At 72.4% G+C, this 50,699-nt stretch carries 45 protein-coding genes; 24 read left to right on the top strand and 21 right to left on the bottom strand.

All coding sequences use genetic code 11. The features are described 5' to 3' along the window. Positions 1-482 precede the first annotated feature (482 nt). Positions 483-1,352, bottom strand: a complete 870-nt coding sequence (dapF, locus tag ACFPZN_RS43570; protein WP_378288604.1) for a diaminopimelate epimerase — start codon at positions 1,350-1,352, stop codon at positions 483-485. Between the two features lie 98 nt (positions 1,353-1,450). Continuing rightward, positions 1,451-2,386 (bottom strand): tRNA (adenosine(37)-N6)-dimethylallyltransferase MiaA, encoded by a 936-nt coding sequence (miaA, locus tag ACFPZN_RS43565; RefSeq protein ID WP_378288602.1) that lies wholly within the window; start codon positions 2,384-2,386, stop codon positions 1,451-1,453. Between the two features lie 100 nt (positions 2,387-2,486). Here miaA and ACFPZN_RS43560 point away from each other — a divergent pair, with 100 nt between their 5' ends. Beyond that, positions 2,487-2,723, top strand: a complete 237-nt coding sequence (locus ACFPZN_RS43560; protein ID WP_378288600.1) for an antitoxin — start codon at positions 2,487-2,489, stop codon at positions 2,721-2,723. A gap of 135 nt (positions 2,724-2,858) precedes the next feature. On the opposite strand, the gene ACFPZN_RS43555 is transcribed toward ACFPZN_RS43560, so the two are convergent. Next, positions 2,859-3,767, bottom strand: coding sequence for a class III extradiol dioxygenase subunit B-like domain-containing protein (locus ACFPZN_RS43555; protein WP_378288598.1), 909 nt, complete (start codon positions 3,765-3,767; stop codon positions 2,859-2,861). A gap of 10 nt (positions 3,768-3,777) precedes the next feature. Continuing rightward, positions 3,778-5,358 (bottom strand): tRNA (N6-isopentenyl adenosine(37)-C2)-methylthiotransferase MiaB, encoded by a 1,581-nt coding sequence (gene miaB / locus ACFPZN_RS43550; protein WP_378288596.1) that lies wholly within the window; start codon positions 5,356-5,358, stop codon positions 3,778-3,780. A gap of 654 nt (positions 5,359-6,012) precedes the next feature. On the opposite strand from miaB, the gene ACFPZN_RS43545 reads away from it, so the two are divergent. The 8 genes from ACFPZN_RS43545 (at position 6,013) to ACFPZN_RS43510 (ending at position 13,758) form a co-directional block, all read left to right on the top strand. Continuing rightward, the gene (locus ACFPZN_RS43545) at positions 6,013-6,735 is read left to right on the top strand and encodes an amino acid ABC transporter ATP-binding protein (RefSeq protein WP_378288610.1); all 723 of its coding nucleotides are present in this window, start codon (positions 6,013-6,015) and stop codon (positions 6,733-6,735) included. Positions 6,736-6,919: 184 nt separating this feature from the next. Then, positions 6,920-7,789, top strand: coding sequence for a glutamate ABC transporter substrate-binding protein (locus ACFPZN_RS43540; protein ID WP_378288593.1), 870 nt, complete (start codon positions 6,920-6,922; stop codon positions 7,787-7,789). A gap of 89 nt (positions 7,790-7,878) precedes the next feature. Beyond that, on the top strand, positions 7,879-8,580 hold the full coding sequence (locus ACFPZN_RS43535; RefSeq protein WP_378288591.1) for an amino acid ABC transporter permease: 702 nt from the start codon (positions 7,879-7,881) through the stop codon (positions 8,578-8,580). Next, complete coding sequence (locus tag ACFPZN_RS43530) at positions 8,577-9,569, top strand: amino acid ABC transporter permease (protein WP_378288589.1); 993 nt, start codon at positions 8,577-8,579, stop codon at positions 9,567-9,569. The genes ACFPZN_RS43535 and ACFPZN_RS43530 overlap by 4 nt, the downstream gene beginning before the upstream one ends. Before the next feature lie 164 nt (positions 9,570-9,733). Further along, entirely contained in the window at positions 9,734-10,783 is a 1,050-nt protein-coding gene (locus ACFPZN_RS43525) for an NAD(P)-binding domain-containing protein (protein WP_378288608.1), read from the top strand. Positions 10,784-11,009: 226 nt separating this feature from the next. Beyond that, entirely contained in the window at positions 11,010-12,974 is a 1,965-nt protein-coding gene (locus ACFPZN_RS43520; protein WP_378288587.1) for a S9 family peptidase, read from the top strand. 50 nt (positions 12,975-13,024) lie between these two features. Further along, positions 13,025-13,240, top strand: coding sequence for a helix-turn-helix domain-containing protein (locus ACFPZN_RS43515; RefSeq protein ID WP_378288585.1), 216 nt, complete (start codon positions 13,025-13,027; stop codon positions 13,238-13,240). Then, a complete protein-coding gene (locus ACFPZN_RS43510) occupies positions 13,237-13,758 on the top strand; it encodes a hypothetical protein (protein ID WP_378288583.1) in 522 nt (173 codons plus the stop codon). Before ACFPZN_RS43515 ends, ACFPZN_RS43510 begins: the two co-directional genes overlap by 4 nt. An 18-nt stretch (positions 13,759-13,776) precedes the next feature. On the opposite strand, the gene rny is transcribed toward ACFPZN_RS43510, so the two are convergent. The 3 genes from rny to recA form a co-directional block, all read right to left on the bottom strand. Continuing rightward, positions 13,777-15,342, bottom strand: a complete 1,566-nt coding sequence (gene rny / locus ACFPZN_RS43505; RefSeq protein WP_378288581.1) for a ribonuclease Y — start codon at positions 15,340-15,342, stop codon at positions 13,777-13,779. A gap of 620 nt (positions 15,343-15,962) precedes the next feature. Next, positions 15,963-16,574 carry a regulatory protein RecX gene (locus ACFPZN_RS43500; protein ID WP_378288579.1) on the bottom strand — a complete coding sequence of 204 codons (612 nt, stop codon included), beginning with the start codon at positions 16,572-16,574 and terminating at the stop codon, positions 15,963-15,965. 832 nt (positions 16,575-17,406) lie between these two features. After that, the gene (gene recA / locus ACFPZN_RS43495) at positions 17,407-18,537 is read right to left on the bottom strand and encodes a recombinase RecA (RefSeq protein WP_378288577.1); all 1,131 of its coding nucleotides are present in this window, start codon (positions 18,535-18,537) and stop codon (positions 17,407-17,409) included. 194 nt (positions 18,538-18,731) lie between these two features. On the opposite strand from recA, the gene ACFPZN_RS43490 reads away from it, so the two are divergent. From ACFPZN_RS43490 to ACFPZN_RS43475, 4 genes are all read left to right on the top strand, one after another. Continuing rightward, entirely contained in the window at positions 18,732-19,592 is an 861-nt protein-coding gene (locus ACFPZN_RS43490) for an ATP-grasp domain-containing protein (RefSeq protein WP_378288575.1), read from the top strand. A 220-nt stretch (positions 19,593-19,812) separates the two neighbouring features. Then, positions 19,813-20,190, top strand: coding sequence for a hypothetical protein (locus tag ACFPZN_RS43485; RefSeq protein WP_378288574.1), 378 nt, complete (start codon positions 19,813-19,815; stop codon positions 20,188-20,190). A 4-nt stretch (positions 20,191-20,194) separates the two neighbouring features. Beyond that, a complete protein-coding gene (locus ACFPZN_RS43480; RefSeq protein WP_378288573.1) occupies positions 20,195-21,355 on the top strand; it encodes a glutathionylspermidine synthase family protein in 1,161 nt (386 codons plus the stop codon). Positions 21,356-21,431: 76 nt separating this feature from the next. Continuing rightward, the gene (locus ACFPZN_RS43475; RefSeq protein WP_378288572.1) at positions 21,432-21,881 is read left to right on the top strand and encodes a DUF350 domain-containing protein; all 450 of its coding nucleotides are present in this window, start codon (positions 21,432-21,434) and stop codon (positions 21,879-21,881) included. Positions 21,882-22,007: 126 nt separating this feature from the next. On the opposite strand, the gene ACFPZN_RS43470 is transcribed toward ACFPZN_RS43475, so the two are convergent. Together ACFPZN_RS43470 and ACFPZN_RS43465 are read right to left on the bottom strand one after the other, a co-directional pair. Continuing rightward, on the bottom strand, positions 22,008-22,202 hold the full coding sequence (locus tag ACFPZN_RS43470; protein ID WP_378288571.1) for a DUF3046 domain-containing protein: 195 nt from the start codon (positions 22,200-22,202) through the stop codon (positions 22,008-22,010). A 34-nt stretch (positions 22,203-22,236) separates the two neighbouring features. After that, positions 22,237-23,523 (bottom strand): alpha/beta hydrolase fold domain-containing protein, encoded by a 1,287-nt coding sequence (locus ACFPZN_RS43465; protein ID WP_378288570.1) that lies wholly within the window; start codon positions 23,521-23,523, stop codon positions 22,237-22,239. Between the two features lie 139 nt (positions 23,524-23,662). Between ACFPZN_RS43465 and ACFPZN_RS43460 the strand changes: the two genes are divergently transcribed. Beyond that, the gene (locus tag ACFPZN_RS43460) at positions 23,663-28,327 is read left to right on the top strand and encodes an ATP-dependent helicase (protein ID WP_378288568.1); all 4,665 of its coding nucleotides are present in this window, start codon (positions 23,663-23,665) and stop codon (positions 28,325-28,327) included. Between the two features lie 161 nt (positions 28,328-28,488). Here ACFPZN_RS43460 and ACFPZN_RS43455 read toward each other — a convergent pair whose 3' ends face one another. Beyond that, positions 28,489-29,415, bottom strand: a complete 927-nt coding sequence (locus ACFPZN_RS43455; protein ID WP_378288566.1) for a DMT family transporter — start codon at positions 29,413-29,415, stop codon at positions 28,489-28,491. Between the two features lie 95 nt (positions 29,416-29,510). Here ACFPZN_RS43455 and ACFPZN_RS43450 point away from each other — a divergent pair, with 95 nt between their 5' ends. Next, positions 29,511-30,086, top strand: a complete 576-nt coding sequence (locus ACFPZN_RS43450) for a TetR/AcrR family transcriptional regulator (protein WP_378288563.1) — start codon at positions 29,511-29,513, stop codon at positions 30,084-30,086. On the opposite strand, the gene secA2 is transcribed toward ACFPZN_RS43450, so the two are convergent. After that, positions 30,083-32,383, bottom strand: coding sequence for an accessory Sec system translocase SecA2 (gene secA2 / locus ACFPZN_RS43445; RefSeq protein ID WP_378288561.1), 2,301 nt, complete (start codon positions 32,381-32,383; stop codon positions 30,083-30,085). The two genes, ACFPZN_RS43450 and secA2, sit on opposite strands and share 4 nt — an antisense overlap. Before the next feature lie 247 nt (positions 32,384-32,630). Between secA2 and ACFPZN_RS43440 the strand changes: the two genes are divergently transcribed. Together ACFPZN_RS43440 and ACFPZN_RS43435 are read left to right on the top strand one after the other, a co-directional pair. Continuing rightward, on the top strand, positions 32,631-33,614 hold the full coding sequence (locus tag ACFPZN_RS43440) for a hypothetical protein (RefSeq protein WP_378288559.1): 984 nt from the start codon (positions 32,631-32,633) through the stop codon (positions 33,612-33,614). Positions 33,615-33,721: 107 nt separating this feature from the next. After that, on the top strand, positions 33,722-33,904 hold the full coding sequence (locus ACFPZN_RS43435; protein ID WP_378288557.1) for a hypothetical protein: 183 nt from the start codon (positions 33,722-33,724) through the stop codon (positions 33,902-33,904). 78 nt (positions 33,905-33,982) lie between these two features. Here the strand turns inward: ACFPZN_RS43435 and ACFPZN_RS43430 are convergent, their stop codons facing one another. Beyond that, positions 33,983-35,197, bottom strand: coding sequence for an ROK family transcriptional regulator (locus tag ACFPZN_RS43430; RefSeq protein ID WP_378288555.1), 1,215 nt, complete (start codon positions 35,195-35,197; stop codon positions 33,983-33,985). A 277-nt stretch (positions 35,198-35,474) separates the two neighbouring features. Here ACFPZN_RS43430 and ACFPZN_RS43425 point away from each other — a divergent pair, with 277 nt between their 5' ends. The 7 genes from ACFPZN_RS43425 to ACFPZN_RS43395 all read left to right on the top strand — a co-directional run bounded on the left by ACFPZN_RS43425 (position 35,475) and on the right by ACFPZN_RS43395 (position 42,703). After that, the gene (locus ACFPZN_RS43425; RefSeq protein WP_378288606.1) at positions 35,475-36,755 is read left to right on the top strand and encodes an extracellular solute-binding protein; all 1,281 of its coding nucleotides are present in this window, start codon (positions 35,475-35,477) and stop codon (positions 36,753-36,755) included. Positions 36,756-36,897: 142 nt separating this feature from the next. Next, entirely contained in the window at positions 36,898-37,902 is a 1,005-nt protein-coding gene (locus tag ACFPZN_RS43420; RefSeq protein WP_378288553.1) for a carbohydrate ABC transporter permease, read from the top strand. Then, positions 37,899-38,735: a carbohydrate ABC transporter permease gene (locus ACFPZN_RS43415; protein WP_378288551.1), complete on the top strand. Its 837-nt coding sequence runs from the start codon at positions 37,899-37,901 to the stop codon at positions 38,733-38,735. Before ACFPZN_RS43420 ends, ACFPZN_RS43415 begins: the two co-directional genes overlap by 4 nt. Beyond that, positions 38,732-40,207, top strand: a complete 1,476-nt coding sequence (locus ACFPZN_RS43410) for a glycoside hydrolase family 3 protein (RefSeq protein ID WP_378288549.1) — start codon at positions 38,732-38,734, stop codon at positions 40,205-40,207. The genes ACFPZN_RS43415 and ACFPZN_RS43410 overlap by 4 nt, the downstream gene beginning before the upstream one ends. 60 nt (positions 40,208-40,267) lie before the next feature. Further along, positions 40,268-40,732, top strand: a complete 465-nt coding sequence (locus ACFPZN_RS43405) for an RrF2 family transcriptional regulator (RefSeq protein WP_378288547.1) — start codon at positions 40,268-40,270, stop codon at positions 40,730-40,732. Positions 40,733-40,798: 66 nt separating this feature from the next. Further along, positions 40,799-41,644 (top strand): DNA-formamidopyrimidine glycosylase family protein, encoded by an 846-nt coding sequence (locus ACFPZN_RS43400; RefSeq protein WP_378288545.1) that lies wholly within the window; start codon positions 40,799-40,801, stop codon positions 41,642-41,644. Between the two features lie 168 nt (positions 41,645-41,812). Then, entirely contained in the window at positions 41,813-42,703 is an 891-nt protein-coding gene (locus tag ACFPZN_RS43395; protein WP_378288543.1) for a LysR family transcriptional regulator, read from the top strand. An 11-nt stretch (positions 42,704-42,714) separates the two neighbouring features. Here ACFPZN_RS43395 and ACFPZN_RS43390 read toward each other — a convergent pair whose 3' ends face one another. The 9 genes from ACFPZN_RS43390 to ACFPZN_RS43350 all read right to left on the bottom strand — a co-directional run. Next, entirely contained in the window at positions 42,715-43,227 is a 513-nt protein-coding gene (locus ACFPZN_RS43390; RefSeq protein WP_378288541.1) for a hypothetical protein, read from the bottom strand. A gap of 151 nt (positions 43,228-43,378) precedes the next feature. Next, the gene (locus tag ACFPZN_RS43385) at positions 43,379-43,846 is read right to left on the bottom strand and encodes a Dps family protein (protein WP_378288539.1); all 468 of its coding nucleotides are present in this window, start codon (positions 43,844-43,846) and stop codon (positions 43,379-43,381) included. 183 nt (positions 43,847-44,029) lie between these two features. After that, positions 44,030-44,383 (bottom strand): helix-turn-helix domain-containing protein, encoded by a 354-nt coding sequence (locus ACFPZN_RS43380; RefSeq protein ID WP_378288537.1) that lies wholly within the window; start codon positions 44,381-44,383, stop codon positions 44,030-44,032. Between the two features lie 132 nt (positions 44,384-44,515). Beyond that, positions 44,516-45,781, bottom strand: coding sequence for a CinA family nicotinamide mononucleotide deamidase-related protein (locus tag ACFPZN_RS43375; RefSeq protein ID WP_378288535.1), 1,266 nt, complete (start codon positions 45,779-45,781; stop codon positions 44,516-44,518). A 561-nt stretch (positions 45,782-46,342) separates the two neighbouring features. Continuing rightward, entirely contained in the window at positions 46,343-46,849 is a 507-nt protein-coding gene (locus ACFPZN_RS43370; protein ID WP_378288533.1) for a DUF1990 family protein, read from the bottom strand. A gap of 11 nt (positions 46,850-46,860) precedes the next feature. After that, the gene (gene pgsA / locus ACFPZN_RS43365; protein ID WP_378288531.1) at positions 46,861-47,478 is read right to left on the bottom strand and encodes a CDP-diacylglycerol--glycerol-3-phosphate 3-phosphatidyltransferase; all 618 of its coding nucleotides are present in this window, start codon (positions 47,476-47,478) and stop codon (positions 46,861-46,863) included. Beyond that, positions 47,475-48,887, bottom strand: coding sequence for a 30S ribosomal protein S12 methylthiotransferase RimO (gene rimO, locus ACFPZN_RS43360; RefSeq protein WP_378288529.1), 1,413 nt, complete (start codon positions 48,885-48,887; stop codon positions 47,475-47,477). The genes pgsA and rimO overlap by 4 nt, the downstream gene beginning before the upstream one ends. Before the next feature lie 99 nt (positions 48,888-48,986). Beyond that, positions 48,987-49,745, bottom strand: coding sequence for a helix-turn-helix domain-containing protein (locus ACFPZN_RS43355; protein ID WP_378288527.1), 759 nt, complete (start codon positions 49,743-49,745; stop codon positions 48,987-48,989). A gap of 253 nt (positions 49,746-49,998) precedes the next feature. After that, positions 49,999-50,699: DNA translocase FtsK (locus ACFPZN_RS43350; RefSeq protein WP_378288525.1), on the bottom strand; the 701-nt coding region annotated here is incomplete at its 5' end.

The raw sequence follows: 50,699 nt of genomic DNA, 5'->3' as shown, positions 1-50,699 counted from the left end.
AGGTCAGACGGACGATGGTAGAAGATCACCCGTTCTACTGGATCTCCGTTCCCACGTCTCCAAGATCCACCAAACCCCTGGACAACCAGCCCACAGGCCTAACTACCCGGCATTGGGGCTAGGAGAGGAGAACACCGCAACGCCCGGGAAGATCCAGAAGTTCCGGCCGCCGGGGCCACTGGGTTTTCGGCGATCCTCCACCCACTCTGGAGTGGAGGGCCGGTGGCCGCCCCCCGCCAAGAAGGAGCCACCGGCCCTCGGCACCACCCGGACCGGGGCTCCCATCCCGATCCGAGCGGGCCTTCACCAGAGGGTGTGCACTACTGAAGGTAGCGCCTTTCGGTCCTAGTGGTCAGGGACACCCGTCCCGAATATGCCGGGACGATCCGGGGCCCATCGGCTCACACCACCGGGAAACTCGTACAACACCACGAAAAGCCCAGGTCAGGGCGGGGGCGGCACCCGGGGTGTTCAGGTCACGTTCAGGCGCCGTAGAGCCAATCGTTACGGAACTCGCCGTCCGCGACGAGCACGGCGGGACCGCGCAGATGGCTGGTACGGCCGTCGAGGGTGACGACGACCCGGCCGCCCGGGACATCCACGGTCCACTCGGACGTCGCGTCCCCCGCACCGGCTCCGGCCTCGACCGCCTGGTCGCCGCCGTTCCCGGCGAGCGCGGCGGCGGCCGCGACGGCGACCGTCCCGGTGCCGCAGGACCGGGTCTCGCCCGACCCGCGCTCGTACACCCGCATCTCCAGGTGCCGCTCGCCGACCCTGCGGTAGAACTCCACGTTCACGCCGTCGGGGAACGCGGCGGGGTCGAAGCCGGGGGCGCGGGTCAGGTCGAGGCCGGCGACCGGCTCATCGATCGCGCAGGCCAGGTGCGGGTTGCCCATCGACACCCGCCGGCCCCGGTACGTCCGCCCTCCCAGGGACGCCTCGCCCCCGCCGAGATGCCGGGGCGGGCCCATGTCGACGCTCACGTCACCGGACGCCCCGAGCGTCACGCGGCGCAGCCCGGCGCGGGTGGCCAGGTCCCATCCGCCGGGGGCGGCCAGGCCGGCGTCGACCAGGTAGCGGGCGAACACCCGCACCCCGTTGCCGCACATCTCCGCGACGCTGCCGTCGGCGTTGCGGTAGTCCATGAACCACTCGGCCTCGCCCGCGAGCGCCTCCACCGCCGGGTCTCCCGCGGCCTTGGTCCGCACCGCGCGCAGCACGCCGTCGCCGCCGATCCCGGCGCGCCGGTCGCACAGCCGCGCCACCGTCTCCGGCGACAGCTCCAGAGCCCCGTCCGGATCCGGGAGGATGACGAAGTCGTTCTCCGTGCCATGCCCCTTGACGAACCGCATGCGGCCCATCCTAGGGTCCGGCCGGGCCGGGGACTCACCGCTCCGACCGGGCACGACGCACGTCACACGGCGGCCGCGGCCCGCACCGCGCGCGTGGGTCAGCCGGCCGTCGTCTCGTGGCCCTGGACGGGTTCCGTGGCCAGGGCCACGGCGCGGTCCAGCAGATCCGGGGCGTCGTAGGGGAGCCAGTGCACGCGCGGGTCGCGCCGGAACCAGGACTCCTGCCTGCGCGCGAAACGCCGGGTCAGCCGGATCGTCTCCTCCTTGGCGTGGTCCTCGGTCCACTCCCCTGCCAGGAACCGCAGGACCTGGGCGTATCCCAGCGCGCGGCCCGCCGTCAGGCCGTCGCGCAGCCCGGCCTTCTCCAGGGCGCGGACCTCGTCGACCAGGCCCGCCTCCCACATCCGCTCCACGCGCAGCGCGATCCGCGCTTCCAGTTCGGGGCGCGGCACGGTCAGCCCGATCTGCACCGCGTCGTACCGGTAGCGGTGCTCGGGCAGCGTCGCGCTGAACGGCCGCCCGGTGATCTCGATGACCTCCAGCGCGCGGACGATCCGCCGCCCGTTGCTCGGCAGGATCACCGCGGCGGCCTCGGGGTCGCGGTCGCGCAGCCGCCCGTGCAGCGCGGCCGGACCGGCCTCCGCCAGCTCCGCCTCCAGCCGCGCCCTGACCCCGGGGTCGGTGCCGGGGAACTCGAAATGATCGAGCGCCGCCCGCACGTACAAGCCCGATCCCCCGACGAGCACGGGAACCCGGCCGCGCGCCCCGATCTCCGCGACGGCCGCCGCCGCGAGGCGCTGGTACTCGGCCGCGCTCGCGGTCACGGTGACGTCCCAGATGTCCAGCAGGTGGTGCGGGACGCCGCGCATCTCGGCGCGGGCGAGCTTGGCCGTGCCGACGTCCATGCCCCGGTACAGCTGCATCGAGTCGGCGTTGACCGCCTCGCCGTCCAGGCGCAGCGCCAGGTCGACGGCGAGATCGGACTTGCCCGCCGCGGTCGGTCCCACGACGGCGATGACGTCTCTGGAGGTCACGGGCTTAGGTCCGGCGGCGGAATGGGTAGGAATGCGGGGGTAGGGGCGCCGGGCGGGTTCCGCACGGTGCCATGGGACGAAAGATTCGGGGGGAATCCAGATGTCCATCGTCGACAAGATGAAGGAAATGCTCGGCCAGCACGGGGACAAGGCCAAGAAGGGCATGGAGAAGGGCGGTGACGTGCTCGACCAGAAGACCGGCGGCAAGCACACCGACAAGATCGACCAGGCCCAGCAGAAGGCGGGCGACTACATCGACCGCAGCGGCCAGGGGGACGCCCCGCAGGGCGGGCAGCAGCCGGGTGAACGGCCTGGAGAGGGGACCCCGGGCACCTGAACCCGAACCTGAACCTGAGGGCGCTGAGGACGCGCACCTGACACCGGCTCCTGCTCAGGGCCGAGCCCTGGGTGGGCGGCCCGGTTCGCTCCCAGGACGGCGCGGACGCGCGTGGACGCTCGTTGCGTGGCGGGGTCACGGCCGCGGGCGCCCGTCCCAGGTGGCCACGAAGTAACCCACGCCGTAGGGCGCCTCGTAAGCCAGCAACTCCGCATCGAACGGCGCTCCGCCGCGGTCGGCCATACCGCCTGCCGCGGGTGGGCGCGCCGGACCCGCCGTGGAGGCGGCGGCCGGGCTTGCTGTGGCCGCGGGCGCTGTCGCCGCGCTCGTTCTGGGCGAGGCCGCGCCTGCGAGGACCTGCCAGGCCGCGCGGCCCGCCGCTTGAAGTTCGTGGGACAGCCCAGGGTCGAGGTCGGCCAGGGCTGCGGTGTCGGCGCGTTCAAATGCCCCGGCCACGGCGGTGTCGTACGGCTCGGCGCGCGGGTCCAGGTAGCCGGGGGCCTTCTCGGTCAGGCAGGCCGATCCGTCCCCCATCACCAGGAGCGCGACCCGGCGGCCCTCCGGCCCGGCGAGCTGCCGGCCCAGGCTCAGGCATTCGCCGGGGGCCGCGTCGTACGCCACGGCCTGGAACCGGACCGTCACCTCGTGGGGAGGGCCGTCCCGGAGGCCGCGCAGAAGATCGCGCAGCAGCCAGCGGCCGATCGTGAGCGACAGGGGCAGAACCTCGGCTCCGATTAGGGTCTTTCCGGAATCCGGATCGGACCGTTCTCCGGTGTCCGCAAGCCCGTTTTCGGGTTCCCCGTTAAGGCCGGGACTGACCAATCCGTAAGGACGCAGCGTCGCGGCGGCGTCCGGTCCGTAGGAACGCGTCGCGGGGCCGCCCCCGACCACCACGATCTCGGTAGCGGAGGCGACGGCCTCACCGAGCCGCGACACCGCCGTCGCGCACGCCGCGCGCAGGGCGTCCAGCTCGCCCGCCGCCTCCCCGGCCAGCTCCGGCACCAGCAGGGGCGGGTGCGGGCACACCGCCGCGTAGATCAGCATGGCCGGCGCCCTACGGGCACGCGGAGCAGCCGGAGGCCGCCGACGCCGTGGCCGTGGCCGTGGCCGCCGGAGCGGAGCCGGGCGCGGGCGCCGCCGGGCGGCCGATGCCCGGCATTCCCAGCGCCACCCCCTTGGCACCGCCGCCGGCCCCCTGCCGGGCCTCCCAGGCGTCGCCCGCCCTCGTACGGCGGACGCCCTCGACCGGCTTGTCGGCGACCAGGTGGTGCGGGGCCGCGTAGGTAACCTCGACCGTGACCATGTCCCCCGGCCGTACGGGCTCGTCGGGGGCTCGGAAGTGGACCAGGCGGTTGTCCCGCGCGCGCCCGGACAGGCGCCGCGTCGCGCCGTCCTTGCGCCCCTCCCCCTCGGCGACCAGCACTTCCAGCTTGCGCCCGAGCTGCTTCTTGTTCTCCTCCCAGGAGATCTCCTCCTGGAGGGCGACGAGCCGCTCGTACCGCTCCTGCACGACCTCCTTGGGCACCTGGCCGTCCATCGTGGCCGCGGGGGTGCCAGGACGCTTGGAGTACTGGAAGGTGAACGCGCCGGAGAACCGCGCCTCCCGCACCACGTGCAGGGTCTGCTCGAAGTCCTCCTCGGTCTCCCCGGGGAAGCCCACGATGATGTCGGTGGTGATGGCGGCGTCCGGGATGGCGGCGCGCACCTTGTCGATGATGCCGAGGAAGCGCTCCTGCCGGTACGAGCGCCGCATCGCCCGGAGCACCGGGTCGGCGCCCGACTGCAGGGGCATGTGCAGCGACGGCATGACGTTCGGCGTCCCGGCCATGGCGGCGATCACGTCGTCGGTGAAGTCCTTGGGGTGCGGGGAGGTGAAGCGCACCCGCTCCAGCCCCTCCACGTCACCGCAGGCGCGCAGCAGGCCGGCGAAGGCGGACTGGCCGCCGTCCGTCATCGCCCGCACCTCCTCGGGCGCGGTCGCCAGCGCGCCGAACCCGGACCCGTAGGCGTTGACGTTCTGGCCGAGCAGCGTGATCTCCAGGACCCCGTCGGCGACCAGCGCCTCCACCTCGGCCAGGATCTCGCCCGGCCGGCGGTCCCGCTCCTTGCCGCGCAGCGACGGGACGATGCAGAACGTGCAGGTGTTGTTGCAGCCCACGGAGATCGACACCCAGGCGGCGTACGGCGACTCGCGCCGGGTCGGCAGCGTCGAGGGGAAGGTCACCAGGGACTCTTCGATCTCGACCTGGGCCTCGTCCTGGATCCGGGCGCGCTCCAGCAGCGCGGGCAGCGACCCGATGTTGTGCGTGCCGAAGACCACGTCCACCCAGGGCGCGCGCTTGACGATGGCGTCCCGGTCCTTCTGCGCCAGGCAGCCGCCGACCGCGATCTGCATGCCCGGATGGCCGTCCTTGACCGGCCGCAGGTGGCCGAGGTTGCCGTACAGCCGGTTGTCGGCGTTCTCCCGGACCGCGCAGGTGTTGAAGACGACGACGTCGGGCTCGGCGTCCCCGGCTCGGACATACCCCGCGTCCTCCAGGAGGCCGGACAGCCGCTCGGAGTCGTGGACGTTCATCTGGCACCCGTAGGTACGGATTTCGTACGTGCGGGCGCCTGTCTCCATAGGCACACTCATGACAGTCACCAAGGGTACGCGTCATGGCACCCCCGGATGTACGCGTTGACCGCCATCGGAGCAAACGGCGGGGCAACGTCCAAACGCTGTCCTAGCGCCGTCCGAGTGCCTCCGAGGGCCGCCGGGCGGCGCCGCGCACGGCCCCCGGCCGGTCCGGCGGGACGGGTTCGGTAACCAGGGGATCACTTCTGGGTCACGTTAAGGCGACCGAGCCGCCCCCGGACGGCGCCTCTGCCAGGCACGCCGCGGCCCGTCGCGCCAACGCCGGCGGCCTCCGCGGCGGCCTCCGCGGCGGCCTTCGCAGCGCCCGTCCAGGCCGGTTTCGCCCCTCCCTGGACGCCGCCGCGCGAGCCCGCCCCGGAAAGCGTTCGCACCGCCTACCAGGGCCGTTCTGCACGCATTAACGAGTACTTAACCGGGTATGTCGCTTTCACCACTGTCGTCCGGCCGGCAGGGAACCCGGGCTCCGGCTGTCCGAATTCTCCGATCGTGCCGCCGACGTGGGGATTCGTGATCGGATCGGTACCGCGCCGAGAGTCGACGGTCGAGAACGATGACGTAAAGTCCGGCTCCATGACGGACAGCGGAGGCGGGCCCGAGCTCACCAAGGGCGGCGGGCCCAGGGACGACGGCGCCAAGGGAGCGCCCCTCGTGGTGGTCGAGCACGTCAACAAGCACTTCGGCGACCTGCACGTGTTGAAGGACATCAACCTCACCGTCGACCGCGGCGAGGTGGTGGTGGTCATCGGCCCGTCGGGCGGCGGCAAGTCGACCCTGTGCCGGTCGATCAACCGGCTCGAGCCGATCGACGACGGCAGCATCAAGGTGGACGGCAAGGAGCTCCCCAAGGAGGGCCGGGAGCTGGCCAAGCTGCGCGCCGACGTGGGCATGGTGTTCCAGTCGTTCAACCTGTTCGCCCACAAGACGATCCTCGACAACGTCACCCTCGGCCCCGTCAAGGTCCGCAAGTCGGGCAAGCAGGAGGCCGAGAAGCACGCCTTGGAGCTGCTCGACCGGGTCGGAATCGCCAACCAGGCCCAGAAGTACCCCGCCCAGCTGTCGGGCGGCCAGCAGCAGCGCGCCGCCATCGCCCGGTCCCTGGCGATGAAGCCCAAGGTCATGCTGTTCGACGAGCCGACCTCGGCGCTGGACCCGGAGATGGTCAACGAGGTGCTGGACGTCATGACGGGCCTGGCCCGGGACGGCATGACCATGATCGTGGTCACCCACGAGATGGGCTTCGCCCGCCGCGCCGCGCAGAAAGTCGTGTTCATGGCCGACGGGCAGATCGTCGAGGAGAACACCCCGGACGAGTTCTTCACCAACGCCCGCACCGACCGTGCCAAGGACTTCCTGTCCAAGATCCTCACGCACTAGGGCCTCCGACCACGAGCGCACTCGAGAAGAACGAGCCGCGAGCGAGAGCGGCGAGCGACGAGCGATCGCCGATGAGAGACCGGGCGCACCCGCCCCGCACACCGAGCCCCGCGCGGCCCCGGCCCACCGGCCGAGGCGCGGCTCCGGCAGAAGCAGCCGGCAGAAAGCAGAGGGAGAACGAGCAATGCGAGTACGTCGTTTCGGCGCCGTCATCGGCGCGGCGACCGCGCTGGCGATGGCCCTGACCGCCTGTGGCAGCGACACCGAGAAGACCGAGGCCAAGACGGTCGCCCAGAAGGCCAAGGACACCAAGAAGATCACCGTCGGCATCAAGTTCGACCAGCCGGCGCTGGGCCTGAAGAAGCCCGACGGCTCCTACGAGGGCTTCGACGTCGACGTGGCCAAGTACGTCGCCAAGGAGCTGGGCGTGCCCGAGGGCGGGGTCACCTTCAAGGAGGCCCGCTCGGAGAACCGCGAGTCGTTCCTGGGCGGCGGGCAGGTCGACCTGGTGATCGCCACGTACTCGATCACCGACGCCCGCAAGAAGCAGATCACCTTCGGCGGCCCGTACTACGTCGCGGCGCAGGACACCATGGTCCGGGCGGACGACAACAGCATCAAGAAGCCCGAGGACCTCAAGGGCAAGAAGCTGTGCAAGGCGGCCGGCTCCAACTCCTTCCGCCGCGTCACCGAGGGCCCGCCGGACGGCAAGCTCGCCATCTCCGGCGTGAACCTGGTGGACGCCTCCAGCTACTCCGAGTGCACCGCCAAGCTGGGCACCGGCGCGCTGGACGCCGTCAGCACCGACGACCTGATCCTGGCCGGCTTCGCCAACCAGCAGAAGGGCAAGTTCAAGGTCATCAACTCGCCCATCAGCGACGAGAAGTACGGCATCGGCATCAAGAAGGGCGACACCGAGACCTGCGAGGCCGTCAACAAGGCCGTCACGAAGATGTACCAGGACGGCACCGCCGCCCAGCTGCTGAGCAAGCACTTCGCGGGCACCGGCCTCAAGACCAAGACCACCGTCCCGCAGTTCGAGGGCTGCGCCTGATCCCAGGCTGAGGCTCCGCCGTCCCGGCCCGCTCCCCGGAAGACCCGATCCGGGGGGCGTGCCGGTATGGCCCGACCCGCTGGAACGCCATGGAACAGCTACTCGATCTGTTTGACTTCGGCCCGTTCTTCGACAACATCGACACGATCCTCGAAGGCTTCTGGGCGACCATCCGGCTGTCCGTCGCGGCGGCCATCCTCTCGCTCATCATCGGCGTGATCCTGGTGACGTTCAGGGTGTCGCCCGTGCCGGTGCTGCGGATGGTGGGCACCGCCTACGTCAACGTCCTGCGCAACACCCCGCTCACCCTCGTCCTGCTGATGTGCAGCCTGGGGCTCAGCGACACCCTGCGCCTGGTCTTCTCCGACGACTCCGGCACCAACTACTACTGGTGGGCCGTGCTGGGCCTGTCGGGGTACACCGGGGCGTTCGTCTGCGAGGCCCTGCGCTCGGGCATCAACACGGTGCCGCTGGGCCAGGCCGAGGCGGCGCGCTCGATCGGGCTGACCTTCACCCAGTCCCTCCGCATGATCATCCTGCCGCAGGCGTTCCGGGCGGTGATCGCACCACTGGGCAGCGTCCTGATCGCCATGATCAAGAACACCACGGTGGCGGCGGCCGCCGGCTACGCCGAGACAGCGGTCATCATGAAGCAGTTCATGGACGACCCGACGTTCCAGAGCGGGGCGCTGCCCCTGTTCATCGGCGTCGCGGTGGGCTTCATGATCCTGACCCTGCCGACCGGATTCTTCTTCGGCTGGCTGGCCAAGCGGACGGCGGTGGCGCGATGAGCAAGGAAGCCAACGTCCTGTTCGACGCCCCCGGACCGGCGGCGCGCAGGCGCAACAACATCCTGACGGCGGCCTCCGCGCTCCTGGTGATCGCCGTCGTCACGGCGGCGGCGCTGCGGCTGAACGACCAGGGCCAGTTCGCCTGGCGGCTGTGGAAGCCGTTCCTGGACGGCAACGTGTGGGCCAACCTGATCCTGCCGGGCCTGTGGAACACGCTGAAGGCGGCGGCGCTGGCCTCGGTGCTGGCCATCCTGTTCGGCGTGGTCTTCGGGCTGGCCAGGCTGTCGGACCACGCGTGGATCCGGGTGCCGGCCGGGGCGGTGGTGGAGTTCTTCCGGGCCATCCCGCTGCTGATCCTGATCTTCCTGGCGTTCTTCGTGCCGAACAAGATCAGCCCGGTGATCGCCGAGTCGCCGTTCGGCACCTTCCAGCGGGTCCTGGTCGACACCTTCGGCGGCGTCTTCGGCGTGGAGATCAACGCCGGTGTGATCACGGTGCCCGCGTTCGCCGCGGTGGTGTTCGGCCTGGTGCTCTACAACGGCTCGGTGCTCGCCGAGGTCGTCCGGGCCGGCGTGAACTCCATCCCCAGGGGGCAGTCGGAGGCCGCGTACTCGATCGGCCTGCGCAAGAACGGCGTGATGCGGCTGGTGCTGCTCCCGCAGGCGATCACGGTCATGATGCCCGCGATCGTCAGCCAGCTGGTCGTGCTGCTCAAGGACACCGCGCTGGGCTTCATCATCGCCTACGGCGAGCTGCTGCAGGCGGGGTTCAAGCAGGTGCCGGCCAACTACGAGAACAACGTCATCCAGGCGGGCATCGTGGTCGCGGTCATCTACATCGCGATCAACATGGCGCTGAGCTCGGTGGCGAACCGGCTGGAGTCGCGCAGCCGGCGCAGCCGCAAGACGTCCGCCAAGACGCTGGGCACCGGGACCGGTGCTCCGCCCGCTCCCGGCATGTCGGTCGCGGGACAGACTCCGTCGACCTGAGCGGAGTCGTCAGGTACGGGCCATCGGGAGGGGCCGCCGGGAATCCGGCGGCCCCTCCCCATGTTCTGCGTGACGTGCTGGACGTGGACGTGGTGGACGTGGACGGGGCCGTGGTGGACGTTGACGGGGCCGTGGTGGACGTTGGCGTGGACGGGGCCACGGCCGTGGACGTGGCCGTCATCGGGGCCGGGCAGGCCGGTCTGTCGGCGGGGTACTTCCTGCGCAGGGCGGGCCTGGACGCCGTCATGTTCGACCACTCTCCGCATGCCGGAGGGGCTTGGCAGTACCGGTGGCCCACGCTGACCCTCGGCGCGGCGCACGGTATTCACGATCTGCCGGGGATGCCGTTGGGCGAGCGCGACGCGACCCGTCCCGCGTCCGAGGTCGTCTCGGAGTACTTCGCACGCTACGAACGCGAGTTCGCCCTGGACGTGCATCGCCCCGTCGACGTCACGGCCGTCCTCGGGGGTACGCCCGGTGGGCGCCTGCTGGTGGAGACGTCCGAGGGCCTGTACGCGGCCAGGGGCCTGATCAACGCGACCGGCACCTGGGACCGGCCGTTCTGGCCGTACTACCCGGGGCTCGGGTCGTTCCGCGGGCGGCAGCTCCACACCTCCGGCTACCGGGGGCCGGACGAGTTCGCCGGGCGGCGCGTCGTGGTCGTCGGCGGCGGGGCCTCGGCCGTGCAGGCCCTCACGGAAATCGCTGAGCGGGCCGCTGAGACGACGTGGGTGACGCGTCGGCCCCCGGTATGGGTCGAGGGGCCGTTCGACCAGGAGCGGGGACGTCAGGCCGTGGCGCGCGTCGAGGACCGCGTCCGGCGCGGCCTGCCGCCGGGCAGCGTGGTCGGCGCCACCGGGCTCGTCCTGACGCCGGAGGTGCGGGCGGCCCGGGAGAGCGGCGTGCTGCGCCGCCTGCCGATGTTCGAGCGCGTCACGCCGACCGGCGTGGCCTGGGCCGACGGGACGGAGGTCGAGGCGGACGCGATCCTGTGGGCGACCGGTTTCCGCGCCGCCCTCGACCATCTGGCGCCGCTGCGGCTGCGCGCCCCGGGCGGCGGGATCGTCATGGACGGCACGCGTGTGGCCGGTGACCCGCGGATCCACCTGCTCGGGTACGGGCCGTCCGCCAGCACCATCGGCGCCGGGCGCGCCGCCCGCGCCGCCGTGCGCGACCTCAGGGCCCTGCTGGAGCCCCTCCGCGCCGCCTCCTGACCGCCCGCCCGGGGTCCTGGGAGCGCCCGGACCCCCGGAAACGCCCGCCGGCTCCTGACCCGCCTCGTCAGAGGGTGTTCAGGCCCCGTACGATGTCCGTTTTCGGTACCGCCGTGCCATCGTCGCCACATGCTCGGGCCCGCCCCTTGTGAACGGGTTGTATCTTTCCGAGGTCAACTGCCCCGTCATGGCCCCAAGGGATCCCTGTATGCGGGACGATTCGCATATGACCGCTCGTGCGACCCTTCCCTACGGCTCCTGGCCCTCTCCCATTTCCGCCGCCGACGTCGCCCGCGCCCGGCTGCGCCTCAGTTTCCCCCTCGTGCACAACAGCGACGTGTGGTGGCAGGAGACCCGTCCGGAGGAAGGCGGCCGGACCACGGTCATCCATCTTCAGGGCGGGCACCGTACCGAGCTTCTGCAGGCCCCTTGGGACGCCCGTACCCGCGTGCACGAGTACGGGGGGCGGTCCTACCTGCCCGTCCGTACCGCCGAGGGGCATGCGATCGTGTTCTCGAACTACGAGGACCAGCGGCTGCACCGCCTTGACCCCGGTGACCCCAAGCCGCGTCCACTCACCCCTGAGCCCGCCATTCCCGGGGGGCTGCGGTACGCCGACTACATCGTTTCCCCTGACGGCCTGGAGGTGTGGTGCGTGTGCGAGGGGCACACCCCCGACGGCATCCGCCGCGCCATCGTCGCCGTTCCCCTGGACGGCAGCGCGGCCGCGGACGCCTCCGCCATCAGGGAGCTGGTCACCGGCGCCGACTTCTACGCCAACCCGGCCCCCTCCCCCAGCGGCGGGCACCTCGCGTGGGTCCAGTGGAACCACCCCCGGATGCCCTGGGACGGCACCGAGATCCGTGTGGCGGCCCTGGAGGACGGCCAGACCGTCGCGCCCCGCACCGTCAAGGGCGGTCTCACCGAGTCGGCGCTGGCCCCCCTCTGGCGTGACGACGAGTCGCTCTACGTCATGTCGGACTGGCCCGGCTGGTGGAACATCTACCAGGTCGGTCTGCACGGCGAGTCGCCCCAGGCGCTGTACCCCGCCGAGGAGGAGTTCGCGGGGCCCCTCTGGCAGCTGGGCGGCATGCCCTACGCGCTGCTGGAGGACGGCCGCCTCGCGGTGCTGCACGGGGAGGGCGACCAGAGGCTCGGCGTCTACGACCCCGAGACCCTGGAGCTGACCGACCTGGAGGTGCCCTACGACAACTGGCAGCTCTGCGTGTCCGCGCACGGGTCCACCATCGTCGGCATCGCGGGGGGCGCGACCGTCCCGCAGTCGGTGGTGCGCATCGACACGACGACGGGACGGGTGGAGGGCCTGCGGCGCGAACTGGCCGAGCTCCCGGACGTCGCGTACCTGCCCAAGGCGCGCGCGGAACAGCTCGAAGGCCCCTTCGGCCGCCCGGTCCACGCCCTCGTGTACCCGCCGTCCAACCCCGAGTACACGGGGCAGGAGAAGGAACTGCCCCCGTACGTCGTGTTCGTCCACGGCGGGCCCACCAGCCGCGTGTCGAGCGTGCTCAACCTCGAACGGGCCTACTTCACCAGCCGCGGCATCGGCGTCATCGACGTCAACTACGGCGGCTCCACCGGTTACGGCCGCGCCTACCGCGAACGCCTGCGCCGCCAGTGGGGCGTGGTGGACGTCGAGGACGCCGTGGCCGCGGCCAAGGCGCTCGTGGACGGCGGCATCGCCGACCCGGAGCGCCTGGCCATCCGGGGCGGCAGCGCCGGAGGCTGGACGACCCTGGCCGCCATCACCCAGACCGACGTGTTCAAGGCGGCGACGTCCTACTTCGGCATCAGCGACCTGCAGAGCTTCGCCGAGGCCACGCACGACTTCGAGTCGCGGTATCTCTTCGGCCTGATCGGCCCGCTGCCCGGCTTCGAGCGCGCCTACGAGGAGCGCTCCCCCCTCAACAGCGCGGACCGTACGGCGTGCCCCGTCCTGCTCCTGCAGGGCCTGGACGACCCGGTCGTCCCCCCGGACCAGTCGGAGCGCTTCGCGGTGGCGCTGGCGGCCAAGAAGACCCCGTACGCGTACATGACGTTCGAGGGCGAGAGCCACGGGTTCCGGCGCGCCGAGACGGTCGTCGCCTCCCTGGAGGCCGAGCTCGCCTTCTACGGGCAGACGCTGGGCTTCCAGCCGCGCGGGGTGGACCCGATCGACCTGACCGTCGGGTGACGGTGTCAGCCTGGGCTGACAAAGCGCGATTGTCAGCCTAGGCTGACAGCATGACCACGATGACGGAACTCGCGGAGGCCGCGGACAGCCGCGACCCCGCCACCGGCCTCGCCGCCGTGGCCGCCCTGCGCCGGCTCACGGACGAACTCGAGGCCCTCCACGTCGGCAACGCACGCGCCAACGGATGGTCCTGGCAGGCCATCGCCTCCTGCCTGGGCGTACGGCGCCAGTCCGTCCACAAGAAGCACGCGAGGCGGCTCGCATGATGACACTGGACGACTTCAGCCCCTCCGCTGGCGACACCCTCATCCGAGCGGCCATGTCGGCCGAGGGCCCCATCCTCGGCACCGGCCCCCTGCTCCGCGCCCTCGCCCAGGGCGGCCCCGTGGCCGGCGTGGAACTCAGCCCCGACGCCCTTCCCAAGGACTCAGGCCGCGCCCTGCTCGCGACTCTGGGCATCGACCTGGACGACGTGCACCACCGCGCCTACGAGGCCACGTCCCTGCGCCTGGACGACCCGTCCCTGTGGCGCCTGCGGCGCTCCCCCCTGCTGCCCCTGCGCGTAACCCTGACGGGCCCCGGAACGCGCGCCACGTTCAACGAGGCTGGCCGCAAGACCCTGGAAGTCGCCCTCTGGTCCGCACGCCGCCGGGGCCTCCCCTCGGCCACCAGGGAGGACCTCCTCTGGGGACTGCTGGCCGACGCCTCCAACGACGCCGTCCGCATCCTGCGCCGCCAGAGGATCGACCTCCACCGCCTGTGGACCACCCTGAAAGCCGCCTGACCACCACCCGGCGGGGCCTCAGCGGGCGAACTCGATGGCGCGGGACTCGCGGACGACCGTGACCCGGATCTGCCCGGGGTAGGTGAGCTCGCTCTCGACCTGCTTGGCGATGTCGCGGGCGATCACCTGCGCCTGGATGTCGTCGACCGCGTCGGGCTTCACCATGACGCGGATCTCCCGCCCGGCCTGCATGGCGAAGACCTTCTCCACGCCCTCGTGCTTCTCGCGGGCGATCTCCTCCAGCCGCTCCAGCCGCTTGACGTAGGCCTCCAGCGACTCGCGGCGCGCGCCCGGGCGGCTGCCGCTGATGGCGTCGGCGGCCTGCGTGAGCACCGCCTCGACGGTGCGGACCTCGACCTCGTTGTGGTGCGCCTCGATGGCGTGGACGACGTCGTCGTGCTCCCCGTACCGGCGGGCGATCTCCGCGCCGATCAGCGCGTGGCTGCCCTCCACCTCGTGGGTGAGCGCCTTGCCGACGTCGTGCAGCAGCGTGCACCGCTTGGCCTGCTCGACCGGCAGCCGCAGCTCGGACGCCATGATCCCGGCCAGGTGCGCCGACTCGATCAGGTGCTTGAGCACGTTCTGCCCGTACGACGTGCGGTACCGCAGCTGGCCGAGCAGTGTGATCAGCTCCGGATGCATCTCGGTGATGCCCAGCTCGACCAGGGCGTCCTCGCCGGCCCGCACGCACAGCTGCTCGACGTCGCTCTTGCTGCGCTCGTAGATCTCCTCGATCCGCTGCGGGTGGATCCGGCCGTCCAGGACCAGCTTCTCCAGGGTGAGCCGGCCGACCTCCCGGCGGACCGGGTCGAAGCAGCTGAGCAGCACCGCCTCGGGCGTGTCATCAATGATCAGGTTGACGCCGGTGGTGGACTCGAACGCGCGGATGTTGCGGCCCTCGCGGCCGATGATCCGGCCCTTCATCTCGTCGCCGGGCAGGTGCAGCACCGACACCACCGACTCGGCGGTCTGCTCGCTGGCGACCCGCTGGATCGCCAGCGTCACGATCTTGCGGGCGCGCTTCTCGCCCTCGGCCCGGGCCGAGTTCTCGATCTCCCTGGTGATCGGGATGGCCTCCCGCTTGGCCTGGTTCTCCAGCGCGACGACCAGCTCGTTCTTGGCCTCTTCCGTGGTGAGCCCGGCGGCGCGTTCGAGGACCTGGCGGCGCTCCTCCTCCAGCTCGCCGAGCTCCTGGCGGCGGCCCTCCAGCGACCGCTTGGTCTCGGCCAGCCGGCCGGACCACTCCTCCAGGCGCCGGACCTCACCGTCCAGGCGCTGCTCGCGCTCGGCGAGGCGGGTCTCCCTGCGCTCCAGGTCCTCGCGCAGGGTCCGCAGGTCCTCCCGGACGCCGCGGGCCTCCTCCTCCAGCTCGCCGCGCGCCGTGCTGCCGATCCGCTGGGCCTGCTCCTCGGCCTTGGCGAGGATCTCCTGGGCCTGCGAGCGGGCCTCGGCCCTGATCTCGTCGGCGTCCTGGTGCGCCTGGTCGAGTTCGCCCTTGTCGGGCCCGCCGGGCCGCCGCAGCACCACGATCACGAGAGCGACCAGGGTCACCAGTAGCGCGGCACCCAGCAGGACGCTCTCCATGAGGCAGACCTCTTCCTCGCCCGCGGGCCCCGCCGGAGATCGGGGCCCTGCTCTGCGAGGATTTACCCGCGTCCCGGCGAACCGCCGCACGCCCGGCCACAGTGCCGACGCCCGCACGGCGGCACCCGCCGCCCGGTGATCGGGCACCGTGCCGCAGCGCCCCGGACTCTCGCCCGGTGCCGCCTGCCGCATGCCCGGTGATCGGGCACTGTGCCGCAGCGCCCCGGACTTTCGCCCGGTGCCGCCTGCCGCATGCCCGGTGGTGGGTACGCCGCAACCCCCGGGCGGCGGCGAACCGCACCCGGCGATACCGGCCCCCTCCTCCGAGGTCGGCCGAACGTCTGTCCTCTATGCCTCTCAGCTGTGCGAACGTGCTCGGTCGTATGGCAATCCGCGGTGCGCGGAGTAACTCCTCACTGCCGTAACGGTAAGCGGCATGGAGGTAATGAGCAAGCAAACCTTGGGCATTCCGGACTAACCGAGCGGTCGCGTGAGGAAATGCTTACCGCTGCCCCCAAGCCCGTGACCTGCCAGAACACAGTCAGGTCCGCCGCGGCCCCGCGTCAGGCGCCCCGGTCATTCCCCGGCGTGTCGCCCCGCCGTCACCGTCCCGAGGAACGTCAGTCGAACTCCGCGCCCTCCGGCGGCTCCTCGACGTCCGCGCCCTCCTCGTCGAGGACCTCCCGCACGACCCGGTACGCCGTCCCGGGCGGGTACCCCTTCCGCGCCAGCACGCCGACCAGCCGCCGCATCCGCTTGCCCGGCTCCACGCCCCGCGTCGCGGCCGCCTTCCGCGCGATCAGCCGCCGCGCGGTCTCCTCCTCCTGCTCGGCGTCGAGGGTCTCCACCGCGTCGTTGACGGTCTCCTCGGCCACGCCCCGCCGCCGCAGCTCGGCCGCCAGCGCCCGCCGGGCCAGCCCCCGGCCGTTATGCCGCGACTGCACCCACGACTGCGCGAACGCCTCGTCGTCGATCAGACCGACCTCGGTGAACCGCCCCAGCACCCGTTCGGCGACCTCGTCGGGAACCTCCTTGCGCCGCAACGCCTCGGCCAGCTGCGCCCGAGTCCGCGGCCCCCGCTCCAGAGCCCGCAGGCAAACCTCCCGCGCCCACTTCTCCGGGTCCCCCGAACCGCCCTCAGCCTTGCCCCGCGCCCTCCGCCTCCCGCTGGACGCGTCGGCCCGCTCCCCCTCGCCGTCCGACGCCCCCTCAACGCCGCCGCCACCTTCCACGCGCCGGCGACGCTTCTGCCGCGAGCCCCTTTCTCCGGACCCGCCGGGTGAAGCCTTCCGCGGAGCATGCGACTCCTCGCCCGAAGAGTCACCCGATGCCTGCCGCGTGAGACCGCCCACCGCATCATCACGAGGGACCTCCTGGCTCTCAAGCCCTCGCCGCGCCGCCGAACGACCAGGACGACGAACAGAACCCGCCGCCTCACTCCCCTCGTCCCCCGGCTCCACCGAACCGTTGGGATCGGGTGCGCCGGGCTGCGAAGGCCCCGGAGGCTCGGGGCTGGGGGCGCGTTTCTGGTCGGCCGGTCTCTCGCCGGGGGACTTCCGGCGGGCAGCCGGACGGTCCGGACGGCGGACGGGGCTCGTGGCCTCGCTTACGCCTTCTTCTGCTTTGTGGAGGTCGGGTGCGCCGGGCTGAGGCTTGGGGGCGCGTTTCTGGTCGGTGAGCCATGGATTGCCGGGGGGCTCGTTTGGTGACCAGGGTGTCGGGCTGGGTGCGGGCTTCGGCTCGGGTTTGGGCACGGTCGACGGGGCGCCGGTCCAGGCGTTGCTGGACCACTCGGTGACGAAGGGGTTGGCCGGGGGTGGCCCCTGATCGGCCTCCCAGGGGAGGGGTTCCTCCCGTACGGGCTCGTCCTCGTCGTCGGTCGACCAGGGGTTGCGGGAGGCCGGGGGATCGTCGTCGTGCCGTGTCACGGGCGGCCGCCCAGGGCCCTGAGGCGGGGCCCAGAGCCCGGAGCGGCGGCACCATCGGGGAAGGTCCGGTCACCGGACGGCCGGTGCGGGATAGGGCGCCGCCGCCCTGCGTACGAGATCATTCCCCACCCTTCGCTCAGGAGTCGCCCGGCTTGGGGGTCTTGCTCTTGCGCGAGGCGGCCGAGGTCGAGGCGGCACGGGTGGTGGCCGCGGGCGCCGCCGCGGGAGCCGGGGTACCGGCCGCGGGGGCCGGCTCGGCCTCCTTGTCGAGCTTGGGCCCGACGCCGAGCTTCTCCTTGATCTTCTTCTCGATCTCGTCGGCCATGTCGGGGTTGGCCTTGAGGAAGTTGCGGGCGTTCTCCTTGCCCTGGCCGAGCTGGTCGCCGTCGTAGGTGTACCAGGCGCCGGACTTGCGGACGAAGCCGTGCTCCACGCCGAGGTCGATCAGCCCGCCCTCGCGGGAGATGCCCTGGCCGTAGAGCAGGTCGAAGTCGGCGACGCGGAAGGGCGGGGCCATCTTGTTCTTGACGACCTTGACGCGGACCCGGTTGCCGACCGCCTCGGTGCCGTCCTTGAGGGTCTCGATGCGGCGCACGTCCAGCCGGACGGAGGCGTAGAACTTCAGCGCGCGGCCGCCGGTGGTGGTCTCCGGGGAGCCGAACATCACGCCGACCTTCTCGCGGAGCTGGTTGATGAAGACGGCGGTGGTGCGGGTCTGGTTGATCGCGCCGGTGAGCTTGCGCAGCGCCTGCGACATCAGCCGGGCCTGGAGGCCCACGTGGCTGTCGCCCATCTCGCCCTCGATCTCGGCGCGCGGCACCAGCGCCGCCACGGAGTCGATGACGACGATGTCGATCGCGCCGGAGCGGATCAGCATGTCGGTGATCTCGAGCGCCTGCTCGCCGGTGTCGGGCTGGGAGACCAGCAGGGCGTCGATGTCGACGCCGAGCTTGGCGGCGTACTCGGGGTCGAGCGCGTGCTCGGCGTCGACGAACGCCGCGATGCCGCCCTTCTTCTGGACGCTGGCCACCGCGTGCAGCGCGATGGAGGTCTTGCCGGAGCCCTCGGGCCCGTAGACCTCGACCACGCGGCCGCGCGGCAGGCCGCCGATGCCGAGCGCGATGTCGAGCGAGATGGAACCGGTGGGGATCACCTCGACCGGTGCCCGCGCCTCCTCGCCCATCCGCATGACCGAGCCCTTGCCGAACTGCCGCTCGATCTGGGCCAGTGCGGTCTCGAGAGCCTTCTCCCGGTCGTTCGCTGCCATGAGGTGTCGCCCCTTTTTCGTCTGTCGTTGCGGTGTCGGAGGCGACGTTACGGGGCGCCACCGACAGTTGCCGACCCCACGACTTTACCGAACATCCGTTCGATCATGGTCGTGCCCGCGGATTTGCCCGGGAATCTCCGTGCACGCGACACTCGAGACCCCGTACGCTGGCGCCGTCCACGGAGGGTTCCATCATGACGCTGACCGTCATCTTCTGCGTCGATCCGCTCCGCCCCCGGCGCGTTGACCCCCACTTCGCCCGCGAGGCCGCCGCCGTGCGGGATCATTACGGCGAGATCGCCCTGATCGACCACGACGCGCTGCGGCAGGGCGACGTGGACGCGGCCCTGCGGGCCGTCCCGGGCGATCTCGGGCCGGTCTGGTACCGGGGCTGGATGCTCACCAGCGCCGAGTACGCGGCGATGGCGGGAGCCCTGAAAAGGCGCGGCACGCTGCTGCTCACGCACCCGGACGATTACCAGCGGGCGCATGAACTGCCCGGCTGGCACGACACGTTCGCGGGACTGACGCCGCAGAGCGTGTGGCGTCCCCTCTCCCCCGGCGAGGACCCGGGTGATCTGGGCGAGCTCGTACGTCCGCTCCGGGGCGGCGCGGGGATCGTCAAGGACTACGTGAAGTCGCGCAAGCACGAATGGAACGAGGCCTGCTTCGTTCCGGACGTGAAGAACCTCGCCCTGTTGCGCGGGGTCGTGGCCAAGATGCTCGCGTTGCAGGACGAGTTCCTCGCGGGCGGCGTGGTCGTCCGGGAGTACGAGCCCTACGACGGTGAGGGCGAGGCGCGCGTGTGGTGGGTGGACGGTGAGCCCGCCCTTGTGGGGCCCCACCCCGACAGCCCCGAGCTGGAACCCGATCCGCGCCTGGATTCGGTGGCCCCGGCGGTGCGCACGCTGGGCTGCCGTTTCATCACGACCGACCTGGCGCGCCGGGAGGACGGTGAATGGCGCGTGGTGGAGGTGGGCGACGGCCAGGTCAGCGACCTGCCCTCCACGGTGGACCCCATGGACCTGTACGCCCACCTTCCGGTGCCCGACTGAGCACGCCGCGCGCAAGCCCGGAACAGGTCTTGTTCGGGTGCCGATAAGCGGCTTTTTTGGTCCCGGCGGGAACGGGAGGCGTGTCCCTTCCGTCCGAGGATGGACCACCCCTAAGCTATGGCCTCGCAACCGAGAGTTCCCATTCCGTAAGGGCGGACGGGCCCCGCCCTGTGGAACCGACCGGTTGCCAGTCGCCTCGTTTTCGAAGGACGTGTTCGCCTTGCCCCCACAGGAACAGAAGCGCCGGCTCAGCTCCCGCGCCGTGAAGATCGGGATGGTCAGCGCGCTGTCGCTGACCGTGGCCGCCTGCGGCTCCAAGACCACGACGGCCTGGTGTGTGGACCGCTACGCCCCCGCGGTCGGCAAGACCAAGGGCGGCTACCGCGTCGTTTCGGACTACTTCTGTGACAGCCGTGACGTCCAGCGGGGGACGGTCTCCTACGGCCGCTACTTCTGGTACTACGGCGGCAAGCGCAGCAACGACGGCTACGTGTCGGGCGGCAGTTCGGCCGGCCCCAGCAAGGGCAAGATCAAGACGAAGAGCGGGACGACGCTGAGCCGCGGCGGCTTCGGCGGCGGCGGCAAGAGCGGGAGCTGAGACCGTGCGGCGAGCGCGTTCCGCCCCGCGCGACGACTGGGCCGAGAAGGTCGAGAGCCATGGCCTGGCCTACCACCGGACGGCGCATCCGGCGCACCTGCCCCGCCCGTACTGGGACGAGTCGGTGCACTACGTCTTCGAGATGGACGAGGTCCTCGCGCTCGAGGAGGTCGTGGAGGAACTCCACGGGATGTGCCTGCAGGTGGTGGAGCACGTGGTGACCACCGGCCGGTATCACGTGCTGGGCATTCCCGAGTGGGTCGCGCCGCTCATCGAGGAGTCGTGGCGGCGGGGCGATCCGCATCTGTACGGCCGGTTCGACCTCAGCTACGGCGGCGAGGGCCCGGCCAAGCTGCTGGAGTACAACGCCGACACTCCGACGTCGCTGGTGGAGAGCGCGATCGTCCAGTGGTTCTGGCTCCAGGAGGTCTTTCCCAAGGACGACCAGTGGAATTCCATCCACGAGCGCCTGGTCGCCCGCTGGAAGGGGATCGCCTCGGGACTGGGGGACGACGGCCCCGTCCACTTCGCCTGGACCCACGGTGACGAGACCGCCGAAGAGGTCATGACGATCGCCTACATGCAGGAGACCGCCGATGAGGCGGGCCTGCCGGGGCTGGCGATCGCCATGGAGGACATCGGGTGGGATTCCGCGCGGGAGCGTTTCGTGGATCTCGACGAGAAGGAGATCCGCACCCTCTGCAAGCTCTACCCGTGGGAATGGATCGTCAACGAGCCGTTCGGCCGCAACATCCCGGGCACGCCCACCGGGTGGATCGAGCCGATCTGGAAGATGGTGCTGTCGAACAAGGCGCTGCTGGTGCTGCTGTGGGAGTTGTTCCCGGGGCATCCCAATCTGCTTCCCACCTATCTCAACACGCCTTCGGACCTGACGGCCTACGTCCAGAAGCCGCTGCTGGGGCGGGAGGGCGCCAGCATGCGGATCGTGACCCCCGACGGCAGCGAGCAGCGCACCCAGGGCGACTACGGCAAGGAGGGCTTCGTCTTCCAGGAGTTCTGCGCGCTGCCCGATTTCGACGGCGAGCACCCGGTCCTGGGCGCCTGGGTCGTCCACGACGAGTCCGCGGGGCTGGGCATCCGCGAGACCTCCGGGCTCATCACCGACGACACCTCCTCCTTCGTCCCGCACCGCATCCCCCTGTAAGACGTCCGTTCCCCCCTGCAAGGCGTCCGACAACCCCCTTCAACCGCAGCGGACGCGCGTTCCGCTAAGGAGATCCATGAACACCGACGAGAGTCTCGGCCAGATCCTGCTGGACGGGACGGGAGCGCTGCTCGCCTACGCCGCGGTCGGCCTGGTGCTGTTCGTGGTCGGTTTCTACATGACCGACCTGGCCACCCCGGGCCGGCTGATCACGGTGATCCGCACGCACCGCAACCCCAACGCCACCCTGCTGGCCTGCGCCTCGACCGTCGGCGTCGGCCTCATCGTGGCCGTCTCGATCTTCGCCTCGGGCGGGGACCTGCTGGAGGGCCTCACCCGGACCCTGGTGTTCGGCGCGGTCGGCATCGTCGCCATGACCATCGCCACCCTGGTCTTCGACCGCCTCGTCGGGATCAGCATCAAGGAACTGGCCGACGACGCCGAGGACAAGCTCGAACCCGCCGCCGTCCTCCTCGCCGTCGCCAACCTCATGATCGGCTTCGTCACCGCCGTCGCGGTCTACTGACCGGCGCCCCCGCGGCGGGCCGTCGGCCGCCGCGTTCGCAGAGGAGAGTTTCCGGGGGCGGTCGCGGCCCCGGCCGCGACCGCCCCTCGTCATGTCCGGCGGAAGAAGGGCACGGCCTGCCGCGCCTCAGTGGAGGTGCTGGGGGACGTCGAACGTGGCGACGACCGCGTGCCAGACCTTCTTGGCGGGTTCTCCGTCGGCCAGTGCCTGCTCGATGGTGCGGCCGCCGAGTTCTGCCAGGACGTGGTCCTTGGCCACGCTCTCGGCGTAGCTCTCGCCGAACTGCTGCCTCATCCGATCCCAGAACACTGTGAGCCGCACACGCCAACGCTATCCGACCCACCGCCGAGGGCCGTCATTCAAGGGATTCGGTGATCTCCCCAGGAACGGCGGGGTGCTCGCCGGGGTGGACGCTCGGGTGCGTCCCCTCGCGGTACTGGCGGTGCAGGCCGGTCAGGTAGCGCTCCACGCCCTCGACGACGCGGGCGGTGCGGTACGAGGGGAAGACGTCGAACCCGTGCTGGCCGCCCTGCATCTCGGCGTAGACGACCGGTGACGCGGACGTCTCGCGCAGGCGCTCCACGAAGCGGCGGGCCTCGGCCACCGGGATGAGCGAGTCGTGACTGCCGTGGATCACGAGGAACGGGGGCGCGTCCTCCCGGAGGTAGTTCACGGGGGATGCCTTGGCGTAGGCCTCCGGTTCCTCGTGGAAGGGCCTCTTCACCACCATCCGCTGCATGAGGGCGGTCGCCCCCATGGGAACGGGCCAGGGCCCGGGCTGGACGAGGTCGTACACCCCGTAGAAGGGGACTGCGCCCTGGACGCTGGTGTCGACGTCCTCGAAGCCCGGCTGGAACTCGGGAACGTTGGCCGTGAGCGCGACCATGGCCGTGAGGTGGCCCCCGGCGGAGCCACCGGTGACGCAGAGGAAGCCGGGGTCGGCCCCGTACTCGGCGGCGTGCTGCCGGTACCACTTGAGGAAGCACTTCAGGTCGACCAGGTGCTCGGGCCAGGTGGCCTTGGGACTGAGCCGGTAGTTGACGTTGAACCCCACCCACCCCTGGACGGCCATGTGGTTGAGCAGGGCGAGCCCCTGCTCGCGCTTGTCCCCGATGACCCAGGCGCCACCGTGGATCTCCATGAGGCCGGGGCGCAGTCCCTTGGCCGTGTTCTCGCCGGCGGGGGTGTAGACGTCCAGTTTCAGGCGCAGGCGCTCCTGCTCGTGGAAGACGATGTTGCGCTGGACCTTGACGCCTCTGCGCGGGATGAGGCACAGCGGGGGCACGATGAGGTGACTCACCGGGTAGCGGGGTGCCCGTTCGGGGTCCAGATCCAGGGGAACGCCGCACTCCTCAAGGGTGACGACGGTACGGCGCGAGGCGGCCATGGCCGCGATCGTCCCCGCGGCACCGGCCGCTCCCAGGGCGAGGCCCGCCCATCCGGGCCAGCCCTCCAGTCCCCCGAACGCGACCGCCGAGCCCATGCCCGCGACCTCGGCCACGAGGAGGTGGGGCGCCAGTTCGATGCTGAGCCATCCGGCGAAGAAGCCCGGCACCAGCAGCCACGGGTGACGGCGGGGGAAGTGGGCGTTCAGCGTGAGCAGCACGGCGGCCACGCCGACTGCGAGAAGGACGTACGGCATGGGCTCGGCTCCTTGAGGTCGTCCTGGGGGACGGCGACCGCGGCGACCGCCCCTCAGGATGACCGAACAAGCATTCGTTCACAATGTGATGCGGGCCACCCCGGCGCGTTCTGTCAGAGGCAGGATGCAGGATGGGGACATGACGGTTGACGTGCTCGAACGCTTCTCCCCGGCCACGCGCGCGTGGTTCACGGGGGCGTTCGCCGCGCCCACGGCGGCGCAGGCCGGCGCGTGGGAGTCCATCTCCGGCGGCGACAACACCCTCGTCGTCGCGCCGACCGGGTCCGGCAAGACGCTGGCGGCGTTCCTGTGGTCGCTCGACCGCCTCGCCGCGCACGAGGCCGCGAGCGCCGATCCCAAGCGGCGCTGCCGTGTGCTGTACGTCTCCCCGCTCAAGGCCCTGGCCGTCGACGTCGAGCGCAACCTGCGCGCCCCGCTGACCGGTATCCGCCACGCCGCCCGCAGGCTCGGCCTGCCCGAGCCCGACGTGCGGGTCGGGATCCGCTCCGGCGACACCCCCGCCGACGAGCGCCGCAGGCTGGCGACCAGGCCGCCGGACATCCTGATCACCACCCCCGAATCGCTGTTCCTGATCCTGACCTCGCAGGCGCGCGAGTCGCTGCGCGGGGTGGAGACGGTGATCGTCGACGAGGTGCACGCCGTCGCGGGCACCAAGCGCGGCGCGCATCTGGCGCTGTCCCTGGAGCGGCTGGACGCCCTGCTCGACCGGCCCGCCCAGCGCATCGGCCTGTCGGCGACGGTGCGGCCGGTGGAGGAGATCGCGGCCTTCCTCGGCGGCGCCCGCCCGGCCACCGCGGTGCAGCCGCCGTCGGACAAGGTCTTCGACCTCGACATCGTCGTCCCCGTGGAGGACATGGGAGCTGTGTTCATCCAAGGGGGACAACCCCCGGAGACCCCCGGGGGCCGGTTCGTCGACGACGCGGGCACGGCCGACCCCAGGCAGCGCAGCATCTGGCCCCATGTGGAGGACCGGCTGCTCGACCTGATCGAGGCGCACCGCTCCACGCTCGTCTTCGCGAACTCGCGCCGCCTGGCCGAGCGGTTGTGCGGCCGCCTCAACGAACTGGCCTACGAACGCAGTGCGGGCCCCCTGCCGGAGGATCACGCACCGGCCGAGACCATGGCCCAGGCGGGTGCGGCCAAGGGCGCGCCCGTCGAGATAGCGCGCGCGCATCACGGCTCGGTGTCCAAGGAGGAGCGGGCCGGGATCGAGGATTCCCTCAAGCAGGGCCGTCTTCCCGCGGTCGTCGCCACCTCCAGCCTGGAGCTGGGCATCGACATGGGCGCGGTCGACCTCGTCGTCCAGGTGGAGTCGCCGCCGTCGGTGGCCAACGGCCTGCAGCGCGTGGGGCGGGCGGGCCACCAGGTGGGCGCGGTCTCCAAGGGCGTCATCTTCCCCAAGTACCGGGGCGACCTCGTCCAGACCACGGTGGTGGCCGAGCGCATGCGCGGCGGCGAGATCGAGGAGATGCGCTACCCGCGCAACCCGCTCGACGTCCTGGCGCAGCAGATCGTCGCGATGGTCGCGATGGACGAGTGGACGGTGGACGACCTGGAGTCGGTGGTGAAGCGGGCCGCCCCCTACGCCACCCTCCCCCGCTCGGCGCTGGAGGCGACCCTGGACATGCTCGCCGGGCGCTACCCGAGCGACGAGTTCGGCGAGCTGCGGCCCCGCCTGGTGTGGGACCGCGTGACCGGGGTGCTGCGCGACCGTCCCGGCGCGCAGCGGCTGGCCGTCACCAGCGGCGGCACCATTCCCGACCGGGGCCTGTTCGGGGTCTTCCTGGTGGGCGAGAAGGCGTCCCGCGTCGGCGAGCTGGACGAGGAGATGGTGTACGAGTCGCGCGTGGGCGACGTGTTCGTCCTGGGCGCGAGCTCGTGGCGGATCGAGGACATCACGCCCGACCGGGTGCTGGTGTCGCCCGCCCCCGGCCAGCCGGGCAAGCTGCCGTTCTGGCACGGCGACACCCTGGGGCGTCCGGCCGAGCTGGGGCGTGCGCTGGGGGCGTTCACCCGGGAGCTCGCCGGGCTCACGGCCGAGGTCGCCCGCGAACGCGTCATCGCGGCGGGCCTGGACGAGTGGGCCGCCGCCAACCTGGTCTCCTATCTCGGTGAGCAGCGCGAGGCCACCGGCCATGTCCCGGACGACCGCACCCTGGTGGTGGAGCGGTTCCGCGACGAGCTGGGCGACTGGCGCATGGTCGTGCACTCCCCTCTGGGGGCGCGCCTGCACGCGCCCTGGGCCCTGGCCATCGCGGGCCGCCTCCGCGAGCGCTACGGGGTGGACGCCCAGGCGATGCACGCCGACGACGGCATCGTCATCCGCATCCCCGACATGGACGAGCCACCCAACCTCGACCTGGCGGTGTTCGACCCCGACGACATCGAGCGCATCGTGGTGGACGAGCTGGGCGGGTCGGCGCTGTTCGCGGCCCGTTTCCGGGAGTGCGCGGCGCGTTCCCTGCTGCTGCCGCGCCGCCGTCCCGACAAGCGCATGCCGCTGTGGCAGCAGCGCCAGCGCGCGGCCCAGCTGCTGGCGGTGGCGAGCAAGTACCCCTCGTTCCCGATCGTCCTGGAGACGATGCGCGAGTGCCTTCAGGACGTGTTCGACGTTCCGGGGCTGGTGGGGCTCATGCGCGACCTGTCGGGCCGCAAGGTCCGGCTGGTCGAGGTGGAGACGCCCGAGCCCTCGCCCTATGCGCGCTCTCTGCTGTTCCACTATGTGGGCGCGTTCATGTACGAGGGCGATTCGCCCCTGGCCGAGCGCCGCGCCCAGGCGCTCGCCCTGGATTCCGCCCTCCTGTCCGAGCTGCTGGGCCAGGCCGACCTGCGCGAGCTGCTCGACCCCGAGGTGGTGGCCGACACCGAGCGCGAGCTGCAACGCCTCGCCGGAGACCGCCGCGCCCGGGGGCTGGAGGGCGTCGCCGACCTGCTGCGCGGCCTCGGCCCCCTCACCACGGCCGAAGTGACCGAACGCACCACGACGGCCCCCGAAACGCCCGCGGGCTCCGGCACTCTCGCCGAGTCGACGGGCGAGGCCCCGGTCGATGCGACCGCGACCGTGTCGCTGTGGCTGTCGGACCTCGAGGCGACCCGGCGCGCCATCCGGGTACGGATCGCGGGCCGGGAGCACTGGGCCGCCGTCGAGGACGCCGGGCGCCTGCGCGACGCGCTCGGGGCGCCGCTCCCGGTGGGCATCCCCGAGGCGTTCCTGGAACCGGTCGATGATCCGCTGGGCGACCTGATCTCCCGTTACGCCCGCACGCACGGGCCCTTCCGCGCCGTCGCCGCCGCCGCGCGCTTCGGCCTGGGCCCGGCCGTGGTGGTCGAGACCCTGCGGCGGCTGTCGGCGGCGGGACGCGTCGTGGAGGGCGAGTTCCTGCCCGTCGCGGCGGTCTCCGGCCCGCTGACCAGCGAGTGGTGCGACACGGGCGTGCTGAGGACGCTGCGGCGCCGTTCCCTGGCCCGCCTGCGCGCGGAGGTGGAGCCGTCCCCGCCCGAGGCGCTGGGCCGGTTCCTGCCCGTGTGGCACGGCATCGCCGGCGGTTCCCGGCTGCGCGGCATCGACGCCCTCGTCCAGGCCGTCGAGCAGCTCCAGGGTTCGGCGGTGCCCGCGTCGGCGCTGGAATCGCTCATCCTCCCGGCCCGCGTCCCGGGCTACTCCCCGGCCATGCTCGACGAGCTGACCTCGGCGGGCGAGGTCGTCTGGGCGGGGCAGGGCGGCCTGCCGGGCGGGGACGGCTGGGTCTCGCTCTACCTGGCCGAGACCGCGCCGCTGCTCATGCCGGAGCCCGCCGACATCACCCTCACGCCCGTGCACCAGGCGGTGCTGGACGCGCTCTCCGACGGCGGGGCGCTGTTCTTCCGGATGCTCTCCGACCGCGTCAACGCCGAGGTGACGGTCAACGACCAGGACCTGGTCACCGCCGTGTGGGATCTGGTCTGGGCGGGCCGCCTCACCAACGACACCCTGGCTCCGATGCGTTCCGCGCTGGGGGCGGGGCGTCCGACGCACCGTTCCAGGACGACCCGGCGCGGACGCCCCGTTCTGCCGTCCCGCACGGGGCCGCCGACGGTCGCGGGGCGCTGGTGGCTGCTCCCCGAACGCGAGACCCGGGCGACGCTGCGCTCGCACGCGCTGGCGGAGGCCCTCCTCGACCGCTACGGCATCGTCATCAGGGGCGCCGTGGCGGCCGAACGCACGCCCGGGGGGTTCGCGGCCGTGTATCCGGTGCTGCGCGCGTTCGAGGAGAGCGGGCGCTGCCGGCGCGGCTATTTCGTCGAGGGCCTGGGGGCGGCCCAGTTCGCCCTGCCCGGGGCGGTCGACCGGCTGCGTGCGCTGCGTCCCTCGCAGCCCGCTCCCCCGGCCGACCCGTGGGAGACTCCGCTGCCCGGCGGCAACGAGCGCCGCGCCCTCGTCCTGGCCGCGGCCGACCCGGCCAATCCGTACGGGGCTGCGCTCCCCTGGCCCGAACGCGATGACGAGGTCGCCAGCGGCCACAAGCCCGGCCGCAAGGCCGGGGCGCTGGTCGTACTGGTCGAGGGCGGTCTGGCCCTGTACGTCGAGCGCGGCGGCCGCACGCTCCTCACCTGGGACGACGACCCCGACGCCCTCCAGCCGGCGGTGGACGCCCTCGCCCTGGCCGTCCGGGAGGGGGCGCTGGGCCGTCTCACCGTCGAACGCGCCGACGGCGAGTCGATCAACAATTCCCCCTTGGCGTCCGCCCTGGAAGCCGCAGGTTTCCACCCCACCCCCAGGGGCCTCCGCCTACGAGCTGTGTAATAGGCCCGGCCTACGGGGCTCGCCTGGAGGCTCGCCCCTGACCGGGCCTTTGGCGAGCGCGGCATCGCTTCGCGATCTGGCCGGTGACGCTCGCCTCCGGCGTCGCACCACCGGCCAGGTAACGCGCTCGCGTGGTACCTGAGGCGGCGTCGGGACAGGTTCTAGGCGACGGGCTGCCTGGTGGTGGCCGGTGGGTGGGTGCGGGCCGGGTCGGGGGCGTTCTGGGTGCGGGGGCGGATCATGGGGACGGCCACCGCGCACACGGCCACGCCCGCGATGGACAGCGGGGCGAGGACGCCGCCGAACATCAGCCAGGCCCAGACCATCGTGGCGGGCGGGGTCAGGTAGAGGAGGGCCGAGACGCGGGCGACTCCCCCGCGGTCCAGGTTGACCCAGTACAAGCCGTAGCCGCCGAGCATGGCCAGCACGATCAGGATGACGACCGCCGTCCAGAAGGCCGGATCGGGCGGTGGGGCCAGGTCGCCGGTCAGGGCGGCCAGCGCGGCGAAGGCGGCGGCGCTGACGGCCGCCTGGACCGCGAGGGCGTCGATGACGCCGATGGACGGGCGCGTGCGGCGTTCCAGCAGGGTGGCGCCGACCAGGGAGAACATCGCGCCCACCGGGAGGGCGTAGGCCCAGGCCGGGACGCCCGGGTTGGCGCCGAGGTCGCCGCCGACCACCAGCGCGACGCCCGCCAGGCCCACGGCGAGGCCCGCGATCTGCCGGGGCACTACCGTCTCGCCGAGGACGGGCACGGCCAGGGCGACGGCGACGATGGGCTGGAGGGCGCAGATGAGCGCGCTGGTGCCGGCGGCGACGCCGTGCTCGGCGGCGGCGAACACGCCGTACAGGTAGCCGATCTGGCCGAGCAGCCCGATCGCGGCGTGCAGGCCCAGGTCGCGGGCCGGGATCCGGCGGCGGCGCCAGGCGAGCCAGGCGGCCAGCAGCGCGGCGGCGGGGATGAACCGCCACGCCAGGAGCGTGGTGGCGGGGGCGCTGCCCGCGCCGAGCGCGGCGCCGATGAAGCCGGAGCTCCACATCACCACGAAACCCCCGCCGAGCAGGACGTCCACGTGACCCTTCCGCATGTCATCCTCCGAGGTATACACACCGGTATACCTACATACTAGCCATACCGGTGTGTATACTTGCGGTGTAGTCATGGGAGGGAGTTGTTTCGACGATGTCCGGCACGACTCGGGAACGCCCGCTCACACCCGCCGGACGACGCGTCCTGGACGTCGCCGGCCGGCTCTTCTACGAGCGCGGCATCGGGCAGGTCGGCATGGAGCTCATCGCCGCCGAGGCCGGTGTCACGAAGAAGACGGTGTACGACCGGTTCGGCTCCAAGGAGACGCTGATCCTCGCCTACCTGCGGGCACGGGACGAACGCTGGCGCGCCTTCCTCGGCGAGCGCCTGGCCGCGGCGCCGTCCCCGCGCGAGCGCATACTCGTGACGTTCGACGCCATGGGTGACTGGCTCCGCACCAACGGCAGCCGGGGCTGCTCCATGGTGAACGCCTGCGCCGAGGTCCCCGACCCGGGCCACCCCGTCCACAAGACCGCCGCCGAGCAGAAGGCCTGGCTGCGCGGCCTCTACTTGGAGCTGGCCACGGAGGCGGGCTACGACGCCCCCGGTCCCCTGGCGGACCGGCTGGTCGTCCTGCACGAAGGCGCGGTCGTCATGTTCAGCGTGGGCGGCATGGCGCACGCCACGGACATCGCCCGCGAGACGGCCGACCTCCTGCTCACGGCCTAACGGCGGCGGCCTCGTACCAGTGAGATGAGGCCGCGGAGAGCCCGCTCGTCCAGGGAGCCGAAGGGGTTGTCGTGGACGACGTAGGTCCACGTGGACGACGGCCGCTTCATCCCCACCGCCGCCAGGTCGACCCCTTCCTCCGTGGCGGTGAGGGTCGCGAACGCCTCGGCGGCGCGGTCCTCGGCGCGCGCCAGCAGCTTCTTGCCCGCCGGTACGGCCTCGCGGTTGAACTCCACGATCGGGTCCAGGCCGCGTCCCAGCGAACGCAGATGGATGCCCTCGCGCAGGTCGGCCAGGTAGGCGAGGTGCTCGGCCCAGCAGCGGTCCATGTGGAAGAGCAGCAGCTGGCGGGCGGCCTCGTCCACCGCGTCCGCGCCCGCGATCCCGGTGAGCTCCTCGTGGTGGGACGGGTGCCGCCCGGCCATCAGCTCACCGGCGCGGTCGCCGCGCAGCACGCGGTCGCGCTCGGCGAGCAGTTCGCCGCGCTGCAGCCCGATGATGTGGTGGTAGCGCCAGGTGTTGCGGTGAATCTCCACGGCGACGCCCTCGGCGACGCGCTGCGCGTGCCCCACGGTCCAGTGCGCGCCCTTGTCCTCGACCCGGCCCTCGTCGTCGGTCGCGATCCCGCGCCGGCCGCCGTTCCCCCCGGCGGACGGCTCGCCCGGGGCCTCGCCGGGCGCGTACCGGGTGACGAGGTCGTCCTCCAGGCTGGTGAAGAAGACCGACCCGCCCGGATCGCCCTGGCGGCCCGCGCGCCCGCGGAGCTGGTCGTCCAGCCGGCCGCTGTGGTAGCGGCCGGTGCCGATCACCAGCAGCCCCTCGGTGACGCCCTCGCCGAGCCGGATGTCGGTGCCGCGGCCGGCCATCTGCGTCGAGACGGTGACGGCGCCGCGCTCCCCGGCCCGCGCGATGATCGCGGCCTCCTCGGCGTCGTTCTTGGCGTTCAGCACGACGTGCGGCAGCCCGGCCCGGTTCAGCCGCCGCGACAGCCGCTCGGACGCGGCCACGTCGAGCGTGCCCACCAGCACCGGGCGCCCCTCGCCGTGCGCGGACGCGATCTCCTCGACGATCGCGATCTCCTTGTCGGCGCCGGTCGCGTACAGCCGGTCGGGCTCGTCCGCCCGCACCCGCGGACGGTTCGGCGGGATCACCGCGATGTCCAGCCCGTAGAACTCCCGCAGCTGCCCCGCCACGCCCAGCGCCGTGCCGGTCATGCCGCAGCGGACGGGATACCGGCCGACCAGTTCCTGCACGGTGATCGAGTCGAGGATCTCCCCGCTGGGCGAGGCGTCCAGCGCCTCCTTGGCCTCCACCGCCGCCTGGAGGCCGTCCGGCCAGCGCTGCAGCAGCGCCACCCGGCCCCGCGACTCGCTGATCAGCTTCACGGCGCCGTCCCGGACGATGTAGTCGACGTCGCGGTGCAGCAGGGCCTCGGCGTGCAGCGCGACGTTCACCGCGGTGAGCGTGTCCAGCCGCTCGGCGGCGTACAGGTCGACGCCGCCCAGGACCCGCTCCACCTCGCGCGCCCCGGCCGAGGTCAGCCGCACGTTGCGCGCCTCGTCGTCGGTGGCGTAGTGCACGCCGGGCCGCAGCCGCCTGACCAGCTCGGCGTAGGTGGGGTCGGCGGCCCCGGCGTCGGTCGCGCCGGCCAGCACCAGCGGCACCATGGCCTCGTCCACCAGGACCGAGTCGGCCTCGTCGATCAGCGCGACCTCGGGCTCGGGCAGGACGACCTGGGACGGGCCGGTGGCCAGCCGGTCGCGCAGCAGGTCGAACCCGACCTCGCTGACGGGCGCGTAGGTGACGTCGGCGGCGTAGGCGGCGCGGCGCTCGTCCGGGGTGGACTCCTGGCCGACCCATCCGACCGTGACACCGAGCAGCTCGTAGAGCGGCCCCATCCACTCGGCGTCGCGCCGGGCGAGGTAGTCGTTCACCGACATGACGTGGACGCGGCGGCCGCGCAGCGCGTACCCGGCGGCGGCCAGCGCGCCGGCCAGGGTCTTGCCCTCGCCGGTCGCCATCTCCGCGACCTGCCCGGACAGCAGCGCGAGGGTGCCGAGCAGCTGCACGTCGTAGGGCCGCTCCTCCAGCGCGCGCCGTGCCGCCTCGCGTCCCGCCGCGCACAGCTCGGCCGGGTCGTCGCGGCCGTCCCGGGCGGCCGCGGCCAGCTCGGCGCCGGTCAGGTCGCGCATGCGCGGCTCCCGATCGGCCGCGTCGGCGACGATCCGCTCGTACGGCCCGAGGTCCAGGCTCCCCGGGCGCTGCAGCACGCGGCGCAGCCGATCACGCAGGGCCATGACGCACCTCCCGGCACACCACCGTGTACTCGCTCCGTCTCCCGGCCGGGACGGCCGGGCCCGGGCCGCCCGACCCGCGCACGGCCCACCCCCATGATCCCAGCGTCCGCGACCGGCCCGACCGCCCCACCACCTCCCACTCGATCCGCCACCCGGCACCGCACGCTCCGTCCGGACGCGGAACCCGGTTCGGGTGCGGGCCGTCCCAACGATCACCAGTACCGTCCTGCCGCGACCGGGAGCAACGGTGTACCTGAAGGACGACGGCACGCTCGACCACCGCGGGCTGGCCCGCGATCTGCGCGGCATCGTGACCGGCCGCGCCTCCTGCGACCCGCCCGCGGTGCTGTCCTGGCTGGCGGCGCGGCTGGCCGCCGCCCCGGACGGCGGCGACGCCCCGGCGCTGACCCTCGCCCTGTACGCGACCTCGCCGTACGCGATCTGGCGGGTCCGGCGGGTCGCGGTGGTCGACGCGCTGATCGCGGCGGCGGAACGGGCGGTGGCGGCGTACGGCGTGGGCGGCTGCCCCGGGCCCGGAGCGCACCGCCATGCCCCCGCCGACGATCACGAGACCGTCGCCGCCCTGGTCGGCGACCTCGGCGACCGTGAGGACCTCGGCGACCGCGAGGACCTGCGCTGCCCCGCCTTCCTCGCCGGGCTGGCCCGCAGCGCGCTGACCACGCTGCGGAACGGCCGGCGGGCCCGCTTCGAGGCGCCCGACACCGCGGACCTGGACGCCTACTTCCTCACCCCCGGCGGCGGGATCGACATCGAGCGGCTGACGCTGACGGTCGAGCGCCAGCGCCCCGGCGGGCCGAACGACCTGGCGGAGCAGGCGGCCGTCTGGGCGGCCCGCAGGCTCGTCGTCGCCCCGGCCGGGACCCTCACCGCCGAGGAACGGCTGGGGCTGTTCCTCACGGTGTGTTTCGCGGCCCAGCACTGTTACTGGTGCACCACTCCGCCCGCCATGGTGTCCATCTACAGAGATGCCCTGGCGATCATCGATCTGGCCACGCCGGCCCTTCCCTGCCCGCACGCCAATGGCCATCCGGACGTTCCGCCGCGCACACTTCTGCGGTATGCGCGGGCCCTGGCCGGTTTTGGAAGCGACGATCCGCGGCTGGACCGCGGCGCGTGGCATTGCCCACGTCACACGGCCGAGCGCGCCGTACGGGCGCTGGCCTACACCGCCGGATATCTCGGTCTGGAAGGACCTCGGCAGAAGGTCTGACCCCGATTTCATCCCACAGGCGGATCCGCGCCCGCCCCCTTTCCTGGGATGATCAGGCGCAATGGGGTTGCGGTGGCGATGAGGTCACCGCGGAACGGGGAAATGACATGACACCCACCACACGGTACGCCGCCGCTCAGCGGCGCAAGCGTCAGGTCATCAACAGGACGGTCATCGACCGGGCCCTGCGCGATCCGCGCCGGGTCCACGGCACCTCATCGGGAACCCCGACGCGCACGCACGCTCCGGCCGCCGCCACGGCCGCCGCCACGGCCGCCGCCGCCGAGTGACGTCAGGGTAGGTCCTCAGTCCGCCCACCCGCCCGCGGCCGTCCGTCGGGGGACGCCGTGCCGGGGCGGGGCAGCGCTTCAGGGGGTGGAGAAGACCTCGTCGCGGGCCTGTTCCAGGGCGGCGTGCAGCGCTCCGCGCAGGACGGGGTTGCCCTCCACCTCCGTCACCGCTATGCGGGGACGGGTCGGGCTGATGCGTCCCACGACCCGTTCGATGCGTTCGGCCAGTGGCCGGCCGCCGGCGCGTCCGAGCTGCCCCGACAGCACCACCAGTCCGGGGTCCAGGACGATGTTGACCGAGGTGACGCCGTAGGAGACGCGGTCGGCGAGCTCGTCGAGGAAGTCCCCGCCCCGTTCCTCGTCGGCCGCCGCCGCGCGCACGCAGTCGATGGCCGTGGCCTCGTGGATCCCGTGGGCGTGCGCGAGCCCCCGTACCGCGTCCGCGCCCACCAGTGATCCGTAGCCGCCCGCCAGCGCCGGGATGTCCCAGGTGGTGGACTCGGTGAGCCCTTCCTCGCCCTTGCCGCGGCGGGCCTCGCCGACGGGGAGGGGCGCGCCGGGGACGGGCAGGTAGCCGATCTCGCCCGCGCCGCCCGACCGGCCGCGGTGCAGCCGCCCGCCCAGCATGATCGACAGTCCCATGCCGCGGTCCAGCCACATGAGGGCGAAGTCGTCGGCGTCCCGGGCGGCGCCGTAGGCGCGTTCGGCGACGGCGGCCAGGTTGGCGTCGTTCTCGATGGTGACGGGACGGCGCAGGTCGGTGCGCAGCGCGGCCAGCACGCCCTCGTGCCAGGCGGGCAGGTCGAAGGCGAACTGCACGTCGCCGGAGCGGGGGTCGACCACGCCGGGGCTGCCGATGACGAAGGCGTTGAGCCGTTTGAGCGCGACCTTCGCCGACCGGCACGCCTTGGCCACGGCGTTGTGGACGAGCTTGACCGGGTCGTCGGCGCCGTTGGGGTCGGCGGTGACCTGGGCGATGATGGCGCCGGTGATGTCGGCGACCCCGGCGGTGACGCCGTCGGGCCCCACCTCCACTCCGGCGACGTAGGCGCTGGAGGGCACCACCGCGTACAGCGCCGCGTTGGGGCCGCGGCCGCCCGCCTGCTCGCCGGCGACCTCGACCAGCCCGCGCTCCTCCAGCCGGGACAGCAGCTGGGAGGCGGTGACCTTGGACAGCCCGGTGTGCTCGCCGATCTGCGCGCGGGTCAGCGGGCCGCGCCGCACCAGCAGGTCCAGCGCGGCACGGTCGTTGAGCTCACGCAGCAGCCGGGGGGTCCCGGGACGTGGGGCCATGCTCGGCGTCCCCTCGAAGTCTCAATCCGCTAACGGCCGCTAACGGACGTTTTGTTTAGGAAAGTTTCTTGTTAGTTTACAGCAGGCGTCCACCGCCCCGGTGAACGGCACGGACGCAGGCGTCGCGCCGGCCGGCGGGCCCGGCGCTCCGCGGACGAGGCGCGGGACTGAGGAGGCATGGCTGGACTTTAAACGGTCCGGCCCCTCACCACCGCATCCGCCCGGGGAGCCCGTGACCGCGCGGCCTGCGCCGGAAAAGGAGACCCCCTTGAAGATCGTGAGATTTGCGGCCCTCGGTGCCGCCCTGGCGATCGGCCTGTCCGCCTGCGGTGGCGGCGGCGACGACAAGAACAGCTCCACGGGCAAGGACCCCGCGAAGATCACCGCGTGGTTCATGGGCGCCGCCAACGAGCCCCAGGACAAGGTCCTGGCGCAGGCCAAGGCGGACTTCCAGAAACAGCATCCCAAGACCGACGTCGAGGTCGTGTACGTCCCCTGGCCCGACGCCACCAAGAAGCTCCAGGACGCCCTCAACACCGGCCAGGGGCCCGACGTCGTGGAGATCGGCAACGACCAGGCGGTGACCTGGGCCGCCCAGGACGCCCTGGCCGACGTGACCTCGCGGTTCGGCGGCTGGGCCGAGGGCAAAGACCTGATCAAGGGCTCGGTGGAGCTCGGCCGGCTGGACGGCAAGACCTACGCGGTGCCGTGGTACGCAGGCGTCCGGGTCGTCTGGTACCGCACCGACCTGTTCCAGAAGCACCAGGTGCAGCCGCCCAAGACCTGGGACGAGCTGAAGGCCGCGGCCAAGAAGATCCAGGACGCCGAGGGCGGCGACATCGCCGGCATCGCCGCGCCCAGCGACTTCACCAACGGCTTCGCCAGCTTCCTGTGGGGCGCGGGCGGCGACATCGCGGTCAAGGAGGGCGACCGGTGGGTCGCCAAGCTGGACACCCCCGAGTCGAAGAAGGCGATCGACTTCTACACCGGGCTGGTCCGCGACGGCGTGGCGCCCAAGAAGTACATCGGCGTGAACGAGCTGGCCGGCCCGCAGCGCGACTTCGCCAACGGCCGGACCGCGATGTACGTCGACGGCGCCTGGACGCTGCCGCAGATCGAGGAGATCAGCAAGAAGCACACGTCGAAGATGAGCGCGTTCACCATCCCGACGCCCACCGGGCAGGTCGGCCCGGCCTTCGCCGGCGGCTCGCACCTGGCGGTCTGGAAGGACGGCAAGAGCCAGGGCGTCGCGTTCGACTACCTGACCTCGGTGGCGAGCAAGAAGAACGCCAAGGCGTTCGCGGACGGGCTGAAGTTCTTCCCGCAGTTCAACGACCTGCTGCAGGGCGGCGGCTACGCCTCCGACCCGGTGCAGGGGCCGGCGGCGCGGCAGATGGCCAACGTCAAGGGGTCGCCGAAGACGGCCAACTGGACCGAGGCCGACCTCAACAAGAAGATCATCCCGACCATGCTCAAGGAGATCATGAACGGGACGCCGCTGGACCAGGCGGTGGCCAAGGCCAACAAGGACATGGCCGACACGCTCAACCAGAGCTGATCCGGCCGCACCCGGCGGTGCCGGGCTCCGCGGACGACCTCCCCCGGAGCCCGGCGCCGCCGAGCCGCCCCCGACCACCGAGCACCGCTGAGCACCACTGAGCACCGCTGAGCATCCGAGATCACCTGAGGATGGGCCGCCGATGGCGCAGACCGTTCAGGTGGCGGGCCGCGCACCGGACCGGACCGGATCCGGTCCGTCCGCGGGCCGCCGCCGCCCACGTTCCGGCCCCCGCTCCCCGAGCCGCGGGAGATGGGGCCCCTACCTGCTGATCGCGCCCACCGTCGCGGTCATCGGGGTGCTGATCCTGTACCCGATCGGCCAGCTGGTCTGGATGTCGTTCCACAAGATCGGGTCGCGGGAGGCCCGCGGGGTGGTCCCGGCCGAGAACGTCGGCCTGGAGAACTTCCGCACCATCCTGGGCGACGCCTTCTTCTGGCGGGTGCTGGTCAACACCGTCGTCTCCGCCGCCGCCATGGTGGTCATCACGATGGTGCTGGGCACGCTGGTGGGCCTCCTCCTGAACCGGCTGGGCCGCAAGATGTCGCTGCTGGTGTCGTCCGGGGCGCTGCTGGCCTGGGCGACCCCGGGGATCTCCGCGGCGATCGTCTTCAAGTGGCTGTTCACGCCGGGCGGCGGCCTGGTCCCCTGGTTCCTGGAGCTGCTGCCGGACTGGCTGGCCGGCACCGGCTGGGCGGACTACAACTGGTTCGGCAGCCGCGGCACCACCTACGTCGTGCTGGTGCTGTGCGTGGTGTGGCAGTCGTTCCCGTTCATCGCGGTGTCGGTGCTGGCCGGGCTCAAGAGCGTGCCGGGCGAGCTGTACGAGGCGGCGCGCGTCGACGGCGCGGGCCCCTGGCGGACCTTCTGGCGGATCACCTTCCCGCTGCTGCGGCCGGTGTTCCTCGTCCTGACCGTGCTGTCGATCATCTGGGACTTCAAGGTCTTCACCCAGCTGTACTTCCTGTCCGGCGGCACGGCCAACCGCGACTCGTTCAACCTGGCGATGTACGCCTACTCCTCGGCGGTGGCCTTCCCCGCCAAGTACGGCCTCGGCGGCGCGATCGCGCTCATCCTCACGGTGATCCTGCTCGTCTTCACAGCGTTCTACGTCCGGGTCATGGTCCGGCAGGGGGAGGTCACGTGACCGCGTGGAGGCGGATCGGGCTGAACGGCGCGGGCCTGCTGGTCTTCCTGTTCGCGGTCTTCCCGGTGTTCTGGATGGTGATGACCGCGTTCAAGACCGACGAGGACATCAACGCCGACACCCCGCTGCCCGTCCCGCGGGACTGGACGCTGTCGCACTTCACGAACGTGATCAGCGGCCAGGGCCTGGAGTTCGGGCTGTTCCACTTCTTCCTCAACAGCGCGATCGTGGCGCTGGTCACGGTGGCGGTGTCGGGGGTGCTGGCGCTGCTGGCGGCGTACGCGGTGGCGCGCGCCGGGTTCCGCGGCCGCTCCGGCTTCCTGGTGATGCTGATCATCGTGCAGATGGTGCCGCTGGAGGCGCTGCTGCTGCCGCTGATGCTGAACGCCCAGCGGCTGCAGCTGCTCAACAGCCTCACCGGGGTGATCATCGTCTATGTCGGGTCGTCGCTGGGCTTCTCGATCCTGATGCTGCGCGGGTTCGTGGCGGCGGTGCCGCGCCAGCTGGAGGAGGCGGCGGCGATCGACGGCGCGTCCGGCCGGACGGTGTTCTGGCGGATCACCTTCCCGCTGGTGGCGCCCGGGCTGGTGGCCACCAGCATCTTCTCGTTCGTGACGGCGTGGAACGAGTTCGTGATCGCCTTCGCGTTCCTGAAGGACCAGGAGAACTTCCTGCTGCCGCTGACGCTGTCGTACCACTTCGGGCGGACGCAGGTGGAGTGGGGCTCGATCATGGCGGCGTCCACGCTGTTCACGATCCCGGTAATGATCTTCTTTCTCATCGTGCAGCGCCGGATGGTGTCCGGCCTGGTGACGGGGGCGGTTAAAGGATGACCAGGCAGACCGGCCGGACCGGCCGGACCGGCGACGACGAGATCTCCCGGCTGGCGCGCGGGACGCTGCTGCCGGCGTTCGCGGGGGCCGTGCCGCCGCGGTGGCTGCTGGACGAGCTGGAGCGCGGCCTGGCCGGGGTGACGCTGTTCGCGATCAACGGCAACGTGCCCGACACCGAGGCGCTGGCGGCGCTGACCGCCGGGCTGCGCAAGGTCGCCGCGCCGCTGGTCGCGATCGACGAGGAGGGCGGCGACGTCACCCGGCTCGGCGGCCATCTCACCGGCAGCCCGTACCCGGGCAACGCCGCGCTCGGCGCCGTCGACGACCCGGCGCTGACCCGCCGCGTGTACCGCTCGCTGGGCGCGGAGCTGGCCGAGGTGGGCGTGAACCTCAACTTCGCCCCGTCGGTGGACGTCAACACCGCCGCCGACAACCCGGTCATCGGGACGCGGTCGTTCGGCGCGGACGCGGCGCTGGTGGCCCGGCACGCCGCCGCGGCCGTCACCGGGACGCAGGAGGCGGGCGTGGCGGCGTGCGCCAAGCACTTCCCCGGCCACGGCGCCACGGTCGAGGACTCCCATCTGGGCGTCCCGGTCGTGGACGCCGATCTGGAGCTGCTGGACCGGCGCGAGTTCCGGCCGTTCCGGGCGGCGATCGAGGCGGGGACGCGGTCGGTGATGACCGGGCATCTCGACCTCCCGGCGATCACCGCCGGGGTCCCGGCGACGCTGTCGCACGCGGCGATCAGCGGGCTGCTGCGCGAGCGGCTCGGCTACGACGGCGTGATCGTCACCGACGCGCTGGACATGGACGGCGCCAGCGGCGCGATCGGCATCCCGGAGGCCGGGGTGCGGGCGCTGCTCGCGGGGGCGGACCTGCTGTGCCTGGGGGCGCGCGAGCACGAGGCGAGCGTGCGGGCCACGGTCGCCGCCGTCGAGGAGGCGGTGCGGGCCGGGCGGCTGCCGGCGGAGCGCCTGGCGGACGCGGCCGAGCGGACCGGCCAGCGTCAGGACTGGCCGACCGGGCCCGGCGCCGCGGCGGCCGACCGCGAGGCTGGGCTGGAGGCGGCCCGGCGCGCGCTGCGCCTCACCGGCGTGCTGCCCCGCTGGAGCTCCGGGACGGGGCCGCTGGTCGTCGAGCTGGAGTCGACCGGCAACATCGCGGTCGGCCCGACCCCCTGGGGCCTGAGCCCGTGGGCGCCCGACGCCGTGCGGGCCGCCGGAACGGACGGGGACGTGGAGTCGGTCCTGGACCGCGCCGGGGGCCGGGGGCTGGTCATCGTGCTGCGCGACGCGCACCGGCACGCCGTCCAGCGGTCCGCGGCCACCGCGCTGCTGGCGGCCCGCCCGGACGCCGTGCTGGTCGAGATGGGCCTGCCCGTCTGGTCGCCCGAGGGGGCCGTCCACCTGGCCACATACGGCGCCGCGCACGCCAACGCCCAGGCGGCCGCCGAACGCCTCGGCCTCGCCTGACCACCCGAGGGACGGGGGGGGAAAGCCGGACCACTCCGATCGGCAAGGGATAATACGTTCATGCGATTGTCCGCCCGGGTCGACTACGCGTTGCGTGCCGCCGCCGAGCTGGCGGTCGCCGGAAGTCATCCGGTGACCGCGGTCCAGCTCGCCGAGGCCCAGCAGATCCCGCCCAAATTCCTGGAGAACATCCTCGGCCAGCTGCGCCGTTCCGGTCTGGTCCGGAGCCAGCGCGGTCCGGAGGGCGGCTACTGGCTGGCCCGCCCGGCCGAGCAGATCTCCATGGCCGACATCATCCGTGCGATCGACGGCCCCCTGCTGGGCGTGCGAGGCGAGCGTCCCGAGCACGTCGGGTACGAGGGTCCCGCGCGCTCCCTACAGGAGGTGTGGATCGCGCTGCGCGCCAGCGAGCGGGCCATCCTGGAGCAGGTGTCCCTCGCGCACATCGCGGGGGGCAAGCTGCCCGATCCGGTGCGCAAGCTGACCGAGGACCCGGCCGCCTGGGAGAGCCCCTCCTTCATCTGACGCGGCCGACGGCGGGCCGCCACGCGCGGGCCCGCCGACCGGCCGGCGCGGAGGGGAGGCGCGACCATGCCCGAGGGCGACGCCGTCTGGCTGACCGCCCGGCGACTGCGCGAGGCGCTGGCCGGGCGGGTGCTGACGCGGTCGGACTTCCGGGTGCCGCGGCTCGCCACCGCCGACCTGCGCGGCCGCACCGTCGAGGAGGTCGTGTCCCGGGGGAAGCACCTGCTGATCCGAGTCGGGCCTCCTCCGGGGGCCGGCGCCCAGGCCGCCGCGGCCTCGTCCGGAACGGGCGGCGGCCTGACCGTCCATACCCACCTGCTCATGGACGGCCGCTGGCGGATCCGCGAGGCCGGGCCGCCGCCGCCCCGCGACCACCGGCTGCGGGCCGTCCTGGCCAACGCCGAATGGCAGGCGCTCGGCTACTCCCTCGGCATCCTGGAGATCTTCCCGACCGGGCAGGAGTCCCGCGTCGTCGACCGGCTCGGACCCGATCTCCTCGACCCCGGCTGGTCGCCCGCGCTCGCCGCCGAGGCCGTGCGGCGGCTGTCGGAGCGCCCGGAGCGCCCGATCGGCGAGGCACTGCTCGACCAGAGCCTGCTGGCGGGGATCGGCAACGTCTACAAGGCCGAGATCCTCTTCCTCCGCGGCGTCGACCCCTGGACCCCGGTCCGGGACGTGCCCGACCTGCCCGCGGTCGTGGACCTCTCCCGCCGCCTGCTGAACGCCAACAAGGAGCGCCACGGGCACATCACCACCGGCGACCGCCGCCCCGGCCGGGAGCACTGGGTGTACGGCCGGGCCGGGCGCCCGTGCCGCCGCTGCGGCGCCCGCGTCCGCCGCGCCGACCAGGACTCCGACGCCGGCGAGCGCGTCACGTTCTGGTGCCCCCGCTGCCAGCCGCCCACTGCCTGAGCCCCCGGTCCACGGGGTCGGCGCCCGCCCGGGTCCACACGTCCGGACGGGTCGCCGCCTGCTCGGGTCGCCGGATCCTGCGCCCGTGCACTGATCGTCCGCCCGTGCGTCCACCCAAGTCAATTCTCGGGTTTACTTGGCTGTCTCCCAGCTCTACCTTCTAATGCCATGACCTTGGACGATCTGCGGGTCTTCGTGGCCGTGTGCGAGGCGCGGAACCTGAGCGCCGTCGCCCGGGACCTGTCGTGCAGCCAGTCGGCCGTGAGCCAGCACGTCAAGCGCCTGGAACGGGAGACCGGGCTGGTCCTGCTGGAGCGGCGCCCCCGCGGGGTGGCCCCGACCGGAGCCGGCCAGATCCTCTACGAGGCCGCCGCGGAGGGCCTGGCCGGCCTCGGCACGGCCCTGAGCAGGCTGGACGACATGCGCCGCGGCACCGGCGGCACGGTGCGGATCGCGACGGGCGCGACCACCGTCCGCCACTTCATGGCGCAGGGCGTCGTCGCCTTCCGCGAGCGTCACCCCGAGGTGACACTGGCGTTCGAGACGGCCAACTCCAGCCGCCGCTGCCTGGAGGCCGTCCGGACGCGCCAGGCCGACCTGGCCTGGGTCACGGTCGGGCCGCCGCTCGACGGGGTGGAGCAGCGCCCCTCGTACGAGATGCCCTGGATGCTGGCGGTCCGCACCGACGACCCGCTCTGCCACCGCCCCCGGATCGGGCTGGCGGAGCTGGACGGCATCTCGCACATCGACCTGCCCGAGCACTCCACCTCGCGCGTCCATCTCCGGAGCCACCTCGACCGGCACGGCGTCCGGCTGGTCCCCACCGCCAGCGTCGCCGACTGGGACACCGCGCTGCTGCTCGCCGAGCTCGGGCTGGGCCGCGCCGTCCTGCCCGCCCTCCCCGGCTGGACGTACGGGTCGGGCGGCATCCTCCGGCTGGTGCCGATCCCCGAGCTGCCGCCGCTGGTGGCCGGCTGGGCCGTCCGCCGCTGGGACGCGCTGAGCCCGCTGGCCGTCGAGTTCGCCGAGACCGTGCTGGAGCACCTTCCCCCGAGGTGACATCCCCACGGTCAGCGGCGAACGGTGACCTTGCCGTCCTGGACGACGAGACCGGCCTGGGGGTCGCCTTTACCGCAGTGCCTGCCGTTCGGGTAGGTGACGTGCGGCGTCACGTCGACCTTCTGGTGGAGCAGCCGCTCGCCCTGGACGTCCCGCAGCGTGACGGTGACCTGGACCGGGGCGGTGGGCAGGCCCGTGACGGCGGCGAAACCCTGCTTGCCGCCGTCGGGCGAGGCGGACGCGCCGCAGACGGCGTCGGGCCCGTCGCCGGTGCAGCCCTGCGGCACGGACCTGCTGGTGCCGCTCAGGTGGATCTCCGGCTGGTGGCAGGTGCCGTTCCAGCAGATCCTCATGGTCGCCTCGGCGACCTTCGCGGCGTACGGGGCGGGGATCTCCAGCCCGACGCCCTGCCTTGCCGCGATCATCGTGCACGGCCGGCCGGCGTCGGACGCGCCGCCGCCGCACGCGGTGAGGACGACCAGGCCGCACGCCAGCGCCGCCGCCTTCGCATAGGAGCCCATCACGGTTGGACGCGGCGGCGCCCCCGCCGGTTGCGGCCGGATCCGGGCAGGAAGACGACGAGCCCCCGGCCGGTTGCGGCCGGGGGCTCGTCGAAGGGTTTCAGTCCGTCGTCGCGTCGATCCGTCTTCGCGTCGATCTGTCTTCCGGGACCGGTCAGACCTGGGCCTGGAACATCCAGTGCTGCTTCTCCAGCGCCGCCGTGATCTCGATCAGCAGGTCCTGGGTCACCGGGTCGGGCTCGTCGGTCGCCGCCACCCGCTCCCGGAACCGCGCGATCAGCTGCGCCAGCACGTCGGTCACCGCGGCCACGACCTTGTCGTCGGCCAGGTGACCGGCCTCCAACTGCGGGACCTGCGTGCGGTCGGCGACCGTGCGGGCGCGCCCGTCGGGGTTCACCCCGATCGCCACCGCGCGCTCGGCGACCTCGTCCTGGTACTGGCGGGCGAGGTCGACGACCTCGTCCAGGTGCTCGTGCACGACCTTGAAGTTGCGACCGGTCAGGTTCCAGTGCGCCTGCTTGGCGTACAGCGCGAGGTCGATCAGGTCGACCAGCGCGCCCTGCAGCGCCTCGCCCGTCGTCTTCCGGGCCGCGTCGTCGAGGGGGCTCTTCACCGCCACCATTGGTCCTGGCTCCTTCCGCGTCGTTGCGCTCTGGTTCGTTACAACACAGAAGAATCCCCGGTCATGCCGCGTTCACCCGTGAGCAGGCACACACCGGGCAGGCACCCGCATGCACCCGGTACCCGGGCGAACGAGGACATGCTCGTACGCACCGGCGGCCCGAAGGCCCGCCCCGGACGCGGATCAGGCGGCGACCATGTCCGCGCGGAACTCGTCCGCGATCCCCTCCGGCGTGGCCGGAATGCTCTCGGTTGAGATGTGCTCGTGCTCGGGCGCACCGGCCATGACCGGCGCGTGCTGCAGTTCGGCCAGGGCGAGCTGGTCGGCCACCTCGCGCAGCACGTGCGACAGGGGCACTCCCAGGGCCTTGCAGATCGAGGACAGCAGCTCGGAGGAAGCCTCCTTCTGCCCACGCTCCACCTCGGAGAGATAGCCGAGGGAGACCCGTGCCGCCGCCGACACCTCACGGAGGGTGCGTCCCTGGCGCAGCCGCAGCTGCCGCAGTACATCACCGAGCAGCTGGCGAAGCAGGACCATCGTCTCGCTCCCTCCCTCAGTTCGGACCATCTTGGGTTCCACCGTACCCGGCTCAGAGGTGAGCGTGGCAGACCGTGGATTTCGTGTTCGCTGGAAACGTAACCATGTAATCAGCCGAACTCTTCCCGAACGTCACGCTCCGGACGCCTCCGCGGGACCCGCGCCGAGCCCCAGAATCACGCGTCGTAGCTGCTCAAGAGCATGAACGACGGTCATCCTGCGGAGCACCTCGCGGATCTCCGGACCCGCCCCCGGAACGGGGAGCGACGGCCTGATCACTCTGGGTTCGCCGCCCGGTGAGGCGACTCCGACGAAAATCGTGCCCACGGCTTGACCGTCTTGTGGTTCCGGTCCCGCCACACCCGTCACAGCGACCCCATAGGTCGCTCCGAGCCGTTCCCGGACCCCGGCGGCCATCGCCGCCGCCACGTCCGGGTGGACCGCTCCGTGCGCCTCCAGCAGGTCGGCCGGGACACCGAGCAGTTCGTTCTTCAACGCCGTGGAGTAGGTGACCATTCCCCCGGCGTAGGTGGCCGACGATCCGGGCATCCGGGTCAGCTCGGCGCCGATGAGGCCACCGGTCAGCGACTCGGCGGTGGCGACGGTCGCGGACCGTTCCGCCAGCAGCCCGTGCACGACGCGGTCGAGGGTCTGCTCGCCGGCGCCGTACACCACGTCGCCGAGCAGTTCGCGGACGCTCGCCTCCGCCTCGTCCAGGAGGCCGGGGGCGTCCGCGCCGGTGGCGCTGATGCGGATCTTCACCTCGGCGGGGTCGGGCAGGTAGGCCAGCCTGATGCCGGCCATCGCCTCCACCGGGGCGAGCGAGGTCGCCAGCACCGACTCCCAGACGCCCGCGGTGCGGAGCGTGCGCCGCGCGACCCGGTGCTCGCCGGCCAGCTCGGGCAGCACCACCTCGTCGATCATGGTCCGCATCTCGAACGGGACGCCCGGCAGCGCGTACACCACGCCGCCCCCGAGCCGGACCCGCAGCCCGGCGGCGCTGCCCGCCGAGTTGACGAGGATCCCGGCGCCCTCGGGGACGTCGGCCATGCGCAGCGCCATCGGCTGCAGTTCGCGGCCGGCGGCGGCGACCCGTTCCCGCAGCCGCCGCTCCAGCGCCGCGTCCCGGACCAGCGCGACCCCTGCCGCCTTGGCGAGCGCGTCCCGGGTCAGGTCGTCGTAGGTGGGGCCGAGACCGCCGGTGGCGATGACGGCGTCGGCGCGGGACAGCGCCTCCTCCACCGCCTCGACGATGACATCGAGCTCGTCCCCCACCACGACGCTGCGGGTGACCTCCAGCCCGTGCTCGGCGAGCCGCCGCCCCATCCAGGCCGCGTTCCCGTTGACCGTGTCGCCCAGCAGCAGTTCGTCCCCGATGGTGACCAGCTCGACGCGCATCGCGCCCCTCTCCGCCTGCTCCCGTGACCGCCGGTCCGAATGTACGGCACAGGGGCCGCGCCGATATGCCCGGCGGTGGGCGGGACGGTCCGGGGCGCGGTCGCACGCGGCGAGGGCGGGTGCGGTTGACCCCCGCCGCTGTCCGAATCAGGCCGGAGCGAGACATTGAGAACCGGTAACGCGCTTTCATCCACCACTGAACACCGAGGGTTCCCGCATAGTGGCTCACGAAGAAACCGCACTCCGATGGACCGGATCGCTCGGCCGCGTTGACCGCCTCACCACCCGCCAACTCGAGGTCTTCCTGCTGCTCGGACGTGGAATGTCGCTCCGCGACGGCGGCGCGAACCGGGGCGTGAAATCGGCCGGTCAAGATACCGGTCAGAACACGCTGATGCAATTTTCAGCGACTTCTTCATCCCAGGGATAAAGGCGGTCTCGCCCCGTCCGCCCGGTTCTCGAATCATCATCGTTCAAAGGGGAGCGCCGAAAATCGTGGCCGCCTCCCGGCCGGCCTCAACCGGCTGGGCGGCCGAAGGACTCGGCCCGGCCGCACGGCGCTCAGGAGCGTGCGAGGCGTCGCAGCACGGCGGCGCAGCGGCGGGCGTAGGCCCGCTGGAACACCGGCGCCAGCGGGCCCGCCAGGCGCATCACACGGCTCGCGGGACGGCTGAACGCGGTGACGGTGAACCACACGTCGCCCGCGTCGTCCATGTGCACCACGAACGCCTCCTCACCCGAGGCGGGATGGCCCGGCAGCGTCCCGTACGCCCACCCGGCGCGGCGCTCGCCGTCCTCGGCCCACACCACGCGGCAGGGCGCCGACAGCCTCAGCGGCCCGACGCCCAAGGCCACCTCGACCGCCACACCGGCCGCCGCCCGCGGCGCGGACGCCACCACCCGGGCGGGCAGGGCCCGGTGCATCCAGAACTCCATCAGCGCGTCCGCGGCGTCGCGCATGACCTCCGGCCCCGAGCCCAGCTCGACCCGCACCCGGAGCCGGCGGTAGCCGGGCGGGAAGTCGGCGTTGCGGGTGGCGCCGACCTCGGCGTAGGTGAAGTCGCGCACGGCGGCCCGGCCTAGGCTCCGGCCCCGGCGCCGCCGCCGGCACGCGAACGGCCCTGGTGCCGCAGCCGCCACGCCTGGACGACGTAGTCCAGCCCGGTGACCACCGTGACCGCCAGCGCCGCCGCCATCGCCGCCCACCGCACCGGGTCGAGCTCGAACGGGGCGGGCAGGATGAACAGGCCGATCGCGATGACCTGCAGCATCGTCTTGAGCTTGCCGCCCTTGCTGGCCGGGATCACCCCGTACCGGATCACCACGAACCGCAGCACCGTGATGCCGATCTCCCGGACCAGGATCACGCCGGTCACCCACCACCACAGCTCGCCCAGCACGGACAGGCTGATCAGCGCGGCACCGGTCAGCGCCTTGTCGGCGATCGGGTCGGCGATCTTGCCGAAGTCGGTGACGATGTTGCGCCTGCGCGCCAGGTCCCCATCGATCTTGTCGGTGATCGAGGCGACCGCGAACACCGCGAACGCCGCCAGCCGCCAGCCGCCGCCGTCCAGGAACAGCAGCCAGACGAACACCGGCACCAGCGCGATCCGCGTCAGCGTCAGCACGTTGGCGATGTTCCACACCCCGGCCTGCGGCGGGGTCGAGTCCGCGGTGCCCGCGGCGCCGGCGGTCACGGCATCTCCGCCACGAGGTCCACGCCGTCGCTGCCCACGACCCGGGCCGTGACGATCTCCCCCAGCGGCAGGCCGTCGCCGTGGACCAGGACGGTGCCGTCGACCTCCGGCGCCTGGTGCGCGGCCCGGCCCTCGACGCCGCCGTCCGCCTTCTCCTCCAGCAGCACGCGGATCTCCGAGCCGATCCGGTCTTCGGCGCGCTGCGCGGTCAGCTCCTCGGCCAGCGCGGTGACCTCCTCGACCCGCGCGGAGACCTCGCCGGGGTCGAGCTTGCCGTCGAACCCGGCGGCCTCGGTGCCGTCCTCGTCGGAGTAGCCGAACACGCCGATCGCGTCCAGCCGGGCGTCGGTCAGGAAGGCCATCAGCTCCTCCAGGTCGTCCTCCGACTCACCCGGGAACCCGACGATGAAGTTGGACCGCACGCCCGCCTCCGGCGCCAGCGCGCGGATCCGGTCCAGCAGCTCCAGGAACCGCTCGCGGTCGCCGAAGCGCCGCATCGAGCGCAGCACCGGGCCGCTGGCGTGCTGGAACGACAGGTCGAAGTAGGGCGCGACGCCCGGCGTGCCGCACAGCACCTCGATCAGTCCGGGGCGCAGCTCGGCGGGCTGCAGATAGCTGGCCCGCACCCGCTCGATCCCCTCGACCGCGGCCAGCTCCGGCAGCAGCCCCTCGAGCGCGCGCAGATCGCCGAGGTCCTTGCCGTAGGAGGTGGAGTTCTCGCTGACCAGCACCAGCTCCCGGACGTCGTGCCCGGCCAGCCAGCGCGCCTCCTCCAGCACCTCCGCCGGCGGGCGCGACACGTACGCGCCGCGGAAGGCCGGGATGGCGCAGAACGTGCAGCGCCGGTCGCAGCCGGAGGCCAGCTTCAGGGGGGCGACCGGGCCGCCGCCCAGCCGCCGCCGCAGCACCCGCGGGCCGGACGCCGGGGCGACGCCGTCCGGCAGGTCGCCGTGCCCCGGAACGGCCACCCGCTCCCGCTCCTGCGCCGCCGACCGCTCCACCGGGCTGATCGGCAGCAGCGTGCGGCGGTCGCGCGGCGTGTGCGCGTCGCGCCGGACGCCCGCCATCACCTCGTCCAGCCGCTCGCCGATGCCCGCGTAGTCGTCGAAGCTCAGCACGGCGTCGGCCTCGGGCAGCTCGGCGGCGAGCTCGGCGCCGTACCGCTCGGCCAGGCAGCCGGCCGCGACCACCTTGGCACCGGAGTCGTGCGCGGCCAGCAGCGTGTCGATGGAGTCCTTCTTGGCCGCGTCGATGAACCCGCAGGTGTTCACCACGACCACGTCGGCGGCGTCGGCGGAGTCGGCCAGGCCCCAGCCCGCCTCCTCCATCCGGGCGGCGAGCTCTTCGGAGTCGACCTCGTTGCGGGCGCATCCGAGCGTGACGAGGGAGACCGTACGGCGAGTGGACATGCACCTAACGGTAATGGTCGCCGGGCCCTACGCCGACCAAGACCCTCAACCCAGCGCGGACGTCGTGCGGACGCCGGCGGACGTCGGGCGGAGCCGGGGTCAGGCGGAGTCGGGGTCGTCCGGGGTGAAGCTCATCCGGTAGACGCCGCCGCCCTCGCCGGGGGTGCCCAGGTCCTCGCCGTTGACGGTGAGGCGCAGCCCGCCGCCGTTGCCGATCAGGACGCTGATCTTCTTGGGGTCGGTCCACCGCCGGGTCTGGCCGGGACGGATCATCCCGCTGTAGAGCTGCTGGCCCTTGTCGCCCCGCACGTTGACCCAGGTGGTGCGCACCCCTCTGACCTGGAGGGTGACGTCCTTGCGGGGCGCGACCGCGACCGGGTCCTTGGCCCTGGGCGGCGCCGGGGCCGGCGTCGTGGACGTGGCGCCCGGGGCGGGCGTCCCGGCGACCTGGCGGGCGGTGCGCTGCTCGCGGCCGCCGCCGGTGCCGACCACGTGGACGATCCCGTAGATGACGACCAGGGCCAGGGCGAGCGCCATCGCGGCGCTCCAGTTCGGCGAGCGGCGCTCCTTGAACACCACCGCCTGCTCGGGCTCGAACGCGGCCACCGCGGAAAGGGGCATCGGGGCGCCGCCGTGCGAGTCGTCGTATTCGCGGACCAGCGGCTCGGGGTCGATGCCGATGACGCGGGAGACCGAACGGATGTGGCCGCGGGCGTAGAAGTTCCCGCCGCAGGTGCTGAAGTCGTCCTGTTCCATCGCCCGGACCACCGATTCTCGGATCCGGGTCTGCATGCTCACCTGGGTCAGGGTGAGACCGGCCCGCTTGCGCTCCTTCGCCAAGGTCTCACCGATTGTCACGCCGGGCCTCCCTTAGAGCGCACCATGACCGAAACCCCACACTCCAGCGACACCAGTCTAGGAACCGCAATGCCCACTCAGCGAGCGGCAACACGTTCGAAACAGGGCAAGATTTCGCATCATTCCGCCAGGGCGGTTCGCTGGCCGTTCCGAGATCATCGCGACACGCCATGAAGATCTCCCGGATGGCACGCCGGGAAACGGTCTGACCGGGAAAGGGTCCGGAAAAAAGCGGTGAACCCCCGGCCGGTGATCATCCTCCCGCGTCTCCGCCGCCGGCGCCGCCCGATCCGGCCGCGCCGGCACTCGCGCCACCACCGCCGCCTCCGCCGCGGAGCTCGGCCAGGACGCCGGGCAGATCGTCGGGCTTGGCGAGCACGTCCCGCGCCTTGGACCCCTCGCTCGGCCCGACGATGTCGCGGCTCTCCATCAGGTCCATCAACCGGCCCGCCTTGGCGAACCCGACCCGCAGCTTGCGCTGCAGCATCGACGTCGACCCGAACTGGGTGCTGACGACCAGCTCGATCGCCTGCACCAGCAGGTCCATGTCGTCGCCGATCTCCTCGTCGATCTCCTTCTTCGGGCCGGCGGTCTCGGTGACGTCCTCCCGGTACACCGCCTCCATCTGCGTCTTGCAGTGGTCGACGACGCTGTGGATCTCCTTCTCCGCCACGTAGGCGTTCTGGAGCCGCATCGGCTTGCTCGCGCCCATCGGCAGGAACAGAGCGTCGCCCTGCCCGACCAGCTTCTCGGCGCCCGGCTGGTCGAGGATGACCCGGCTGTCGGACAGCGAGGAGGTCGCGAACGCCAGCCGGGACGGCACGTTCGCCTTGATCAGCCCGGTCACCACGTCCACGCTCGGCCGCTGCGTGGCCAGCACCAGATGGATCCCCGCCGCGCGCGCCAGCTGGGTGATCCGCACCACCGAGTCCTCCACGTCGCGCGGCGCCACCA

This window comes from Actinomadura rugatobispora, assembly GCF_042656285.1.
Lineage (GTDB): Bacteria > Actinomycetota > Actinomycetes > Streptosporangiales > Streptosporangiaceae > Spirillospora > Spirillospora rugatobispora.
Note: the sequence above shows the minus strand (reverse complement) of the source record. Positions and strands in the feature narration are given on the sequence as shown.

Bases quoted from the DNA above. Each gene is read 5' to 3' on its own strand.
- ACFPZN_RS43420 (WP_378288553.1), top strand. From the start codon at position 36,898: ATGGCGCAGACCGTTCAGGTGGCGGGCCGCGCACCGGACCGGACCGGA.
- ACFPZN_RS43395 (WP_378288543.1), top strand. From the start codon at position 41,813: ATGACCTTGGACGATCTGCGGGTCTTCGTGGCCGTGTGCGAGGCGCGG.
- ACFPZN_RS43535 (WP_378288591.1), top strand. From the start codon at position 7,879: ATGGAACAGCTACTCGATCTGTTTGACTTCGGCCCGTTCTTCGACAAC.
- ACFPZN_RS43515 (WP_378288585.1), top strand. From the start codon at position 13,025: ATGACCACGATGACGGAACTCGCGGAGGCCGCGGACAGCCGCGACCCC.
- ACFPZN_RS43490 (WP_378288575.1), top strand. From the start codon at position 18,732: ATGACGCTGACCGTCATCTTCTGCGTCGATCCGCTCCGCCCCCGGCGC.
- ACFPZN_RS43385 (WP_378288539.1), bottom strand. From the start codon at position 43,846: ATGGTGGCGGTGAAGAGCCCCCTCGACGACGCGGCCCGGAAGACGACG.
- ACFPZN_RS43560 (WP_378288600.1), top strand. From the start codon at position 2,487: ATGTCCATCGTCGACAAGATGAAGGAAATGCTCGGCCAGCACGGGGAC.
- ACFPZN_RS43455 (WP_378288566.1), bottom strand. From the start codon at position 29,415: ATGCGGAAGGGTCACGTGGACGTCCTGCTCGGCGGGGGTTTCGTGGTG.
- ACFPZN_RS43520 (WP_378288587.1), top strand. From the start codon at position 11,010: ATGACCGCTCGTGCGACCCTTCCCTACGGCTCCTGGCCCTCTCCCATT.
- dapF (WP_378288604.1), bottom strand. From the start codon at position 1,352: ATGCGGTTCGTCAAGGGGCATGGCACGGAGAACGACTTCGTCATCCTC.
- ACFPZN_RS43380 (WP_378288537.1), bottom strand. From the start codon at position 44,383: ATGGTCCTGCTTCGCCAGCTGCTCGGTGATGTACTGCGGCAGCTGCGG.
- rny (WP_378288581.1), bottom strand. From the start codon at position 15,342: ATGGAGAGCGTCCTGCTGGGTGCCGCGCTACTGGTGACCCTGGTCGCT.
- ACFPZN_RS43510 (WP_378288583.1), top strand. From the start codon at position 13,237: ATGATGACACTGGACGACTTCAGCCCCTCCGCTGGCGACACCCTCATC.
- ACFPZN_RS43400 (WP_378288545.1), top strand. From the start codon at position 40,799: ATGCCCGAGGGCGACGCCGTCTGGCTGACCGCCCGGCGACTGCGCGAG.
- recA (WP_378288577.1), bottom strand. From the start codon at position 18,537: ATGGCAGCGAACGACCGGGAGAAGGCTCTCGAGACCGCACTGGCCCAG.
- ACFPZN_RS43555 (WP_378288598.1), bottom strand. From the start codon at position 3,767: ATGCTGATCTACGCGGCGGTGTGCCCGCACCCGCCCCTGCTGGTGCCG.
- ACFPZN_RS43410 (WP_378288549.1), top strand. From the start codon at position 38,732: ATGACCAGGCAGACCGGCCGGACCGGCCGGACCGGCGACGACGAGATC.
- ACFPZN_RS43540 (WP_378288593.1), top strand. From the start codon at position 6,920: ATGCGAGTACGTCGTTTCGGCGCCGTCATCGGCGCGGCGACCGCGCTG.
- ACFPZN_RS43475 (WP_378288572.1), top strand. From the start codon at position 21,432: ATGAACACCGACGAGAGTCTCGGCCAGATCCTGCTGGACGGGACGGGA.
- ACFPZN_RS43430 (WP_378288555.1), bottom strand. From the start codon at position 35,197: ATGGCCCCACGTCCCGGGACCCCCCGGCTGCTGCGTGAGCTCAACGAC.
- ACFPZN_RS43375 (WP_378288535.1), bottom strand. From the start codon at position 45,781: ATGCGCGTCGAGCTGGTCACCATCGGGGACGAACTGCTGCTGGGCGAC.
- rimO (WP_378288529.1), bottom strand. From the start codon at position 48,887: ATGTCCACTCGCCGTACGGTCTCCCTCGTCACGCTCGGATGCGCCCGC.
- ACFPZN_RS43465 (WP_378288570.1), bottom strand. From the start codon at position 23,523: ATGCCGTACGTCCTTCTCGCAGTCGGCGTGGCCGCCGTGCTGCTCACG.
- secA2 (WP_378288561.1), bottom strand. From the start codon at position 32,383: ATGGCCCTGCGTGATCGGCTGCGCCGCGTGCTGCAGCGCCCGGGGAGC.
- ACFPZN_RS43450 (WP_378288563.1), top strand. From the start codon at position 29,511: ATGTCCGGCACGACTCGGGAACGCCCGCTCACACCCGCCGGACGACGC.
- miaB (WP_378288596.1), bottom strand. From the start codon at position 5,358: ATGAGTGTGCCTATGGAGACAGGCGCCCGCACGTACGAAATCCGTACC.
- ACFPZN_RS43405 (WP_378288547.1), top strand. From the start codon at position 40,268: ATGCGATTGTCCGCCCGGGTCGACTACGCGTTGCGTGCCGCCGCCGAG.
- ACFPZN_RS43435 (WP_378288557.1), top strand. From the start codon at position 33,722: ATGACACCCACCACACGGTACGCCGCCGCTCAGCGGCGCAAGCGTCAG.
- ACFPZN_RS43530 (WP_378288589.1), top strand. From the start codon at position 8,577: ATGAGCAAGGAAGCCAACGTCCTGTTCGACGCCCCCGGACCGGCGGCG.
- ACFPZN_RS43460 (WP_378288568.1), top strand. From the start codon at position 23,663: ATGACGGTTGACGTGCTCGAACGCTTCTCCCCGGCCACGCGCGCGTGG.